53 protein-coding genes, 2 tRNA genes and 1 other RNA gene (2 of these 56 running past the window's edge) are annotated in these 55371 nt (G+C 73.3%); 27 read left to right on the top strand and 29 right to left on the bottom strand.

The window, feature by feature from the left end:
- The 4 genes from BMX65_RS04765 to BMX65_RS04750 form a co-directional block, all read left to right on the top strand.
- Positions 1–767, top strand: partial view of a DEAD/DEAH box helicase gene (locus BMX65_RS04765; protein WP_074998892.1) — the end only. Its footprint begins 1351 nt before the window's first position; the window shows 767 of its 2118 coding nt (coding positions 1352–2118); its start codon lies beyond the left edge, outside the window; the stop codon is at positions 765–767.
- 112 nt (positions 768–879) lie between these two features.
- Positions 880–952, top strand: a tRNA-Lys gene (locus BMX65_RS04760).
- Between the two features lie 381 nt (positions 953–1333).
- Entirely contained in the window at positions 1334–1867 is a 534-nt protein-coding gene (locus BMX65_RS04755; protein WP_239502147.1) for a hypothetical protein, read from the top strand.
- A gap of 322 nt (positions 1868–2189) precedes the next feature.
- Positions 2190–2429: a hypothetical protein gene (locus tag BMX65_RS04750; RefSeq protein ID WP_074998891.1), complete on the top strand. Its 240-nt coding sequence runs from the start codon at positions 2190–2192 to the stop codon at positions 2427–2429.
- A gap of 85 nt (positions 2430–2514) precedes the next feature.
- Here BMX65_RS04750 and BMX65_RS04745 read toward each other — a convergent pair whose 3' ends face one another.
- The 3 genes from BMX65_RS04745 to BMX65_RS04735 all read right to left on the bottom strand — a co-directional run bounded on the left by BMX65_RS04745 (position 2515) and on the right by BMX65_RS04735 (position 4010).
- Complete coding sequence (locus BMX65_RS04745) at positions 2515–2850, bottom strand: YnfA family protein (protein WP_074998890.1); 336 nt, start codon at positions 2848–2850, stop codon at positions 2515–2517.
- A gap of 125 nt (positions 2851–2975) precedes the next feature.
- Entirely contained in the window at positions 2976–3674 is a 699-nt protein-coding gene (locus BMX65_RS04740) for a cation efflux transmembrane domain-containing protein (protein ID WP_074998889.1), read from the bottom strand.
- On the bottom strand, positions 3675–4010 hold the full coding sequence (locus BMX65_RS04735) for an ArsR/SmtB family transcription factor (RefSeq protein ID WP_074998888.1): 336 nt from the start codon (positions 4008–4010) through the stop codon (positions 3675–3677). It lies immediately after the preceding gene.
- A gap of 556 nt (positions 4011–4566) precedes the next feature.
- Here BMX65_RS04735 and BMX65_RS04730 point away from each other — a divergent pair.
- On the top strand, positions 4567–5337 hold the full coding sequence (locus BMX65_RS04730) for a CAP domain-containing protein (protein WP_074998887.1): 771 nt from the start codon (positions 4567–4569) through the stop codon (positions 5335–5337).
- A 521-nt stretch (positions 5338–5858) separates the two neighbouring features.
- On the opposite strand, the gene BMX65_RS04725 is transcribed toward BMX65_RS04730, so the two are convergent.
- The 7 genes from BMX65_RS04725 to BMX65_RS04695 form a co-directional block, all read right to left on the bottom strand.
- Positions 5859–7583, bottom strand: a complete 1725-nt coding sequence (locus BMX65_RS04725) for a bifunctional phosphatase PAP2/diacylglycerol kinase family protein (protein WP_074998886.1) — start codon at positions 7581–7583, stop codon at positions 5859–5861.
- Between the two features lie 83 nt (positions 7584–7666).
- Complete coding sequence (locus BMX65_RS04720; protein WP_074998885.1) at positions 7667–8650, bottom strand: phosphatase PAP2 family protein; 984 nt, start codon at positions 8648–8650, stop codon at positions 7667–7669.
- Positions 8651–8800: 150 nt separating this feature from the next.
- Positions 8801–10051, bottom strand: a complete 1251-nt coding sequence (locus BMX65_RS04715) for a sensor histidine kinase (RefSeq protein ID WP_079171697.1) — start codon at positions 10049–10051, stop codon at positions 8801–8803.
- Complete coding sequence (locus tag BMX65_RS34095) at positions 10048–11070, bottom strand: response regulator (RefSeq protein ID WP_079171696.1); 1023 nt, start codon at positions 11068–11070, stop codon at positions 10048–10050. Before BMX65_RS34095 ends, BMX65_RS04715 begins: the two co-directional genes overlap by 4 nt.
- Before the next feature lie 240 nt (positions 11071–11310).
- Positions 11311–11973, bottom strand: a complete 663-nt coding sequence (locus BMX65_RS04705; RefSeq protein WP_074998884.1) for a class I SAM-dependent methyltransferase — start codon at positions 11971–11973, stop codon at positions 11311–11313.
- 325 nt (positions 11974–12298) lie between these two features.
- Positions 12299–13228 (bottom strand): D-alanyl-D-alanine carboxypeptidase family protein, encoded by a 930-nt coding sequence (locus tag BMX65_RS04700; RefSeq protein WP_074998883.1) that lies wholly within the window; start codon positions 13226–13228, stop codon positions 12299–12301.
- A 366-nt stretch (positions 13229–13594) separates the two neighbouring features.
- Positions 13595–14290 (bottom strand): GntR family transcriptional regulator, encoded by a 696-nt coding sequence (locus BMX65_RS04695; RefSeq protein WP_074998882.1) that lies wholly within the window; start codon positions 14288–14290, stop codon positions 13595–13597.
- Between the two features lie 143 nt (positions 14291–14433).
- On the opposite strand from BMX65_RS04695, the gene BMX65_RS04690 reads away from it, so the two are divergent.
- The 3 genes from BMX65_RS04690 to BMX65_RS04680 all read left to right on the top strand — a co-directional run bounded on the left by BMX65_RS04690 (position 14434) and on the right by BMX65_RS04680 (position 18989).
- Positions 14434–15384: an ornithine cyclodeaminase family protein gene (locus BMX65_RS04690; protein ID WP_074998881.1), complete on the top strand. Its 951-nt coding sequence runs from the start codon at positions 14434–14436 to the stop codon at positions 15382–15384.
- A 196-nt stretch (positions 15385–15580) separates the two neighbouring features.
- Positions 15581–16876, top strand: coding sequence for an NAD(P)/FAD-dependent oxidoreductase (locus tag BMX65_RS04685; protein ID WP_074998880.1), 1296 nt, complete (start codon positions 15581–15583; stop codon positions 16874–16876).
- Between the two features lie 631 nt (positions 16877–17507).
- Positions 17508–18989 carry an NAD-binding protein gene (locus tag BMX65_RS04680; RefSeq protein ID WP_239502148.1) on the top strand — a complete coding sequence of 494 codons (1482 nt, stop codon included), beginning with the start codon at positions 17508–17510 and terminating at the stop codon, positions 18987–18989.
- A 64-nt stretch (positions 18990–19053) separates the two neighbouring features.
- Here BMX65_RS04680 and BMX65_RS04675 read toward each other — a convergent pair whose 3' ends face one another.
- Entirely contained in the window at positions 19054–20715 is a 1662-nt protein-coding gene (locus tag BMX65_RS04675; protein ID WP_074998879.1) for a PH domain-containing protein, read from the bottom strand.
- A 278-nt stretch (positions 20716–20993) separates the two neighbouring features.
- Here BMX65_RS04675 and BMX65_RS04670 point away from each other — a divergent pair, with 278 nt between their 5' ends.
- Positions 20994–21563, top strand: a complete 570-nt coding sequence (locus tag BMX65_RS04670; protein ID WP_074998878.1) for a DUF4232 domain-containing protein — start codon at positions 20994–20996, stop codon at positions 21561–21563.
- A gap of 129 nt (positions 21564–21692) precedes the next feature.
- Here BMX65_RS04670 and BMX65_RS04665 read toward each other — a convergent pair whose 3' ends face one another.
- The 5 genes from BMX65_RS04665 to BMX65_RS04645 all read right to left on the bottom strand — a co-directional run bounded on the left by BMX65_RS04665 (position 21693) and on the right by BMX65_RS04645 (position 25761).
- Positions 21693–22538, bottom strand: a complete 846-nt coding sequence (locus tag BMX65_RS04665; RefSeq protein WP_074998877.1) for a YihY/virulence factor BrkB family protein — start codon at positions 22536–22538, stop codon at positions 21693–21695.
- 256 nt (positions 22539–22794) lie between these two features.
- Positions 22795–23403 (bottom strand): hypothetical protein, encoded by a 609-nt coding sequence (locus BMX65_RS04660; RefSeq protein WP_074998876.1) that lies wholly within the window; start codon positions 23401–23403, stop codon positions 22795–22797.
- Positions 23403–24866, bottom strand: coding sequence for a DUF6286 domain-containing protein (locus tag BMX65_RS04655; RefSeq protein WP_074998875.1), 1464 nt, complete (start codon positions 24864–24866; stop codon positions 23403–23405). Before BMX65_RS04655 ends, BMX65_RS04660 begins: the two co-directional genes overlap by 1 nt.
- Positions 24863–25048, bottom strand: coding sequence for a hypothetical protein (locus BMX65_RS04650; protein WP_074998874.1), 186 nt, complete (start codon positions 25046–25048; stop codon positions 24863–24865). Before BMX65_RS04650 ends, BMX65_RS04655 begins: the two co-directional genes overlap by 4 nt.
- A 155-nt stretch (positions 25049–25203) precedes the next feature.
- A complete protein-coding gene (locus BMX65_RS04645; protein WP_074998873.1) occupies positions 25204–25761 on the bottom strand; it encodes an Asp23/Gls24 family envelope stress response protein in 558 nt (185 codons plus the stop codon).
- Positions 25762–26153: 392 nt separating this feature from the next.
- Between BMX65_RS04645 and BMX65_RS04640 the strand changes: the two genes are divergently transcribed.
- Genes BMX65_RS04640 through BMX65_RS04630 form a run of 3 tightly spaced genes read left to right on the top strand, consistent with a single transcriptional unit; the run spans position 26154 to position 27954 of the window.
- Positions 26154–26738 (top strand): RNA polymerase sigma factor, encoded by a 585-nt coding sequence (locus BMX65_RS04640; RefSeq protein WP_074998872.1) that lies wholly within the window; start codon positions 26154–26156, stop codon positions 26736–26738.
- Positions 26735–27634 carry a hypothetical protein gene (locus BMX65_RS04635; RefSeq protein WP_074998871.1) on the top strand — a complete coding sequence of 300 codons (900 nt, stop codon included), beginning with the start codon at positions 26735–26737 and terminating at the stop codon, positions 27632–27634. The genes BMX65_RS04640 and BMX65_RS04635 overlap by 4 nt, the downstream gene beginning before the upstream one ends.
- On the top strand, positions 27631–27954 hold the full coding sequence (locus BMX65_RS04630) for an Asp23/Gls24 family envelope stress response protein (RefSeq protein ID WP_074998870.1): 324 nt from the start codon (positions 27631–27633) through the stop codon (positions 27952–27954). The genes BMX65_RS04635 and BMX65_RS04630 overlap by 4 nt, the downstream gene beginning before the upstream one ends.
- A gap of 136 nt (positions 27955–28090) precedes the next feature.
- On the opposite strand, the gene BMX65_RS04625 is transcribed toward BMX65_RS04630, so the two are convergent.
- On the bottom strand, positions 28091–28522 hold the full coding sequence (locus BMX65_RS04625) for an arsenate reductase ArsC (protein ID WP_074998869.1): 432 nt from the start codon (positions 28520–28522) through the stop codon (positions 28091–28093).
- Positions 28523–28623: 101 nt separating this feature from the next.
- Here BMX65_RS04625 and BMX65_RS04620 point away from each other — a divergent pair, with 101 nt between their 5' ends.
- Positions 28624–28938, top strand: coding sequence for an ArsR/SmtB family transcription factor (locus tag BMX65_RS04620; RefSeq protein ID WP_074998868.1), 315 nt, complete (start codon positions 28624–28626; stop codon positions 28936–28938).
- Positions 28935–30041 carry an ACR3 family arsenite efflux transporter gene (gene arsB, locus BMX65_RS04615; protein ID WP_074998867.1) on the top strand — a complete coding sequence of 369 codons (1107 nt, stop codon included), beginning with the start codon at positions 28935–28937 and terminating at the stop codon, positions 30039–30041. The genes BMX65_RS04620 and arsB overlap by 4 nt, the downstream gene beginning before the upstream one ends.
- Positions 30042–30140: 99 nt before the next feature.
- Here arsB and BMX65_RS04610 read toward each other — a convergent pair whose 3' ends face one another.
- Together BMX65_RS04610 and BMX65_RS04605 are read right to left on the bottom strand one after the other, a co-directional pair.
- Positions 30141–30656, bottom strand: a complete 516-nt coding sequence (locus BMX65_RS04610) for a GNAT family N-acetyltransferase (RefSeq protein ID WP_074998866.1) — start codon at positions 30654–30656, stop codon at positions 30141–30143.
- Entirely contained in the window at positions 30656–31012 is a 357-nt protein-coding gene (locus tag BMX65_RS04605; protein ID WP_074998865.1) for an ArsR/SmtB family transcription factor, read from the bottom strand. Before BMX65_RS04605 ends, BMX65_RS04610 begins: the two co-directional genes overlap by 1 nt.
- Positions 31013–31255: 243 nt before the next feature.
- Between BMX65_RS04605 and BMX65_RS04600 the strand changes: the two genes are divergently transcribed.
- Positions 31256–32566, top strand: a complete 1311-nt coding sequence (locus BMX65_RS04600) for an FAD-dependent oxidoreductase (protein WP_074998864.1) — start codon at positions 31256–31258, stop codon at positions 32564–32566.
- A 96-nt stretch (positions 32567–32662) separates the two neighbouring features.
- Here the strand turns inward: BMX65_RS04600 and BMX65_RS04595 are convergent, their stop codons facing one another.
- The 5 genes from BMX65_RS04595 to BMX65_RS04575 form a co-directional block, all read right to left on the bottom strand.
- Positions 32663–32887 carry a helix-turn-helix domain-containing protein gene (locus BMX65_RS04595; protein ID WP_074998863.1) on the bottom strand — a complete coding sequence of 75 codons (225 nt, stop codon included), beginning with the start codon at positions 32885–32887 and terminating at the stop codon, positions 32663–32665.
- The gene (locus tag BMX65_RS04590; protein WP_074998862.1) at positions 32887–33510 is read right to left on the bottom strand and encodes a DUF2975 domain-containing protein; all 624 of its coding nucleotides are present in this window, start codon (positions 33508–33510) and stop codon (positions 32887–32889) included. Before BMX65_RS04590 ends, BMX65_RS04595 begins: the two co-directional genes overlap by 1 nt.
- Positions 33511–33708: 198 nt before the next feature.
- Positions 33709–34707, bottom strand: coding sequence for a sporulation protein (locus BMX65_RS04585; RefSeq protein ID WP_074998861.1), 999 nt, complete (start codon positions 34705–34707; stop codon positions 33709–33711).
- A gap of 275 nt (positions 34708–34982) precedes the next feature.
- The gene (locus tag BMX65_RS04580; RefSeq protein ID WP_074998860.1) at positions 34983–36083 is read right to left on the bottom strand and encodes an acyltransferase family protein; all 1101 of its coding nucleotides are present in this window, start codon (positions 36081–36083) and stop codon (positions 34983–34985) included.
- A gap of 694 nt (positions 36084–36777) precedes the next feature.
- Positions 36778–36862 (bottom strand) — tRNA-Ser (locus BMX65_RS04575).
- 120 nt (positions 36863–36982) lie between these two features.
- Between BMX65_RS04575 and ffs the strand changes: the two genes are divergently transcribed.
- The 5 genes from ffs to BMX65_RS04550 all read left to right on the top strand — a co-directional run bounded on the left by ffs (position 36983) and on the right by BMX65_RS04550 (position 42032).
- Positions 36983–37077, top strand: an RNA gene (gene ffs / locus BMX65_RS04570) — signal recognition particle sRNA small type.
- Between the two features lie 66 nt (positions 37078–37143).
- Positions 37144–39615 carry a DNA polymerase III subunit gamma and tau gene (locus BMX65_RS04565; protein ID WP_074998859.1) on the top strand — a complete coding sequence of 824 codons (2472 nt, stop codon included), beginning with the start codon at positions 37144–37146 and terminating at the stop codon, positions 39613–39615.
- A gap of 347 nt (positions 39616–39962) precedes the next feature.
- Complete coding sequence (locus BMX65_RS04560; RefSeq protein WP_074998858.1) at positions 39963–40298, top strand: YbaB/EbfC family nucleoid-associated protein; 336 nt, start codon at positions 39963–39965, stop codon at positions 40296–40298.
- A gap of 406 nt (positions 40299–40704) precedes the next feature.
- Positions 40705–41304 (top strand): recombination mediator RecR, encoded by a 600-nt coding sequence (recR, locus tag BMX65_RS04555; protein WP_074998857.1) that lies wholly within the window; start codon positions 40705–40707, stop codon positions 41302–41304.
- 59 nt (positions 41305–41363) lie between these two features.
- The gene (locus BMX65_RS04550) at positions 41364–42032 is read left to right on the top strand and encodes a DUF5063 domain-containing protein (RefSeq protein WP_074998856.1); all 669 of its coding nucleotides are present in this window, start codon (positions 41364–41366) and stop codon (positions 42030–42032) included.
- Between the two features lie 430 nt (positions 42033–42462).
- Here the strand turns inward: BMX65_RS04550 and BMX65_RS04545 are convergent, their stop codons facing one another.
- Positions 42463–43284 (bottom strand): VWA domain-containing protein, encoded by an 822-nt coding sequence (locus tag BMX65_RS04545; RefSeq protein ID WP_079171695.1) that lies wholly within the window; start codon positions 43282–43284, stop codon positions 42463–42465.
- Positions 43285–43781: 497 nt separating this feature from the next.
- Between BMX65_RS04545 and BMX65_RS04540 the strand changes: the two genes are divergently transcribed.
- The 4 genes from BMX65_RS04540 (at position 43782) to BMX65_RS04525 (ending at position 48377) form a co-directional block, all read left to right on the top strand.
- Positions 43782–45062, top strand: a complete 1281-nt coding sequence (locus BMX65_RS04540; protein ID WP_019354760.1) for an aspartate kinase — start codon at positions 43782–43784, stop codon at positions 45060–45062.
- Between the two features lie 347 nt (positions 45063–45409).
- Positions 45410–45985 (top strand): SigE family RNA polymerase sigma factor, encoded by a 576-nt coding sequence (locus tag BMX65_RS04535; RefSeq protein ID WP_063829223.1) that lies wholly within the window; start codon positions 45410–45412, stop codon positions 45983–45985.
- Positions 45982–47409, top strand: coding sequence for a hypothetical protein (locus tag BMX65_RS04530; RefSeq protein WP_079171694.1), 1428 nt, complete (start codon positions 45982–45984; stop codon positions 47407–47409). Before BMX65_RS04535 ends, BMX65_RS04530 begins: the two co-directional genes overlap by 4 nt.
- A 122-nt stretch (positions 47410–47531) precedes the next feature.
- Positions 47532–48377 carry an SURF1 family protein gene (locus tag BMX65_RS04525; RefSeq protein WP_074998854.1) on the top strand — a complete coding sequence of 282 codons (846 nt, stop codon included), beginning with the start codon at positions 47532–47534 and terminating at the stop codon, positions 48375–48377.
- On the opposite strand, the gene BMX65_RS04520 is transcribed toward BMX65_RS04525, so the two are convergent.
- The gene (locus BMX65_RS04520; protein ID WP_074998853.1) at positions 48283–50124 is read right to left on the bottom strand and encodes a S9 family peptidase; all 1842 of its coding nucleotides are present in this window, start codon (positions 50122–50124) and stop codon (positions 48283–48285) included. The two genes, BMX65_RS04525 and BMX65_RS04520, sit on opposite strands and share 95 nt — an antisense overlap.
- Positions 50125–50378: 254 nt before the next feature.
- Here BMX65_RS04520 and cbiE point away from each other — a divergent pair, with 254 nt between their 5' ends.
- Positions 50379–51722, top strand: a complete 1344-nt coding sequence (cbiE, locus tag BMX65_RS04515) for a precorrin-6y C5,15-methyltransferase (decarboxylating) subunit CbiE (RefSeq protein ID WP_074999244.1) — start codon at positions 50379–50381, stop codon at positions 51720–51722.
- Positions 51719–52468, top strand: coding sequence for a precorrin-4 C(11)-methyltransferase (gene cobM / locus BMX65_RS04510; protein WP_074998852.1), 750 nt, complete (start codon positions 51719–51721; stop codon positions 52466–52468). Before cbiE ends, cobM begins: the two co-directional genes overlap by 4 nt.
- A gap of 58 nt (positions 52469–52526) precedes the next feature.
- Here the strand turns inward: cobM and BMX65_RS04505 are convergent, their stop codons facing one another.
- Entirely contained in the window at positions 52527–53699 is a 1173-nt protein-coding gene (locus BMX65_RS04505; RefSeq protein ID WP_074998851.1) for a cobalt-precorrin-5B (C(1))-methyltransferase, read from the bottom strand.
- A gap of 17 nt (positions 53700–53716) precedes the next feature.
- Between BMX65_RS04505 and BMX65_RS04500 the strand changes: the two genes are divergently transcribed.
- Entirely contained in the window at positions 53717–54463 is a 747-nt protein-coding gene (locus tag BMX65_RS04500; RefSeq protein WP_074998850.1) for a cobalt-precorrin-6A reductase, read from the top strand.
- A 95-nt stretch (positions 54464–54558) separates the two neighbouring features.
- Here BMX65_RS04500 and BMX65_RS04495 read toward each other — a convergent pair whose 3' ends face one another.
- Complete coding sequence (locus tag BMX65_RS04495) at positions 54559–55248, bottom strand: aspartate/glutamate racemase family protein (protein WP_074998849.1); 690 nt, start codon at positions 55246–55248, stop codon at positions 54559–54561.
- A 100-nt stretch (positions 55249–55348) separates the two neighbouring features.
- A protein-coding gene (locus BMX65_RS04490; RefSeq protein ID WP_074998848.1) for a MerR family transcriptional regulator crosses the window boundary here: on the bottom strand, positions 55349–55371 show its 3' end. 346 nt of this gene lie beyond the right edge of the window; only the last 23 of its 369 coding nucleotides appear in the window; its start codon lies beyond the right edge, outside the window — the gene reads right to left on this strand; its stop codon occupies positions 55349–55351.

The raw sequence follows: 55371 nt of genomic DNA, 5'->3' as shown, positions 1-55371 counted from the left end.
GCATCACCGGCGCCCGGTCGCTGACCGAGGTCCAGGCCGAGTCCGCCGCCAACTCGGCCCGCCAGGCCGAGCGCGAGGCCAAGAAGCTCAACCGTCAGCTCGAGAAGCTCCAGCAGCGCGCAGCGGAACTCCGCGAGGAGGCCACCCTGCTGACCGCCCGTGCGGCGCGGGAGCGCGGCGACGACCCGGAGGCCGCCGTGGCTGCCGCCGCCGAGGCGGAGGCGGAGCAGGCCGCTGAGGAGGCCCGCGCGGAGGCACGCCGCGAGGCGAAGGCGGAGGCCGAGCGCCGCGAGCGGGCCGACCGCGAGCGCCAGGACCGGGACCGCGGCGGACGCTCCTCGTACGACCGGCGGGACCGGGACCGCGGCGACCGCCGTGCGAACGACCGGGGCGGTGACCGGGGCGGTGACCGCGGTGGCTTCCGCCGGGACCGCGACCGGGACGAGCGCCCCTACGGCCGCGACCGGGACCGGGACCGCCGGGACGGCGGCCGTGGTGACGGCGGCCGCGGCGGCTCCGGCGGTGGCGGCTTCCGTCGCGACGACGTCCGCCGTGACGACCGCCGTGAGGGCGGTGACCGCGGAGGTTTCCGCCGGGACGGCTTCCGCAGCGGTGACCGCCCGCACGGCCGCGAGCGCCGCGACGAGCGCCGCCCGCACGGCCGCTCCGGTGACTACCGCTCCGGTGGCTCCCACGCCCCCGGCCGCAACGGCGCCCGCACCCCGGACCGCCGCGCGGACAAGCCCCGCTGGAAGCGCAACGGCTGACCCCCGGTGAGGGCCCGGCCCTCCCGAACGCGTGCCCGAGCACGGCTTCGAAGGCGTTCAACCCGGAATGCCTTCGAAGCCCGCCGGGCCTCCGGGCTATGCTGCTCGGTGCGGGCCGTTAGCTCAATTGGCAGAGCAGTGGACTTTTAATCCATTGGTTGTGGGTTCGAGTCCCACACGGCCTACCGCCGGACCCCAGGTCAGAGACTTCTGACCTGGGGTCTTTCGCGTATGTGAGGGCGTACAGATCGTTTGCCGGCAGCCGCTGCCGGCCCGAGTGAGCGAGGCGCCGACTTCTGTTCCTCGCAGGGGCGTTGAGGCGCGACGTGGAGGAGCCGTCGAGGCGTTGGCCTCGGCGGCTCCGTGTCCGGCATCGGGCGGGTGCGCGATGGCGAACGGATGAACCCGACCCGGCCGGAGCGATCTGGGGCGTGTCCGAGGAGTCACCGGTGGCTGCGGGTGGCGGCCGTCACCGACTTCGCTGGCTCCGGTCGGGACAATTGGGGGAGCCGGTTGACTATGTGATGGGGGGCCCTGTGAGTCTGTCGGGACAGATACTTCCGCTGGTGGGTGTTGCGCTGGGCGCTGTCGGGTCCTTCCTGGTGAGCAGTTTGAACGACCGGGCACGGTGGCGGCGTGAGCAGTCCGTGCGCTGGGACGGGCGGCGCCTGGACGCCTATGCCGAGTACATCCACGTGGTCAAAGAGCTTGCGGGCCGCTATCAGAGCATCGCTGCGGGCCGCGGGCTGGTGACCGGTCCCGCGCCGCTGGAGCTCACCGCCGAGGTGCTCACCGAGCTCGGCGTGGCTGAGGCCCGCCGTTCGGCGCTGGGAGAGACGTGCGAATTGTTGGGCGACACTGACACGAACACCGCGTCCAAAACGCTGAACCACTGCCTGTGGCGGCTGGAGCACCTGGCGCGGGGCGTGCCCACGGAAGTCGAGCAGCCCTGGGACCATGCGTACTTGGAGTTCAGAGACGCACAGCGGCGGTACCTCGAGTGCGCACGGGCCAGTCTGGGGGTGACCGGTCCGGTCAACCGGGATGTGGCCTGGCCCTCGGCTTGGCGGCCCCTGAGTCGATCGTCACGTGCCGAGTGACGAGGCGGGCCTGGTTCACGGCCGGAGCCGAAGCCGGAGCCGGAGCCACGTTGACCACGGTCCCTTCTCGGTCACCAAAGCGATGCCCGAGGACGAGCAGGACCGTATCAGCGACAGCGCCACGCTGGAGAGCACAGAAATCCGATGCCTCGACGACAACGCATCTCGGCTTCCGCGCAGGGGCGGGATGCGGTCAGCAGCGACTGGGCGAACAAGCCGGAGCAGAAAAGTGAGGGGTGGGAGGGAGAATACGACTGCGGGGAAGAGTTCTGCTCGGCCGCCGACCATGGAAAGCTCGACCGCAGGCGCGGGTGGGCGACTGATGCGCCGGTGTGCGCGGGCGGTTCCGCACGCTCTGGTCGTCGCTGTTCTCGGCACGGGGCTCGTGGCCTGCGGTGATGGCGAGTCCTATGCCGTGCCCGAGAAGCTCTGCGGCACGCCCGTCAAGAGCAGGCCGCTGGAGCGACTGCTGCCCGGGGGCGAGAAGCTGACGGAGAAGACCAGCCGCGGCACCAACGGGACGAGTGACCTTCCTGGCCCTGGCTCGTTCGCCGATCCCTGACCGGGTGCCACGGGAGCGGACGGCGGGTGGGATGCGCAGAGTTGCCGGGCCAGCGGCAGAGATTCGGCGGCGCTCCCGTGAGGGGTCAGTGGCCGCGGGGGGCGTACATGATGACGGCCATCCCGGCGAGGCAGATCAGGGCGCCGATGATGTCGAAGCGATCGGGGCGGTAGCCGTCGGCGGTCATGCCCCAGGCGAGGGATCCGGCGACGAAGATTCCGCCGTATGCGGCGAGGACGCGGCCGAAGTTGTCGTCGTTCTGGAAGGTGGCGACGACGCCGTACAGGCCGAGGGCGATGACTCCCGCGCCGACCCAGAGCCAGCCCTTGTGCTCACGCAGGCCCTGCCACACCAGCCAGGCCCCTCCGATCTCGAACAAGGCGGCGACGGCGAACAGGGCGAGGGAGCGGGCGACGAGCACGGCAGGCACCTTACTGGTCCGGAGGGACGTTCCGGGCTGCTCGCCGGACGGGAGGCGGCCGGGCCGGGCCCGGCACGGTGCGCCGTCCCGTGGCCGTGCGGGCGCCGGGAGGGCCGGGGCGTGGCTCAGCAGCAGGCGCATCCCGGCCCGCAGCCGCAGGCGTCGGGTGCCGGGTGCCTTCCGGCGGCGTCGGGTGCGCAGCAGCCCTTGCCCTGCCAGGCGTCGCGGCCCTCCTTGACGGCGAGGGCGGCGACGGTCAGCGCGGCGACCGGGTCGGCCCAGGTCCAGCCGAGCAGCCAGTTGGCGAGCAGGCCCAGCAGGACGACGGCGGAGAGGTAGGTGCACAGCAGGGTCTGCTGGGAGTCGGCGACGGCGGTGGCCGAGCCGAGTTCGCGCCCGGCTCTGCGTTGCGCTGCGGACAGGAACGGCATGACCGCCAGGGACAGGGCGGCGAGGACGATGCCCGGGATCGAGTGGCGGGCTTCGCCGCTGCCGGTCAGGGCACGTAGCGAGTCGACGGTGACGTAGAGCGCCAGGGCGTAGAAGGAGACCGCGATGACGCGCAGGGCGCGCCGCTCGCGGGCCTCCCGGTCTGCGTGGTCGCGGGCGGAGAACTGCCAGGCGACGGCCGCCGCGGAGGACACCTCGATGACGGAGTCGAGCCCGAAGCCGATCAGCGCCGTGGACGAGGCCAGGCTCCCGGCGGTGAGCGCCACGGCGGCCTCGACGGCGTTGTAGGCGAGGGTCGCGCCGACCAGGAGGCGGATGCGGCGGGTGAGGGCTTCGCGGCGGTCCGGGCCGGGGCCGAGGGACGTCGCGGTCATTCAGCAGCAGCCCTTCTGGGCGGTGTCCGGGCAGGTGCGGTCGGTGTGGACGGCGAGCACGGCGGTGCGCAGGTCGTCCAGGGCGTGTCCGAGACGTGCGTCGGCCAGTTCGTAGCGCGTGCGGCGGCCGTCCGCGACGGTGTCGACCAGGCCGCAGTCCCGCAGGCAGGCCAGGTGGTTCGACAGTCGGGTGCGGGAGATCCCGAGGGCGTCGGCGAGTTCGGAGGGGTAGGCCGGGGCCTCGCGCAGGGCGAGCAGGATGCGGCAGCGGATGGGGTCGGCCAGGGCGCGGCCGAACCGCGCCAGCACGGCGATGTCGGCGGCGAGTGTCAGCACCTTCCGGATAGTACACAAGACGCTGAATTCAGGGAATCGTGAATCAAGGCGCTCGCCGCGGAAGCCTCCTGCTCCGGTGCAGCGCTGGGTGCTGGCGAACTCGGCGGAGGCGAGGCGCCGTTCGCGGATCGCCGAGCCGTCTCACACCTCTTTGCGGCGTGACGTCCATCACAGCGTTGCGTGGATCAAAAGGTATGGGCGGGGCGATACCTCCTGACCGACATAGGAGAGTTTTCGACGGTCTACTGGACATGTGCGCTCCGGCGGGGTGGTTGCGGGAGCCGGGCCGCCCCGGTGCCCGTAACCAGGTGTTCTGACGGTGTGACAGCCCTGTCGAGGACATGTGAAGCCGCACCAGCACGCATTGCCGCGCACCGCAAGCCGGGGACCGCCGCGACGAAGCCCGCCGGGACCGAACGCTTGTTGCTCCCCGACTTCGGCGGGTCTAAGAATGTCGCCCTGCAAGACGCCCCCGGTGGCTCGTGCACGCCATGGCGTGCGCCTCGCCGGACCAAGGGGGAGAGGGCGTGCCGCGCGATCACGAATGAGGTCAGGCATGAGCAAGCACCGCAACAGCAAACGGATGCACCATCGGAAGATAATCATCGGAGCCGTGGCCGTCACGGCCCTGGGTGTGCCTTCGGTCGCCATGGCCTGTCTGGGCGGGCCGGACGACAAGCAGCCCGTGGCCCATGGTGAGTCGACCGCGCAGCACCGCGGTCAGGCCGATGCGGACCGGGACGGCGACGACTCGAAGCACCTGGGCGGCACCTTCAAGCACCGCAGCGACCGTTCCGAGCACCGCGGCGACCGCGCCAAGCGGTCCCGTCACGCCACGGCCGCCCCCACCCGCAGCGCCCCGGCCGAGCCCACGAAGGCTCCCACCAAGCCCACGGCTCCCTCCTCCACCGCCCCCGAGCCCACCAGCTCGCCCGCGGACTCCGGTTCCTCCGGTCTGCAGGACCAGATCGTCGCGCTGGTGAACAAGGAGCGTGCCAAGGCCGGCTGCAAGCGGCTGACGGTGAACGCCAAGCTGACGAAGGCCGCCCAGGCCCACAGCGAGGACATGGCGGCGCACAAGAACATGTCCCACACCGGGTCCGACGGCTCGTCCCCCGGCGACCGCGTCGAGCGCGCCGGATACTCCTGGAGCACCTACGGGGAGAACGTGGCCTACGGCTACTCCTCGCCCGAGAGCGTCATGGAGGGCTGGATGAACAGCTCCGGCCACCGGGCCAACATTCTGAACTGTGACTTCGAGGAAATCGGCGTCGGTCACGCCCAGCCGGGTCACTACTGGACCCAGGACTTCGGCACCGCCCGCTGATCCCTCGCGCGGGCGCCGACGTCGGCCGACGGCCCCGGCCCCGCGCTCGTGCCCCACCGGCGGCCGAGCCAACCGCAGCACCGGCGTGGCCGCAAGGGATGCGGCACCTTCGGGAGCAGGGCCGCGGTCACCATCGTCGGCCAGGTCTCACCCACACTCTGATCGTCGCCTTCGCGGCCCCCTGGGCGGCGTGGTGCCCGCGATCGTCGTCGGAAGCGGAGGCGTCCGGCAGGACCCGGCACGAGGGCGGGGGCAACTCCGTTGCCTCGGCGATGGGTTCGCGTCCCGCACGGCCTCCCTGTGGACCCCAGGCCGGACTTCTCCGGCCTGGGGTCCCTCCGCGTTCGTCGGGAGGGGAGCAGCGACCTGTCGGCTGAACTGATGCTGATGCCGCTGTGCCGCTGTGCCGCTGTGCCGCTGTGCCGCTGTGCCGCTGCCGGGCCGGTTCGCTTCGGTCCGCTCCGGCCCGGCCCGAGGGGCGTCGGCTCCGCAGTGCGCCAGGCGCGTTCCGGGCGGCGCTCTCAGCCGTCCGGCAGGGACGAGCCGCTCAGCCACGCCGGGAGGGGACGGTAGACCACCAACGAGGTGGCGGGCTTGTCGATGAGCAGGCTCGGGGCCGAGGGGGCCGTCTCACCGTCGTACGAGCACAGCGTGCCGTCCGGTATCCCGGCCAGGTGCAGTCGGCGTCCGCGCGCGGCGGCGTGGACCGGCGAGCGGTGCAGGACTCCGGCGAGCGCCGAGGCCACCAGCCGGGTGCGGGCCCAGCGGCCGGCCCGGACGAGGTGGATGTCCAGCATGCCGTCGGCGAGGTTGAAGCGCCGCGCTCCACCGGGCCCGCCGCCGACGGTGTGGTACGAACAGTTGCCGACGAACAGCAGCCACAGCGACTGTGGGCGCCCGTTCACCCGCACCTCGAACGGCCGGGAGTGGCGCAGCACATGCACCGCCGCGGCCAGCCCGGCCGCCCACGGCCCGACGCGGTGCCGCCAGCGGTCCCGTACCTCGACCAGGTCGCCGTACGCGCCCAGGCTGAAGGTGTTCACGAAGTAGCCGGGCTCGGGCGGCTCGGCGCTCTCCGCGCCCGGGGCCTCGGGATCGTGCCGCACCGCGGTCTGCGCGAACCGGTGCGGCGGGGCGAACCGGGCCAGGTCGACGGCGATGGCATGGCCGGAGCCGACCGCGTCGGCCAGGTCGGCGCAGTTGCCGATGCCGAGGTCGAGGGCGAGGTGGTTGAGGGTGCCGCCGGGCAGTACCGCGAGCGGCACCTGGTGTGCCAGCGCGGCGCGTGCTGCGGCGCTGACCGTGCCGTCGCCGCCGAACACGCCCAGCGCGCCGCCCTCCTCGGCCGCGCGCCGCGCCTCCTCGGCGAGCAGGTCCGGCAGTTCTCCGGCGTCCGGATCCCAGTGCACCACGCGGGCCTCCGGCAGGGCCTCGCCGATCTCGCGTGCGGAAGCCGCCGACCCCGAACCGGGGTTGACCACGACCGACAGACCGCGCCCGTCGGGCAGCGCCGGAGCCTCCACCAGGGGCTGTGCGGGCGGTACCTGGCGCCGCGCGTCCAGTACGGCACGTACCCCGAAGGCGGCCGCGGTGCCGATGGCCGCACCGGCCAGCACGTCGCTGGGGTAGTGGACGCCGGTGTAGACGCGGGAGAACGCGACCGATGCGGCGACCGGCAGCACCGCCGCTCCCCAGCCGCGCGACTCCAGCGTCACCGCGGTGGCGAACGCGGCCGCCGAGGCCGCGTGGCCGGAGGGGAAGGACGTGCTGGTCGGCAGCCGCTTGAGCCGCCGTATCACCGGTACCTCGTCCAGCAGCGGGCGGGAGCGGCCGAAGGCGCCCTTGCCGACGGTGTTGACCACCGCGGAGGTCACCGCGACCGAGGCCAGCCCGCGCAGCGCACCCCGCCGGGCGCCGGGTCCGCCCACCCCGGAGAGGGCGATGGCGGCCGCGGTGCCCAGCCACAGCTTGCTGTGGTCGGCGGTGCGGCTCAGCCGCGGCAGTACGCGTTCGCCGCGCGGCCAGTGGCGCTGGGCGACGCTGCGGAAGAGGGAGCGGTCCCAGGCGCTGAAGGTCCTGCTGAGGGCGGCACGTACCCCCTCGGTGCCCCGGCCCGTCCCCGCCGTACCCACGCCTGCGCCCCTGCCTGCGCCGACTGCCCAGCCACGGTCCCGGGCCCGGCCCCGGCTGCCGCCCGGGCCCCGGCTCAGGCGCGAACGCGGGCCGTGGTGGCGGTGCGTCTCCATCTGCGCCCCTCGCTTCCGTCATGTCCGTCATACGTCACGGGCGGAACTTCTTCTGCCCAGTGCCGCACGGGACACACCGGATCTCAGTGTGAGGGGGGAGGGAAGCGGCGCGTCTCACACAGTGCGTACGCTCCGACGACCAGCAGCGGGACCGCCGTACCCAGGGCCAGTCCGGCCAGTACGTCGGTGGGCCAGTGCACCCCGAGACCGACCCGGCAGATCCCGGCCAGCAGACTCAGCACGGCAGCGCCGGTCCACAGGGCGGCCCGTGCCGCGCGACCGCCGAGCCGTTCGGCGAGCACCCAGGCCAGGGCGAGCAGCACGGCGGTGGCGATCACCGTGTGCCGGGACGGGAAGCCGAAGCCGCTCTCCTGGACCTCCCACAGCTCCGCGGGCGGCCGAGCGCGGTACGCGGCATGTTTGGCTGCGGTCGCCGCCGCGACCGCCAGCGCGGCGGCCCCACCGACCAGGACCAGCGGCCGCCAGGACGCGTCCCGCCACGACAGCCACAGCGCCAGCAGTACCGCGGTGATGACCAGCGGCCCCTCCGCGGCGTGGGTGAGGTAGGTCATCGGTCCGTGCAGGGCCGCGGCGTACCGGTGCTGCACCAGCGCGTTCAGCACCGGCCGGTCGAGGAAGCCCGCGTCGGCGCGGAGCACCAGGAAGGAGGTGGCGGCGAACAGCAGCAAGCTGGCCAGCAGCGCCGCGCTCCATGGCAGGAAGCGCACCGGCTGCCGCCGGGAAGGCTCGCGGCTCCCGCCGCGCCGCGTCGCGCTCCCCGCGGGGAGCGGCACCTGGACGGGCGCCAGCCGCTTGAGGAGTCCCTTGGGGGCGAGGGGCTCGTGGGCAGGCGGACCGCCGGGAGAGACGGCGTCGGGCGGTTCCGGGACTTCGGGCGGTTCCAGGACTTCGGACGGTTCCGGGGGCCCGGTCGGGGCGAGGACTCCGGTCGGGTCCAGGGCTCCGGGCGGTTCCGGGGCTCGGGTCGGTTCCGGGGCTCGGGCCGGGTCCACGTGCCGGGACGGCTCCGGGGTTCCCGTCGACTCCAGGGAAAACTGCCCGCTCATCGGTGGGCTCCTCCTGCGGCTGGCGCGCGATGTCGTCACCCTCAGTAGAGCCGCAGTCGACGGCGGGTGCGAGCGGGGAGCCGCTGGCCGGGTGGCGGCACCGGCCGGGCACCGGCCTACCGGCTGCACCGGCCTACCGGCTGCACCGGCTCAGACGCCGAGGGCGAACGCCGCCGTCAGCAGGAAGCCGCCGTCCGCAGTCGGCCCCGCATGGCAGGCGCCGCCGAGCAGCAGGGCGCGTTCGCGCAGGCCCAGCAGTCCGTGACCGCCCTCCGGGTACGCCTGAGGGCGGGGCAGGGCGGTCGGCGGGCTGTTCCGCACCGCCACGGTCAGCCGCGCGTCCGCCGTACCGGAGTCGCACACCCGCACCGTGACCCGCACCTGGGCGCCGGGCGCGTGCTTGCGGACGTTCGTCAGCGCCTCCTGGACCGTGCGGTAGGCGGCGCGTTCCACCGCTTCCGGGAAGACCGCCCGCGGTACGGAGCCGCCGTCCGGGCCGCCGTCCTGGCTGCCGTCCTGGCTGCCGTCCGGTCCGCCGTCCGGTCCGCCGGGCAGGTCCAGCGTCACCTCCAGTCCGCTCTCCTCGGTCAGCGCGGGCAGGTCGGCCAACCGCGGTGGCGCGGCGTGCCCGCTTCCGGCGCTGCGGCCCGCACGCAGGGTGCCGACCATGTGCCGCAACTCCGTCAGCGTCCGGACGGCGAGTTCGCGCACGGTCCGCGCCAGGTCCCGGGAACTGTCCTGACAGCACGTCATCTGCAGGGCCCCGGCCTGCACACTGATCAGGCTCACCTGGTGGGCGACCACATCGTGCATCTCCCGGGCCAGTTGCTCCCGCTCGGTGGCCACCGTCCGCTCGGCCAGCAGCTCCGCCTCCCGGTGCCGGCTCGCGGTGAGCTCCTGGACGCGCTCGCCCAGTTGCCACCGCGTACGCGTCCAGCGTCCGAACACGGCCGGTGCCGCGCCCTGGACGCAGGAGTCCAGCATGTCGAGCAGGCCCTGGCGGTCCGCGGCCGGGACGAAGCCGCCGGGCGGGTAGGGGATGTAGTGCGCCAGTGCCAGTGCCGCGGCTCCCGTCACCGCGAGTGCGTTGCTGGAGCGTCTGGAGGTGACCGTGTAGAGGGCGATCATCGGGGCGAACCAGATGTAGCCGATGTACATCCCCAGCACCGTCACCGCCAGGACGGCCACCGGCAGTCGGCGCCGCAGGAGCAGTGCGAGAGCGGCCGCCACCGACACGCCCAGCTCCGAGCTGGGGTGTGTGCCGTTGACCAGGAACGCGTCGAGCAGGCCGAGCGCCACCGGAAGGACGAGCCCCAGGACGTGGCGGTGCGCGGCGGCGGCCCCGGCCACCTGCCGGTGGGCGGCGGTGAGCCTGGGGGTGAGTCTGGGGGCGGGATTCACGGCACGGTGCCGGAGGGATCGCTGGTTCCGGGCGTGCCGAGGCGGTTCACATCCCTGGAGGTGTCGGGATCGCCGGGACTGCGGGGAGTGCTGGGACTGCCGGGAGTCCCGGAAGCGTCGGGAGAGGGACCGGCAGTGGGGCGCGCTGCCTGCTCGTGCCGTTCGTGCCCCTCGTGCCCCTCGTGCCCCTCGTGCCGTTCGTGCTCCTCGTGCTCCTCGTGCCGTTCGGGCTGCTCATGCCGGCTGTGGTCCCCGCGCCGACCGGGTTCCTCGGACCGGTCCGCCGCCTTTGAAGTCTCTGACGCCTCTGACGCCGCTGACGCCTCTGACGGCTCTGGCCGCTGCGGCCGCTCCTGCCGTTCGGTTGACAGGCACCCCACGAGGCCGGCCCGGTCGGCGAGTACGGCGGCCTGGACGCGGTTGAGGCCGCCCAGCTTCGCCAGCAGCGCGCTGACGTGGTCCTTGACGGTGCCGTGTGCCAGATTCAGCCGCTGTGCGATGCCGTTGTTCGACAGCCCCTCGCCGACCAGCGCCAGCACCTGCCGCTCGCGGCAGGTGAGGCGGGCCGCACGGTGCTCGGCGTCCGTGCCGTGCCTGCCACCCAGGTAGCCGCCGATCACGGTCGACGTCACGCCCGGCGCGAGCACCCGTCCGCCGTCCGCCAGTACCCGTACGGCGTGCACCAACTGCTCGGGCGCGGTGTCCTTGAGGAGGAAGCCCGCGGCGCCCGCGTGCAGTGCGGCGCCCAGATACTCCTCTGCGTCGAACGTCGTCAGCATCGCGGTCCGCGGCGCCTCCGCGTCCGGGTCGGCGTGGAGCCGGCGCAGCACGGTCAGCCCGTCCACGTCCGGCATCCGGATGTCCAGCAGCAGGACGTCCGGACGGTGCGCCAGCACCGTGGCGACCGCCGCGCCACCGCCGCAGACGGCGACCACCTCGATGTCCGGCGCCGTCCCCAGGACCAGCCGCAGCCCGGAACGCACCAGCTCCTCGTCGTCCACGACCACGACCCGGATCACCGTCGCGCTCCTTGCGTCCTGTGCCTGCTCCCTCCCGGTCCGCTCCTCCCCGCCCTCCGGAGAGGCTACGGCAGGGGCACGGTCAGCCGGTGCGACCTGGAGAGGAGATCGCGCGTCGGGCACCCCGCCGACCGGCGGGGTGCCCGACGCGCCCTGCCCGGGGACCGTCCCCCGCTGCTCCGCCGGGGACTCCTGCCCGGCGCCAGTGCTCCCGCCCGGTCCCTGTGCCTGTGCCGGTGCTCATGGCGCGGTCGCGGTACCGATGACGTGGGGGAGGGGCGGGGTGACCGGGGTGGGGGAGAAGCCGAACCGGTCGAGCCGCTGCACGGTGAACCCGGCGGACCGGACGAGGGCCTCGGTGTCCCGGTCGGGGTGGCAGCCGCCGCCGACCCGGCGCCACAGCGGCGCGACGGCGCTCTGGAGCAGCGCGCCGAGCCGGTTCCGCGACCGTACGTGCTCGTAGAAGCGAAGCTGTCCGCCGGGGCGCAGCACACGGGCGGCCTCCGCCAGCGCGGCACCCGGGTCGGTGATGCTGCACAGCACGAGGGAGAAGACGACGGCGTCGACCGTCCCGGTGCCGACCGGCAGCCCGCCGGCCTGCCCCGCGACGACCGTCACGGGCACAGGCGCCGCACCCGCTGACTGCCTGGCAGCGGCCCGCAGGGAGTCCTCGGGTTCGAGGGCGACGAGTGCGGTGACGGCTTCCGGGCAGTGCGGAAAGTTGCGCCCCTGACCCGCACCGACCTCCAGCACCCGGCCGCTGAGCCCCTCCAGCAGGCGCCGCCGGTGTGCGGCGCCGCCCCGGCGGTCCGCCGCGACAGCGATCTTGAGGTACTGGCGCGCGAAGCGCGGATGCTGGAGGTCCTGCCTGCTGGGCGGTGTTGGTGGGGTGTCCGGATGCACGGGGGCTCCTGTGGGACTCGGGTGCGCTGCCGCCGCCCCGACGGCTGTCCGCGGGGGCCGGCCTCTCCGCGCAGGGCCGGTCCCCGGCCGGGGCGGTCGGCTCCGCCCGGGCTGCTGTTGACCTGGCGGAGGACGGAACTTCGGGGCTGCGGCACTTCGGGGCTGCGACAGCCTTCGGGCTGCATGGCGCGTGGCTACTGGCTACGTAGTGGAGCACCGCCGGCGGTACCCGGGCAAGGGCGCGCGGCGGAGCCGGGCACCGAAAGAGTGACGCCTGGTCCGTCGGAGCCCGCCGCGCGTCGCGGCCGCCGGGCCCGGATCGCGGTCAGTCGTGCTGGGAGCCCGTCGGGAGTTCGCGGATCTTCAGGTCCTCGGCGCTGTCGGACCCGAACCCGTGGTCCAGCAGCTTCGCCGCGTCGGTGTAGCGGTCGTCGCTGTCCAGCACGGTGCCGACGAGGGTCCTGCCGTCGCGGGTGGCCGCGAAGACCAGGCACTTGCCGGCCTGCTCGGTGGTGCCGGTCTTGATGCCGACGGCGCCGTCGTACGCGCCGAGGAGCTGGTTGGTGTTGGTCCAGGTGTAGGTGCGGGTGCGGCCGTTGGCTGCGGGCGCGTCGCCCTTGTACCGCTTGGTCCTGACGACCTTGCGGAATGTGCTGTGGTGCATGGCGTGCCGGGTCAGTTTTGCCAGCTCGACGGGCGTGCTGGTGTCGCCGCGCGTGCCGTCGAAGGTGTCGAACGCCGTTTTGCGGAGGTGGAGTTCCCGTGCCGTCGCGTTCATCTTCCGCAGGAACGAGCCGACCCGCTCCGCGCGGGTGTCGCCGGTCCCGTAGGTGTCGGCGAGGGCGTAGGCGGCGTCGGCCCCGGACGGCAGCAGGGAGGCGTAGAGGAGTTGGCGGACGGTGACCTTGTCGCCGGTCTGGAGATCCGCTGTGCTGGCGTGGTGCTCGGCGACGTAGTCGCGGTACTGCTTCCGGACGGTCACTTTGCGGTCGAGGTCGACGCCGTCGGTGTCGAGGACCACGGAGGCGACCATGATCTTCGCGGTGCTGGCCATCGGACGTGCGGTGTCCGCGGCCTTGTCGAAGAGTGCGGCACCGCTCCTGCCGTCCACCAGTGCGGCGCCCTTCGCGGTGACGGTCGGTGCGGGATCGTCGGACGTGACGGCCCGGGCGACCAGCGGGGAGAGGGCGAGCAGTGAACCGCCCGCGACGACTGCGGCAACGGTCTTGCGTACGTCGGTGATTCTGGTGGTCATGGAAGCGCTCCGGCATCTGCGGGTCGGTGGGGAGCTGCGGTGCCGCCGCGTGCTGTGCGCTGGTGCGGTGCTGCTGCGGTGCTGTGCGCCCCGGCGATCGAGTCGGACACCGGTATTCGATGGCGGGACCGGCACGAAAGTTCACGGCCGGAGGACGGGAGGCGCGAGCGCCGCACGGCCCGGAGGACGGACCGGGTGTGTACGGCAGGTGCTTCGGGCCGTTTCGAGCCGAACCGTCTCCGAGCCGCTCTGCATCGTGCGGCTTCGCGCGTGCGGCTCCGCACGTGTGGCTTCGGACGTGCGGCTTTGGACGTGCGGCTTCGCACTCCGGCTTCGCGTCGGGCCGTGCGGAGGGCGCGCCGTGGTTCAGGTGGTGCCTTCGGTTCGGCCGGCCCAGATGCCCCGGCTGTGGGTGAGGTGTCTGCGCATCAGGTCGGCGGCCAGTTCCCCGTCGCCCGCTTCGAGGGCGTCCACGATGGCGATGTGCTCCTCGCCGGACTGGGTCAACTCTCCCTGGTCCGCCAGTTTTTGCAGGCCCTGCATCCGCGCCTGGTCGCGCAACTGGCCGACCATCGCCACGAGGCGCTCGTTGCCCAGCAGTGCGAGCAGACCGAGATGGAACTGCCGGTCCAGGTCGAGGAAGGCGGGGAGGTCTCCGGTGCGTGCGGCGTCGGTGAGCTGCTCGGCGAGCAGCCGGAACTGCGGCACGGGCGCCCCGTCGAGGACCTGGACCAGCTCGGTCATGGTCGGCACCTCGAGCATGGTGCGGATTCGGAAGATCTCGTCGAGGTCGTGGTCGGTGAGCACCGGGACCCGGAACCCGCGGTTGCGGATGATCTCGACCATGCCGAGGTTGGCGAGGTCCATGATCGCTTCGCGGACCGGGGTGACGGAGACGCCGAGCGTCGCGGCCACATTGATGACGCTCTCGACCTCGCCCGGCTCGATCTGCCCCAGCACGATCCGAGTGCGCACCGCCTCGCGTGCCTGTTCCCGGAGGCTCACCGAGCGCAGTCGAGGTGTGTGGACGGGGGTGGTCGCCGGGCGAGAAGAGGAGGTCACACCTCATGCATAACACGACAGTGGGGGAGCGTCGACGGTACGCCCTTGTGGGCTGGTGTAAGGTGTAATACCTTACTGTTCTTACTGGCCATCCGCGTGAGACGGATGGCAAGCAGACTCGATGGCGGGCGAAACGGAGTGCCATGACGACCTTCACCCTCGGTGAGCGGGAGATCCGCGACGCCGTGCCGATGAACGAGGCGATCGATGCGGTCCGCCGAGGCTTTCTCGACCTCGCTGCCGGGGAGTTCGAGATGCCGACCCGTACCGCGTTGCGCGACGGGCAGTTCCTGGTGATGTCCGCCCATCACCGTCCGACCGCGTCCGCCATGATCAAGACGTTGAGTGTGAACTTCGGGCGCACGCCTGCCATCGCGGGCTCGGTGGTCTGGAGCGAGACCGGACGCCCGGACCAACTCGTCGCCACGGCCGGAACGGTGACCGCCTTGCGCACCGGCGCTGCGGTCGGCGTGGCGACCGACCTGCTGGCCCGGCCCGGGGCGGCACGCCTCACCCTGATCGGTGCCGGCGGTCAGGCTCCCGACCAGATCCGTGCCGTGCACGCGGTCCGGCCGCTGCGCCGGCTGACGGTGGTGGACACCGATCCGCGGCGCGCCGAGACGCTGGTCGAGACGGTGCAGTCCGAGCTGCCCGGGGTGGAACTCCGCACGGCGTCCGACGCGGAGTCGGCGGTGGGGGACGCCGAGATCGTCTGCTGTGCGACCAGCGCAACTGCTCCGCTCTTCCCGGCCTCCGCACTGCCCGAGCGGGTACACGTCAACGCCATCGGCGCCTATCGGCCCACCATGCGGGAGCTGCCCGCCGAACTGCTCGCCGACAGCGCCGTCGTCGTCGACGAACTCGGCGCGGTCCTGGAGGAGTCGGGCGAGGTCATCCACGCGCTGGGAGCCGGAGTCCTCACGGAGGACGCGCTCACGGAACTCGGCACCGCGCTGGCGCCCCCTTCCGCAGCGGCTCCCTCGTCGGGGGCTCGCCTCGCGGAGGCCACCGGGCGGACCGTGTTCAAGACCGTCGGAGTGGCCGTGCAGGACTGGGCCGTCGCCCGCCTCCTGGCCGACAAGTTCCTCCCCTGAGGCGTGCTCCTCCCCTGAGGCGTGTTCCCGTACCCCACCGGCCGAAGCGGCACTCCCGCCGCCGGGCGGCAGAACGCCGCCGAGCCCGAGCCGCAGAACGCCGCACAGCCCGAGCCGCAGAGTGCCGAGCCACCGAGTCGGTGAACCGGAACGGCACACCCCGCAGGGACCGTCCCGATCCGCAGGAAGGACAGCAATGGCAGACAACGCAGTGATCGTCGGCGCGGGTGTGATCGGACTCGCCACCGCCTACCGCCTCGCACGGGACGGCCTGGCGGCCACCGTCGTGGACGCGGCCGACGGCGAGAGCGGAGCGTCCGTCCACAACGCCGGGTGGATCGTTCCGATCATGTCGGCGCCGGTACCCGCGCCGGGCATGGTGGGGCAGGCGCTGCGGTGGATGGCCCGGAAGGACAGTCCGCTGCACATCCGGCCCACACCGCGCCCGGAGCACGTCCGTTTCATGGCGAGCATGCTGCGGTACTGCCGCCCCGGGCCGTTCCACCACGGGGTGGAGGCCCTGGCCTCCCTGAGCGAGCGCGTCGTCCCGCTGTTCGACCAGTACGCGGCGGACGGCGTGCGGTTCGAGTACCACCGCACCGGCCAACTCATGGCCTTCCGGACGCTGGAGGCCATGCGGGGGTACCGGGCTGCCACGGCGCCGCTGCAGCGGATCGGGCACCCGGCCGTCCCGCTGTCGGGTGACGAGCTGCGGGATCTCGAACCGGCCCTCGGCAGACAGGTGCAGGCGGGCCTGCGCTGTCCGCAGGAGCGGCACGTCGACCCGGTCGACCTGGTCAGAGGGTTGAAGGACCGCTGCCGGGAACTCGGCGTGCGCTTCCTGGAGAACTGCGAGGTCACCGGCGTCCGGCTGCGCGGCCCGGCGGTCGCCGCGGTACACGCCGGCGGTGAGGAGGTCGGCGGCGATCTGTTCGTGCTGAGCGCAGGGGTGCACACCGGTCGCCTCGCCCGGCTGGCCGGATGCCCCCTGCCCGTTCAGCCCGGAAAGGGATACGGGTTCGACGACACCGGCGGCACGGTGGCACTGCGGCACTCCGTCTACCTCGGCGAGGCGAAGGTCGCCGTCTCACCGCTGTCCGACCGGCTGCGGTTCGCCGGGACGATGGAGTTCGGCAGCTTCGACACCGCCGTCGACCGGCGTCGTCTCCACGGCATCGTGCGCTCGGCGCAGGAGTTCCTGCCCGACTTCTCACCCGGGGCACCACCGCGCGGCTGGACCGGACTGCGTCCGATGACACCCGACGGGCTGCCGGTCATCGGGCCGTTGCCGGGCAAGGACAACGTGCTCGTCGCGAGCGGGCACTGCATGCTCGGGGTGACCTTGGCTCCGGTGACAGCGGAAGTCGTCTCGGCGTACGTCGCAGGCGGTCGGCAGCTCTCGGAGATCGCCGGTACGGCACGGCCCTTCGCGCCGCAACGCTTCACCTCCGGTCGCTCCGCCGCGACCCGGAACCTCACGGCTTCCCGGTGAAGGCGGGCGGGAGCGGGCCGGGGCGGGTGGTGGTCCGTCCCCGGCCCGCCGGTCCGGTCCAGAGGCGTCGGACCGCTTGAGCATCTGTCGTACCAGGAGCGTCAGGGGTGTGACATCTGTCCATGGTGCGGTGGACGGGCCCGCCCTACCGTCGGAACGCGAGCGCCCGCCGGCCGACCCCGGCTCCCGCGCTCCTCGCTCCGCGCTCCTCGTCGTCCGACGCGCCCCCTTCCGCGCCGCTCCCGCGTACCGGAAGGAACCGGCCCACCCGGCCGAATCGGCCCCCTGCCCACCCTCTATCGGGGTGCGGTGGTGCCGACTCCGCCCCGGCGCCGCCCCGCGCCGCCCCGACAGCGAGGGCGCCGCCCGTGCCGCTGCGGCCGATGCCCGGACCATCCGCCGCAGTGCTCTGTGCCGCCCTGCGGTCACGCCCCCGATCCCTGGAGAAGATCCATGTGTGTGGCAAGCGGACGCCCCCGGCCGGGCGCCGTCCCGGTCCGCCGCCGACCGGACTCCGAACCCGAAGCCGGTGATGATCCCCTTGAGCCCCGATGCCATTGCGGCAGCCCATTCGTCCGATGCGTCGGCTGCCGGTCCCCTCGCTGCCTCGACTGCGACCCGTACCGTTCCGATGACTGCGTCTTCCCTCTCTGAGCAGCCCCGCGACACCGCCACCTCGGCAGCACCGGAGGCGACAGACGGCACGGAAGGCCCGCGGAGGGACGTGCCGCGGGCGTACTACGTCGTGATCGGCAGCGATGCCGCGCGCAGAGTCTGCGGTTCGCTGCGGTCCGCGGGGCACCTCGTACGCCACCTGCGGCAGCCCTCGGACGAAGAGCTGCGCCCGGCGCTGGACGGCGAGGTGGCAGGTGTCGCGGTGCTGTTCGACGACGACGTCGAATCCCTGCGCTACGCGCTCGCGGTGGAGCACCTCCGCCCCCGCGTCCCGCTCGTGGTGACGGTCTTCGACCGGACCGTCGCCGAGCAACTGGCGCGGATGATCCCCAACTGCCGGGTCACCTCGTCCGCCGACGTCGCCGCGCCGGTCCTGCTCGCCGCCTGCGTCCAGCCCGACCTGCTGGCGCTCCGGCAGACCCCGGAGGGACCTGTCGGCGCGCGCTGGGAGCAGGGCGCCGTCCGGCTGGAGGCGTACCGGCCAGCGCGCTCCTTGCGGTACCGGGCCCGACTGGGCAAGATCCGCGGGCAGTTGCGCCCGCACGACGGAAGTTCGCGGATCATGCTGGCCGGACTGGCCGGACTCTTCGGAGTGCTGCTGGCGGACTGGACCTGGGCCGTGACCCTCCACCACCGGCCGCCCGTGGAAGCCCTCCTCGAAGCGGCGCGCACACTGGCCACGGTCGGCCCCGCGACCGCGCACGGTTCGACCGCCTACCTGGTGTTCACCAGCGTCGCCATGCTGGTCACCGTCGTCCTCACCGCCGTCTTCACCGCCGGAATGGTCGACCGGCTGCTGGCCCCGCGCGCGATCGGCATGGTCGGCTCCCGGGCGCTGCCGCGAGCGGGCCACGTCGTGGTCGTCGGGCTGGGGCAGGTCGGTCTCCGGCTGTGCACCCGGGTGCAGGCGCTCGGCTTCGGCGTGATCGCGGTGGAGCGCGACCCGGCCGCCCCGAACCTCCGGCTGGCGAAGGCTCTCGGGATCCCCGTCGTCGTCGCCGACGCACGGGACCGGTTCGTGCTGCGCAAGCTGCGCCTCCACACGGCCCAGGCGATGGCCGCCGTCGCCTCCGACGACCTGGACAACATCGCCGTCGCCGTGGCCGCACGGGCGGTCGACCCCGATCTTCGGGTCGTCGTCCGCGCGGGCGACCACGAGGCCATCGCGGAGACCCGCTCCCTGTTCAGCATCGGTATCGTGCGCGACCTCGCCAGCCTGAGCGCCGCCTACACCACCGCGAGCCTGACCGGGCTGCGGCCGCACGGAGTGCTCGCACAGGACTGCCGGTTGCTCGTGGAGGGACCGGGCGGATCGTTCAGCCCGTGGCCGTACACGGGCCGGTGCGCGCACCACCAGGACGGCGTCCGGAGCGATGACGGGAGCAGCCGCGGGGGCGGCGGCCGGGGCGGACCGCCGACCGCGGACACCGGCGGGTGATGCGGCCGCCGCCGGCGAAGCCCCCGGGCTCCACCGGGTCCCGGCCCGTCGCCCCCGCAGGTGGTCACCCCCCGGACTCCGCCGGAGCGCCCGCGTGGCGGCGCAGCTCCGCGACGATGCGGGCCAGGTCGGCGGGGGCGGCCGCGAGGTGGACAGGCGTGCCCGCGTCGTCGATTTCGGCGATGTGCCACTTCCTGGGGACCGCTTCGCCGTCGCCGCCCCGTGGACGCCGCACGTTCCGCACCGTCAGCCGCTCCACCGGCAGCGGCTTCACCGCGAACCGGCCCGGGCCCCCATGCGGAGCCACCGCGGGCGGGCCGTCGCCGAGAACGACGTGGCTGCCGAAGCCGTTCGGGTTGAAGTCGGTGTGCTCCAGGAAGCGTGCGGACAGGAAGACGTCACCCCGTGCCGTGGACTCGCGGGGCGCGGATGTTCCGGAGGTCACGTGGGGTGCGGTCGGTGCGGCAGCGGTTCCGGACTCCGTGCCCGTGCCCGTGGCGGTTCCTGTGCCCGTTCCGGTTCCCGCAGCCGTTGCCGCGTCGGGCCGGCGGATGCGGCTGGCGTACCAGGCCCAGGCGAACAGGCCCGCGCTGGCCGCCGAGCCGCCCGACGTCCAGGCCGTCACCGCGGGCGAGGCCAGGAAGTCCAGCGGGTGGAGGTAGCAGAGCGGCAGCAGCCACCCGGCGGTGCCGGCCAGCGCGCCCGCGAACGGCAGCGCCGACGGGATGACCTCGTCCTCCGGCAGCCGCCGCCCGCGCAGCCGCATCAGGAGCCGCGCCCCGGGCAGCCCCGCCAGGAGCAGGCATCCGGCCGCCACCATGACCACGTCCCCCGCACCGGGGAAGTGCTCGCGCCACACGTGCCCCGCGCCCGCGACCTCCCGCACCCCGCGCCGCCAGACGGTCAGTTCGACCCGGTCACCGGCCTCGAAGTCGAGCGCTGCCTCGCGCGAGACGCCGAGCCGCTCCAGCGGACGGCCCTCGGTGAAGTACAGCCAGCTCCGCTGCTTGGAGTGGTTGGCGTCCGTCCGCTCGATCTCGGCCCGCAGCGTGGTCAGGCACTCGCCGCGCTCCGCGGCGGGCGTCGCCGCGGTGCAGGGGACGGCGGCCTCCCAGGCGCTCTTCTCCGTCTCGGCCGCCGGTACGAAGGCCAGCGCGGTGCCCGCGCCCGCCAGCAGCAGCACGCACAGGGCCAGTGACCCGGCCCAGGTGCGTCCGGCGGTCCGCGCCGAGATGACGGGGACGCGGTCGGTGCGCGGGGCCGAGGTGGGCGCGTGGCGGCGGTGCAGTGCGCGCAGTGCCGCCAGCTTGGCCTCGAAGTCGGGCAGTTCGGCCGCAGAGCGGCATACCGGCAGTGGCAGGAGGCGCTTGCGCCGACCGCGCAGCACCAGCACGATGCGGTGGGTCTCCGGGACGCGCCAATTGTCCGTGTGCATCCGCCGGATCTGAAGGTCGGAGATGTCGCTCCACGGTATGTGCCGTCGGCGCAGCAGGGAGCGGAGGTGCACACCGTCCGCGTCCGCGGTCACCCGGTGGCTGACCGCGTGGAGCATCGCACAGCTGATCAGCGCGACGAGCAGACCGATCCCCGCCCAGGGGTTCGGAGGTGTCCCCAGGTGGATCGCGCGGGCCGCCTCCAGACCGGTCACGGCGGTGCCGAGCCCGGCGGAGAGCCACAGGGCGCGCCGCCACGGCGCGGAGCACGGCACTTCCCACGTTTCGGTCATGGCTGCGATTCTTCCTCGCTCCCGGCCGGGCGCGCTGCTGCCCCCTGCGGCAGCCTGCGCCGGGCCACGCTGCCGGGGTCTGGAAGAGAGCGCGGGCGAGGAGGGCCGGGCGTGGGTGAGCCGTCGGAAGCCGGGGCCTCTGGGCGCCTCCCCTGCCGCCCGTCGGCTCATCGAGGGCGGCTCGTCGGAAAACTTCCGGGAGGCGTGAACTTTCCCCGCGGAGGCGGCATCCCACTCTGCGTATCCGCCAACGTGATCAGCAGCAGAGGGAGTTTCCGATGCGTTCGCGCCTTTCCTTCCGTTCTTCCCGTCTTGCCCTGGCTGCCGCCGGTGCGGCGGTCCTCGCAGCGACCGGTGCGGCGACGGCTTCCGCTGCCGCCGCCCCGGACAGCGGTGTGCGCGCCGAGGCCGGTCAGCAGGCCGGTCAGCAGGATGGGTGGGGGCAGGCGTGCGGTACCGACGACCTGAATTTCACGGTCAGCACGGAGACCCAGGCCGGGGGGTACTACCTCGTCACCGCCAAGGCCAAGCCCGGCATCACCTGCTACCTGGAGGGCACCATCCCCTCCGCCTCCTTCGGCTCCGCCGCCGACACCAAGGCGTCGCCCGCCGAACAGGCGGTCACCGACCCGGTCGAGCTCTCCGGCTCCACGGCCGCCTACGCCGGTATCAGCCCCAAGACGACCAACAACGACGACGGCAAGGAACTCGGCCGGCTCATCCTCGCCGTCGCCGGTGACGAGTCCCACCCGGTCAGCTTCCAGCTCCCCGAGACCGTCCGGGTCGACCGTCCCGTCACCACCAACTGGCACGCCGACCCCGCCGACGCCGTCCCCTTCGCCGCCTGACCGCGTGCCGGACCGCGTGCCGGACCGCGCGCCGGACTGCGCACCTGACCCGTGGCCGGACTGCTGCCGGACTGCGGCCGTCCCGCGATTCCGGCTCCGGGGCCGGGGGCGCTGCGGCTCCGGGCCGGGTCAGGCGCGGACCCGAGGAGGGGAGGGGTCCGCGGCCTGACCCGGGAGCCGGCTCGGAGAGGGGGCGGGGACGCTGCCGCGGAGCTCGGCCGTGAACTGGGCCCCGGCCAGCAGCGCGAGGTTGGACAGCCACAGCCAGATGAGGAAGACCACGATCCCGGCGAGTGAGCCGTACAGCCTGCTGTAGGCGCCCAGCAGTGAGGTGTAGAACGCGAAGCCCGCCGAGACCGTCAGCCACAGCCCGGCGGCGAGCACACCGCCGGGCAGGCTGTCGCGGCGTCGGCGTGCGGGCGGGGGTCCGGTACGGAAGACGACGAGCACCGTCAGGGCCACCAGGCACAGCAGCAGCGGCCAGCGCACCAGACCCCAGGCCAGTGGCGCGGTGCCGCCCAGGTGCAGCAGCCGGCCGAGGAACCGTGCGACCGGACCGCTCAGCAGCAGCACGAGAGCGCTGATGACGAGCAGGACGAGCAGGCTCAGCGCGGTCGCCACGATCCGGGGGGCCTTGCGCAGCGGCGAGCGGCTGTCCGGAATGCGATGCATGCGGTGCAGCGCGCGGCGGAAGACGGCCAGATAACTGCAGGCCGACCACAGTGCGCTGCCCCCGCCCGCCGCCAGCAGCGTCCACGTTCCGGAGCGCGGCGTGAGGATGTGGGCGAGCAGGTTGTGGAGCTCGGCCCCGGACTGGCCGGGCGCGTAGCGGGTGACGTGCGCGACGAACAGTTCTGCGGTGTCCGGGCTGATGAGGGCGAAGGACAGGACGGTGACGAGCAGCGCCGGCAGCACGGTGAGTATGGCGTAGTAGGTCAGGGCCGCCGCGTAGTCGTTGATGTCGTCGTTCCACATCCGTACCGGGATCCGGCGCAGGGCGGGCCACCACGCACGTGCGGGACGCCCCGCGGCGGGTGGGGGACCTGTGGGTCCGGTGGGTCCTGCAGGTCCCGTGGAGGCGAGGGGACTTGTGAGGTCGGCGGGGTCCGCGGGGTGCCGGACCGTGTGCGCTGTCCTGCCCGCCGTCGCCGGCACTTGCGCGGGGGTCGGCGACGGCGGGGGAACCGACGCCGGCCCCGGGACCGCGGCGTCTTGTGAGGCCGCCGCGGAGTCAGCGGACATGCGGCATCCGGTGGGTGCGGTGGCCGAGGCGCAGGCGGGTGGTGAGGGCGTGGGGGGCGACCGCGGCCTCGGCCTCCGTGCCGACAGCGGTCAGCGCGTCGAGCACGGCCAGGGGCGTGGTGTCCGGCTCCAGCCATACGTGCACATACGCGCGCAGCCGACGACGGCGGGTGTGGAGGCGCACCCGGGCGCGGGCGACTCCGTCCACGGATGCCGCGCGCCGGGTCAGTGCCTCCTCCAGCGCCTGCGTGCGCAGCACCCCGCCCGATGCGGCCAGCCGCAGCCGGGAGCGGACGCGCAGCCGGAGCTGTCCGAGGAACCACCAGGTCAGCAGTGCCGTGACCAAGGAGCCGACAGCGATGACGGCAGGCGTCCACCAGCCGTGCGCGCGCAACGCGGCCAGGCCCGAACGGTCCAGCAGCACGCTGCCGTCGGCGGGCGGAAGCACCCAGCCCATCCCGGGCACGGACGACAGCCGGGCGGTCAGCCGTTCGACGGGGGCGGTGCGCATGCCGGCCGACCACGCGCCGCTGAGCAGCAGCACTCCGCCGGTCACCGCCAACACCGCCCGGTTGACAGCAGTACGGGGCTCGGCCATCAGCGCTCACCTCCCGTGGGCGCGCTGTCGGTGCCGGTGCCGGTGCCGGTGCCGGTGCCGGTGTCGGTGTCGGTGTCGGTGGAGATGGGGATGGGGATGGGGATGTCGGTGGCGTCCGTGACGCTGATGCCGTCGGCCGGGTCGGACGAGGACGCCGGGTCGGACGAGGACGTCGGGTCGGAGGGCGACGTGGGGTCGGAGGGCGACGTGGGGTCGGAGGGCGACGTGGGGTCGGAGGGCGACGTGGGGTCGGAAGGTGCTGCCGCCGGGGCGGACGGCGATGCCGGGGGCGCGGAGTCCGGGGGCTGCCAGGTGGGTTCGGGGGTGAGCCGCACTCGCAGGCGCGGGAGGCGGCGCAGCAGGCAGTCCGCCAGCGCCGCGTGGGCGGCGGCCGCGGCCTGCGCACGGGCTTGCTCGTGGTCGCCGAAGGCCAGCGCGGCCCGTACGGTGGCGCGGCGGCGCCCGACCCGCACTCGTACCGCCGCGACGCCGTCCACGTCCCCGACGGTGTCGCGGAGCAGCGCCGCGACGGTCGTCCGGTCGACCGCCACGTTCCGCGCGGGCGTTGCGGCGGCCAGGGTGACCTGGTGCCGACGGCCCGGGGTGAGCGCGAGCACCACCATCCAGCAGCCCAGCACCGCGACGGCCGCACTCCCGACGACGACCGGCAACTCGCCCGGACCGTGCGCGGACAGCCACTCGACCGCCCGCGTCCGCCAGTCGGCGGCCGGGCGGTGAGCGGCGTGGACGCGCACGACATCGGCGGTCACCGCCGCACATCCGACGGCGGCGAGCAGGATCAGGACCGCGGCGGGGGCACGCCTGGCCGACCACCAGCGGCGCGGTGCCCGCCGCCCCGCGGCGGACGGTCCCGCGGCCGAGGGTTTCGCGGTCGACGACGCGGTGGTCGACGACGCGGCGGTCGACGGCGCGGCGGTCGATGACGCGGCGGTCGACGACGCGGTCTCGGGGACGGCGGGGGCACTGCGGGCCCGGGAGACGCCAAGGGCCGCGGAGACGGGAACCGCGCCCGAGCCGACCCCTGCGGCTGCGGCCGTGCCCTGTACGGCGGGGGCCGCCGGGGTCGTGGCGTCCACCGGCCCCACCCGAGCCGCAGGTTCGACCCGTCCCACCGACCCCGACGGCCCTGCCGACCCCACCGGTTCCGAGGGCACCGTCAAGCGGGTCACGGTCAGCCGTGCGGGGGCGACGCCCAGTCCGGTCAGCTCGCGGGTCCGGTCGGTCACATGGCGCTGCACCCGCCTGGCGGTGTCCGACAGCGGTGCCGGATAGGGCAGCGGCAGGCGCAGCGCCACGGAGGCCCGCCGCCCGTGGACGGACGCCGAGCCGCTGGCGCGGCCCGCCGCCGGACCGGGCAGTGCCTCCCCGGCGGCCCGCTCGGCGATCTTGCGGACGACCTTGTCCGCGACGGTGGTCGTGCCCCGCCGGGCGGCAGCGGTCATCGGCGGTTCCGCTCGAACAGCGCCCGCAGTTCGTGCGCCCGGTCGCCGCCGTCCAGCCAGGACCCCGCGCCGTAGCCGAGCGCGCCCAGCGCCGCCACGAGCAGGAAGGCACCGAAGCCGCCGAAGTAGGCGGCGAACGCCAGGGCCATCCCCGCGATCATGCCGATGAGCCCTCTGTCCATGTCTCTTCCCCGCCTTCCCCGCGAGCCCCCGACAGAGCCCGGCCGGTCCCGTCCCGTGGTGGTGCGCGGCGCCCTCGCGCCGCCGACTGCGTGCGAACCGGCCGTCCACAGCGGTCCACAGCCGTCCGCGGCGTGGACCTGCGGACGGCGTCGGGTCACTCGACGCGGGAGTCGGCCGACCCGTCCTCGGTGTCGTCCTCGGGCAGGTGGACGTCTATGACGGCGATGTTGACCTCGACGACCTCCAGGCCGGTGATCCGCTCCACCGCGCCGATGACGTTCTCGCGCACGTCGGCCGCCACGTCCGTGATGGACACGCCGTAGTCGACGACCAGTTCCAGGTCGATGGCGGTCTGCCGCTCGCCGACCTCGACCTTCACACCGCGGCCCACGTTCGGCCGCCCGCCGGGCACCCGGTCGCGGACGGCGCCGATGGTGCGGGACAGTCCGCCGCCCATGTCGTACACGCCGGGGATCTCCCGCGCCGCGATCCCGGCGATCTTGACCACGACGACGTCGGCGATGGAGGTCTTGCCGCGTGTCGGCGCCGGCTGGTCCGCGCCGGAGGCGCCCTGGGCGACCTCGGTCGTACCCGTCGCGGGCTTGTCCGGCTGCTGCGCCCGGGACGCCCTCTGGGACACCGGTGCGCTCCGCCGCTGGTTCTGCTGCGCCTGCTCGGTCTGCTCAGGCTGCTCGGTCTGCTGCGTGGTCATCGCTGCTCCCTCTCCTTCTGGTCCTTCTGGTCTCACATCGGACCTGGATCGGACTTCGGACCTTGCTCGGTCGTCGGGCCCGGTTCGCCCGTCGGCCCGGGTTCGCTCGTCGGGCCGGGTTCGCCCGTCGAGCCCGGTTCGCCCGTCCGACCCGGCCCGGTCGTCGGAGCCGGGTTCGGCGACTGCGCCCAGGGCGGGCGCGGTTCCGCGGTCCCACCCCGACGGACGGTCCCACTGCGTTGGACACCGGTGGACGGCAGTTGTGACGCACCGTTCCGAAAAATCTTCGGACGGTGTCCCGCGGGCAGGTGAGGGTCAGCTCACAACCACCGGTGCGTCACACGGGTCCGGTGATGCTGTCCAACGAGCAGACCGAACGAGAGGAGCGCCCTGTGACGGGGGACCGCACATCCGCCGGACCGCCCGGCGGCGGGGACGGGCCGGACGACGCCCTGTTGACCGTCCGCGCGGTCGAGGGCGACGAGGAGGCGTTCGCCGTCCTCGTGCGCCGGCACGCTCCGGCGCTGGTCCGGCTGGCCACCCGGTTGCTCGGCGGCCGGGCCGAGGCGGAGGACGCCGTGCAGGACGCGTTCCTCAGCGCCTGGCGCAAGCTGCCCGAGTTCCGCGGGGACTCCGCTTTCGGCACCTGGCTCTACCGCATCGTCACCAACCGGTGCCTGAACATCCTGCGCGCCCGCAAACCGCAGGATCCGCTGGACGCGGCGCAGGAGCCGGCCGCACCCGCCCACACCGTCGCGCCGGACCGGATCGCCGAAGGACGCGCGGCCGTGGGCGACCTGCACCGCGCGCTCGCGGACCTCTCGGCCGAGCAGCGGACCTGCTGGATCCTGCGAGAAGGGGACGGCCAGTCCTACGCCTTCATCGCGGACACCGTCGGCATCAGCCAACAGGCCGTCCGCGCCCGCGTCTTCCGTGCCCGACGCCATCTCACCAACGCTCTGGGGGCCTGGCGATGACCAGTCGCATCCACCCGCCCGCTTCCCCGCCGCCGCCCGAGCCGCCCGGCGCGTCCGACCCGGACGACGAACTGCTGCCCTGCGGGCGGCTGCTGTCGCAGGTGTGGGCCGACCGGGAGGAGGGCACCTCCGACGGTCACGAGCGCACCTGCCCGCACTGCCGCCGGGCGGTCGAGGAACTGGACCGTCTGGAGACGGCCGTACGGGGACTGCACGACGCGGCGGACGACCCGGCGGCCTCGTACGACGCGGCGCCGCTGACGCAGCGCGTCATGGACATCGTCCGCATGGAACTGCGCCCGGGGCGCCCGCTGCCCCTGGCCCCGCCCCCCGAGGACCTGTGGATCATGGAGACGGCGGCGGCCCGTACGCTGCGGGCCGCCGCCGAGCAGGTGCCGGGCGTCCGCGCGGGCTCCTGCCGTATCGCCCCGGAGCCGGATCCCGCGGAGCGGGACTCCGCGGAGCGGGACTCCGCGGAGCGGGACTCCGCGGAGCGGGACTCCGCGGAGCGGGACTCCGGCACGGGCCGGGTGTCCGTGCGCCTCGGCATCCAGGCGCTGCTGTCCGCATCCGAACCGCCCGACCTGCCGCGCCTCGCGGACGCGGTGCGCCTGCGGGTCGAGCGGGCCGCCGACCGGCACCTGGGACTGCGGACCGCGACAGTCGACGTCCACGTCACGGACCTGGTCGACGCCGACGGGCCGGACCCGGACCCGGACCCGGACCCGGACCGGAACCCGGACCCGGACCGGAACCCGGACTCGAACCCGAACCCGGACCCGGACCGGAACCCGGAACCGGGCCCGGGCCCGGCGGACGCGCCCGTGCCGGACGCCCCAGGGGCGAACGTGCCGGACGGAGCCGGGAACAGCAGCGGGAAAGGTACGGGCCGATGAGTCAGCACGCCGTCCTCAGCGAGGATCTCGCCGCGGCCGTCCGGGACGTGCCCGGCGTCGCCTTCCTCACCCCTGGCATCACCCGGCGGCTGCGGTCCGCACTCACCGGCTCCGAGAGTGCGTCCCCCGCGGGACTGCGCGTCAGTCGGCCTGCGGGGGAGGGCGCCCCGTGGCGGATCGACGTACGGATCGTCACCTCCGCCGAGGCCCGCGCGGTGGACGTCGCCCGCGCGGCGAGCGCCGCCGTCACCGCCCGTCTGACCGAGACGCACCCGGCCGACACCGCCCGGGTGACCGTCACCGTCACCGGCATCGTCTGACGGCACGGATTCCGTACCCGGCCGCAGCCCCCCGGCCGGAAAGGAGCGCAGCTCCCCGGCCGGGAAGGACCGCAGCCGCCCGGCCGGAAGGGGGATGCAGCCGCCCGGCCGGAAACGGTCGAGGGCGCGGGGCCGCTCAGTCCGTGGTCGACGGGGGGCCTGCCGCGTCGATCTCGGCGACGAGTGCCTCGATGCGGCTCCTGATCGCGTCGCGGATGGGGCGTACGGACTCCACGCCCTTTCCTGCGGGGTCCTCCAGCGCCCAGTCGAGGTATGTCCTGCCGGGGAAGACCGGGCAGGCGTCGCCGCAGCCCATGGTGATGACGTAGTCGGACGCCTGGACTGCCTCGGGGGTGAGCACCTTCGGCTGCCGGTCGGAGATGTCGATGCCGACCTCGCGCATCGCTTCGACCGCCGCCGGGTTGACCCGGTCGCCGGGGAGCGAACCCGCGGAGCGGACCTCGACGCGGTCGCCCGCGAGGTGGCTGAGGAACCCGGCGGCCATCTGCGAACGCCCGGCGTTGTGGACGCAGACGAACAGCACGGACGCGGTGGGGGCGGAGGGCATCGGTTCATCCTTCCGAACCGCCTCCCGCCTCCGTAGGGCGGTGGCGGCCACGGTACGGGCCGGTCTGGCATCAGCTTCGAGTGATGTGACAGTATCAGCGCATGCTGACGTCAGTCGAGACTGATCTGATCCGCGTCCTGGCCGACCCGCTCCGGATGACGATCGTGCATCTGCTCGCCCGGGAGACCTTGTGCACCACGCACCTGGTCGAGGAGACCGGCGCGCGCCAGACGAACCTCTCCAACCACCTGCGGGTGCTGCGCGACGCCGGAGTGGTGGACACCGAGCCGTGCGGCCGGTTCACCTACTACCGGTTGCGGCCCGATGTCCTCGCCGCTCTCGCCGGGCAGTTCGCCGAACTGGCCGAGACCGCCCGCACCACCGCAGCCGCCGACGTCAAGAGGGCCTGCCCATGAGCACCACCGAAGAGACCACCGAAGAGACCGCCGAAGAGACCGCCGGTCCGCCCGGGGGCGGGGGCGTCGTCCGCGGACTCTCCACGCTCGACCGCTTCCTGGCCGTGTGGATCCTGGCCGCCATGGCCGCCGGCCTGGGGTTGGGCCGGGCGGTTCCCGGGCTGGACGACGCGCTGTCCAGGGTCGAGATCGGCGGCATCTCGCTGCCGATCGCCGTCGGTCTGCTGATCATGATGTATCCGGTGCTGGCCAAGGTCCGCTACGACAGGCTCGACGCGGTCACCGGCGACCGGAGGCTGATGGTCTCGTCGCTGGCCCTCAACTGGATCCTCGGTCCGGCCGTGATGTTCGCCCTCGCGTGGTTCTTCCTGCCCGACCTGCCCGAGTACCGCACCGGACTGATCGTCGTCGGACTGGCCCGCTGCATCGCCATGGTGATCATCTGGAACGACCTGGCCTGCGGTGACCGCGAGGCCGCCGCCGTGCTCGTCGCCCTCAACTCCGTCTTCCAGGTCCTCGCGTTCGGCCTGCTCGGCTGGTTCTACCTCGACCTGCTGCCCCGGTGGCTGAACCTCGGCGACGGGCAGGGGCTGGACGTCTCCGTCTGGCACATCGCGCTGAACGTCGTCGTCTTCCTCGGTGTCCCGCTGCTGGCCGGATTCCTCACCCGCCGCCTCGGCGAGAAGAAGCTGGGCCGCGGACCCTACGAGCGGAACTTCCTGCCGCGGATCGGGCCGTGGGCGCTCTACGGGCTGCTCTTCACGATCGTGCTGCTCTTCGCACTGCAGGGGAGGACGATCACGTCGCAGCCGCTGGACGTGGCCCGGATCGCCCTGCCGCTGCTCGTGTACTTCGCGCTGATGTGGTTCGGCGCCTTCGCGCTCGGCAAGACGATCGGCCTGGCCTACGACCGCACGGCCACCCTGGCCTTCACCGCCGCCGGGAACAACTTCGAGCTGGCCATCGCGGTGGCCATCGCCACCTTCGGCGTCACCTCGGGCCAGGCGCTCTCCGGTGTCGTCGGTCCGCTCATCGAGGTCCCGGTGCTGGTGGCGCTGGTCTACGTATCCCTGGCCTGGCGCGGGAAGTTCGCCGCGCGGTGACGCGGCGGGCCGCCGGCCCGGTGCCGCGGGGTTCCGCGGGGGTTCGCGTTGCTGCACGGCTCCGCGGTTCCGTGCGGTCGCGTGGTCCGTACGGCGGGCTCAGGCGATCGCAGGGCTGCGGCGCTCGACCAGGACGACGTCGCGCCAGCGGCCGTGGTGGCGGCCGATCCGCTCACGGGTGCCGATGACCCGGAACCCGGCGCGCTCGTGGACGGCGAGACTGGCGGTGTTCTCCGGGAAGATCCCCGACTGGACGGTCCAGACCCCGGCGGCCTCGGTGGAGTCGATCAGCGCTCCGAGCAGCGCGGTGGCGACGCCCCGGCCCCGGGCCTCGGGATGGACGTAGACGGAGTGCTCGACCACCCCGGCGTATGCGCACCGGTCGGAGACCGGGCCGGCCGCGATCCAGCCGAGGACCGTTCCGTCCGCGTCGAGGGCGGCGAAGCGGTGCTCGGGCAGCTTGGCCGCGTCGAAGGCGTCCCAAGTGGGCGCCGTGGTCTCGAAGGTGGCGTTGCCCTCGTCGATGCCCGCCTGATAGATCGCCAGCACCTCCTCGGCGTGCTCCCGGGTCAGCGGGAGGACGTGTGCGCCGGATGCGCCCAGGCGGTCCGGCATCAGGCGGCCGCCGGACCGGTCGTCAGGATCTGTCCCATCGCCGCGAGCACGGAGGGGGCCACGCGGTAGTAGACCCAGGTGCCGCGCCGCTCGGAGAGCAGCAGCCCGGCTTCCTTCAGCTTCTTCAAATGGTGGGAGACGGTCGGCTGGGAGACCCCGACGTCGGAGATGTCGCACACGCACGCCTCGCCGCCCGGATGGGAGGCGACCGTCGAGAACAGCCGCAGCCGCACCGGGTCGCCGAGCGCCTTGAACATCCGCGCGGCGGTCTCGGCCTCCTCGGCTGTCATGGGGCGCTCGGTCAGCGGCGGGCAGCACGGCACCACCGCGGCAGGTGGGGTACTGGACTTCGGCATATCCCTATTTTGACACAGATCGAAACAACGTTCCGGAGGGGCAGGGACGCCGGCCGGACTGATTAGATGCTCGTCTATGTTGACGAGTGTCGAATCAGATGTCACGCTGGTGGGGAGAAGACATAGACAGGCATCGAATCAGTGAGTCGGCGCGGCTGCCCCCTCCGCCCCCGTCGTGACCAGCGGCGGAGCCGGTGCATGACGCCGCGGCCACCCGCCCGCACCCCGGAGGAATCCCCTGTCATGAGCACCCAGCAGCTTCCCGTCGTGGTGATCGGTGCCGGTCCGGTCGGCCTGGCCGCGGCCGCGCATCTCGTCGAGCGGGACATCGAGCCCCTCGTCCTGGAGGCCGGCCCGGCCGCCGGGACAGCCGTCCGCGCGTGGTCCCACGTCCGGCTGTTCTCCCCCTGGAGCGAGGTGACCGACCCCGCGGCGGAGAAACTGCTCGCCCCGACCGGCTGGACCGAGCCCGACGCGGCCGCCTACCCCTCGGGCGGCGACTGGGCGGAGCAGTATCTCCAGCCGCTCGCCGAGGTACTCGGAGACCGGGTCCGCTTCGGCGCCACCGTCACCGGTGTCGCGCGGGCCGGGCGCGACCGCGTCGTGGACGCCGACCGCGAGGCCCAGCCCTACGTGGTCCACGTCCGGTACGTGGACGGACGCGAGGAACGGGTCACCGCCCGCGCGGTCGTCGACGCCTCCGGCACCTGGAGCGTTCCCGGCCCCGCAGGCGGCAGCGGCCTGCCCGCCCTCGGCGAGAAGGCAGCCGCCGACCGCATCACCTACCGCGTCCCCGACCTCGGAGACCCGGCGGTACGGGCCCGCTACGCGGGCAAGCGCACCGCCGTCCTCGGCTCGGGCGCCTCCGCCTTCACCGCCCTCGCCCACCTGGCCGACCTCGCCGGGACGGACGACGGCGCCGGCACGAAGGCGCTGTGGCTCCTGCGCCGGGGCATCTCCGATTCCACCTTCGGCGGTGGCGAGGCCGACCAGCTCCCCGCCCGCGGCGCCCTCGGCCTCGCGGCCAAGGCCGCCGTCGACGGCGGCCACGCCGAAGCGGTCACCGGCTTCCGCACCGACTCCGTCGAGCAGGCAGCCGACGGCGGCCTGGTGCTGGTCTCCGAGGACGGGCAGCGTCTCCAACCGGTGGACGAGATGATCGTCCTCACCGGCCTCCGCCCGGACCTGTCCTTCCTGTCCGAGATCCGCCTCCGCCTGGACGAACGCCTCCAGGCACCGGCCGAACTCGCCCCGCTGATCGACCCGAACGTCCACTCCTGCGGCACCGTCTACCCGCACGGCCATCGCGAGCTGTCCCACCCCGACCAGGGCATCTACCTCGTCGGCATGAAGTCCTACGGCCGCGCGCCGACGTTCCTCGCGCTGACCGGCTACGAGCAGGTCCGCTCCGTGGCCGCCGCCCTCGCCGGAGACCTCCCATCCGCGGACCGCGTCGAACTCACCCTGCCCGAGACCGGCGTGTGCAGCGGCACCGGACTCCCCGCCACTCCGGCAGCCGAACAGCCGCCCGAGGGTGGCTGCTGCGGTTCGTGACCGGCACGCTTCCGCGGGTACCGGCACGCTTCCGCGGGCACCGGGGGCGTACTGCCGGTGCCCGGCCACCGCAGGAGAGGGGGTGACCCGAGGGTGTCAGTCCTGGCGGACACTGAGCAGATCGCCGGGCTGGCAGCCCAGTTCGCGGCAGATCGCGGTGAGGGTGGAGAAGCGGATCGCCTTCGCCCGGTCGTTCTTGAGAACGGAGAGATTGACCACGGTCACCCCGACCCTGGCCGCCAGTTCGGACAGGGTCATGCCCCGCTCGGCCAGCAGCCGGTCCAGATGGATCCGGACGCGGTGCTCCTCTTCCGGTGGCATCAGATCAGTCCCTCGGTGTCGGCGCGCAGCTTCGTACCGCGCCGGAAGACTTCTCCCAGCGCCAGGATGAGGAAGGCCAGCAGCACATGTTCCCCGGTGAAGGTGACCGAGAACGGCACCTGCTCGGCCATGGGGGAGCCACGCACCAGCATTTCCGTGGTGAGCGCCGGCAACACCGGGGTGAGAACGGCCTGCACCAGCACCGTCAGCCCGAGGGCGCTCAGACGCCGGGCGTTCGCCGGCACGAAGATGTCGCCGCCGCTCAGGGTTCGGGCCACCTTGAAGAGGAGCACCAGGACGAGGAGCAGGAACAGGCTGCCCACGACCCCCGGAAGGGCGAGCAGCAGCCGCTGGCCCAGGTCGGGGTCGGCGAAGACGAGCTCCGCCCGCCGGGTGCCGGTGAGGGTCATGCCGTGGCCCGTCACCGCGGCGGACACCTTCTCCGGTATGCGGGCCGCCGCCTCGGGCTCGACCTCGACGCCGTCCATCGGACCATCCCGCAGCCCGACCACCCCGAGTGCCGGAAGCAGCACCCCGAAGACGCCGACCAGTACAGCAGCCAGGCCCAGAGCTGCTTCCAGAAACCGGCTGTCGGTCCGGCTCCACCAGGTCTTGGTGCCCATGATCTCCCCCTGCCCGCAGTGACATATCGTTTGTCGATGATATCGACAAACGATATGTCAGTCGTTCACGTGGAGGTACCCCGGGGGAGCCTGCTCACCGGCAACAACCTGCCGCCGGCTGGAGGGAGGGCGCACCCGCGGCGGCCCGTCGAGTTCCCGCCCTTCGTCCTCCGGCCGCAGCGTTCGACCGCCCGGCGCTCAGTCCTCCTCGTCCCCCTCGTCCTCGTCGTCGTCGAAGACCTCGTCGATGACCTCGGCGGCCACGAATCCCCCGGCCACGCCGACGGCGACGCCCGCCGCCGCACCGGCGACGACGGCACCGGTGCCGGGCCCGGAGCGGTGACGACCGTCGTGCGAGGCGTCGTGGTGGAGTCCATGGCCCTGGTGCGGCACATGCCCAAAGTGGCCTGCTGCGTGGCCGCCGCCATGGTGCTCGACCATCTGCTGCACCCAGGAGTCGACTTCGGCGTTCCAGTCGACGTGCTCGACTCCTTCGTGGCTGACCGCGAAACGGTTGACGGCGTCGTGTCCCTCGGAGAAGAGCCCGCCGCGCTTGTCGGCCTCCAGGACGACCTCCATGCCGCCCGGGGCGGCGAGGAAGGTCACCTCCACCTCGTTGACGGCGTGGGCGTACTGCGGGGCGGGGGAGAGTTCGATCTCCTGGTAGAACGGCAGCGTCTGTCCCGTGCCGTGGATGTGGCCCAGTTCCAGGTCCGCGGACTTGAAGCCGAACCCGAGCTGTCCCAGGGCCTCCAGCACCCCTTCCTGCGCGGGCAGCGGCGCCACCCGCAGGGGGTCGAGGTCACCCTTGTCCCTGGCTCCCGCGACGGCGAGCTCCGTTCGGATTCCGAGGGCCAGGCCGAGGGGCTGGCCGTGCAGCTCGGTGATCGGCGTCTCCCACGGAAGGGTGACGGTGAACGGCACGCTGCGGCGCTCGCCCTCGGCGAGCCGGAACCCGCCGCCCACCGTGAGACGGTCGAAAGCGATCACGCCCTCGTGCTCCTCGTCACCGTGTTCCGCCTCGACGCGGGCGACGAGTTCGAGAGTGATCTGCTCGATCTCGCAGTCGGCGGAGCCACCTTCGAGATGCACCTGTCCGGTGAGCGGACCACCCGGCCGCACCGGTCCGTCGTCCAGGACCGTGTCCACCGAGGGGCCGCCCACCCCGAGAGCCCCGAGAAGCTTTTTGAACACCATCGCGGGCGTTCTCCTTCACTTGTCTGCCGACGCTTGAGTGCGGGCAGTCCCGCCCCGGCCACGGGGCGTATCCGCCGCAGGCTCCACGCTACGTCAGGCTTCTACACCACTGTAGTTTTCAAGTCGCCACCGATGCCGGTGTTCCCGCCGCCCGTCGCGCCGTTGCAGAGACCCGGCGGCCTCGACCTGAGGAGAGCAACGGGCGTGGGCAGCGGGACGACTGCGTCACCGGCCGCGCCTGTCGTCGACCTGCCGTTGACGGCACGGCGAACCGATCAGCCTGCCGGGCGGCCCCGCCGCTGCCGCTCGCCGTGCGTCCCGCCCCCTGTCCGCCGGTCACCCCGGAAGAACCAGGGCATGTCCGGTTCCATCAGCGGACGGAACAGCTTGCGCACCGGAGACGTGCACAGCAGCGTCATCATCGCTGCGACGAGCACCGTCAGGGCGACACGGCCCGCCGGATGACCCACCCAGTCCAGGCTGTACCAGTCCAGTTCGCGGGAGAGCTGGATCGGATACACGTGCAGCAGGTAGGCGTACAGCGTGCCCGCGCCCAGCGTGGTGAACCACAGGTGCCGACGCGGAACCCAGGCCAGGAAGCACGCTGTCAGCACCAGGCCGCAGCCGAAGACGGCCAGGACCATGGTCGCGCCGACCCAGGCAGGAACCCCCATCTCCTCCGCCGACTTCTCCCGCAGGAACCAGCCCGAGGACATGCGTGGCACCGCCCAGTAGGCCAGCAGCAGTGCACAGGCCACCACCGGCACCGCGAGCCGGCGGGCCGCACGCTGCTGCACGAGTGCGAAGTGCTCCGGCCGCAGTTGCAGCCCCAGTACGAAGAAGGGCAGGAACTGCGCGATGCGCATCAGATCCAGGTCGTTGCCGACGCTCGGCGTGACACTCGCCCCGACGGCGATCGCCAGCGCCACCGGTACCGGCCAGCGCAGGTTCTTCCACACCGGCGTGGTCAGTCGCCACACGAACAGGGCGACGAGGAACCAGAGCGCGAACCCCGGCTCCTGGTAGTGGAACTCCCGCTGCGGGTCGTCGAGCCACCGCATGAAGAGCGTGTAGACCGTCTGGAACGCCAGATACGGCACCAGAACGCCCGTCACCAGTCGCACGATCTGGCGTGGGGTGCCCTCGTAACTCCGGGAGAGATAGCCGGAGATGATGATGAAGGCCGGCATGTGGAAGGCGTAGACCGTGGCGTACAGGGCGCCGGCGGCGCGGCTGTCGCCCTGCATGGGTGCCCACAGGTGCCCGGCCCCCACCAGCACGATGGTGAGGTACTTCGCGTTGTCCAGAAACGGGTCGCGGCGGCCGGACGGGCGGCCGGTCTTCGCGGATGCAGGTAGCGCTGACGGTCTCTCCACCGGCGAAGCGAGGGGTGCCGGGCGGGCGGAGGGCAGCGGTGTTCGCGTATAACCAGCCTGCAACATTATGAGCACGATAGCGGTCAAGTCTGTGTAAGCACACAGCCGGGAGGGCACCGGGAACGGTTCGGTGGATATGTCCGTGCCCTCGTGCTCCCCTCGCGCTGCCGCCCGGCTGGGGCCGTGAGACGCCACCTGGATCGGTCCGGCCTCTGCGCAGCCGTCCGCTCCTCTGCTTCCTCTGCTTCCTCTGCTTCCTTCTCTTCTCCTCTTTTCCATCGTTGGCCCCGCTGGTGAGGCCGGGCGACGCGAGGTGAAGTCGGCTGAATCCCTCACTCGGCCCCGTCACGGCCTCGACGACGACCGCTGAGATCGGGGTGGTCACACCTTCCTGAGGGCAATCGTGTTCGGCCGGAGCTCTCCAGGTCGTCCACTCCGAGATGAAGACGCTGACCTGTCCTCTCTGCCGGAGAGCGCTGACGGCGAGCAGTCCGGCGCCGCGCGTGCTCCGTGTCGAGGCCCTCCAGGTCCGCCGGCGCCGCTTCGCGCGCTCGCCCTCGGTGACGGCCCCGCGCTCCTCCTGCGGAGTCGGCCGGCTCCTGCAGGCGGTCCCGATCCCTTTTCGAGGCCGGGAACTACGTAGGGCCCCACCGCCGAGGCGGTGGGGCCCTACGTTCAGCCCGGTGAGGCTGGGCGGAGGATACGAGATTCGAACTCGTGAGGGGTTGCCCCCAACACGCTTTCCAAGCGTGCGCCCTAGGCCACTAGGCGAATCCTCCGCCGCAGACTGTACAAGACCATGAGGGGTGCTCGCGAACTCGGATTCCGATCACGGATCCGGGGGGTGGGGTGGCGGGGCAGGAGGTCGAACGGGAGGCGGGGGATCGGGTAGTGTGGCGGCAGCCCCTCACGTGGCGCTATCTGACTGAACTCCCCCAGGGCCGGAAGGCAGCAAGGGTAGGTCGGCTCTGGCGGGTGCGTGGGGGGCGTTTGCGTGCCCGGGTTCCGGGGTTGCCGCGGCGTGGGCCACTTGTCGGTGTCGGCCTATATCGTCGGGGGTGTGTCGTCCCTCGCCCTGTACCGCCGCTATCGCCCCGAGACCTTCGCCGAGGTCATCGGGCAACAGCATGTGACCGACCCGCTGCAGCAGGCGCTGCGCAACAACCGGGTCAACCACGCGTACCTCTTCAGCGGCCCGCGCGGCTGCGGCAAGACGACCAGTGCGCGCATCCTGGCCCGGTGCCTGAACTGCGAGCAGGGCCCCACGCCCTCCCCTTGCGGGGAGTGCCAGTCGTGCCGTGACCTGGCGCGGAACGGGCCCGGGTCGATCGACGTCATCGAGATCGACGCCGCCTCGCACGGTGGTGTGGACGATGCCCGCGAGCTGCGGGAGAAGGCGTTCTTCGGCCCCGCCTCGAGCCGCTACAAGATCTACATCGTCGACGAGGCGCACATGGTGACCCCCGCGGGGTTCAACGCGCTGCTGAAGGTCGTCGAGGAGCCGCCCGAGCATCTGAAGTTCATCTTCGCGACGACGGAGCCCGAGAAGGTCATCGGGACCATCCGTTCGCGTACGCACCACTATCCGTTCCGCCTCGTCCCGCCCGGCACGCTCCGTGACTACCTGGACGAGGTGTGCGGTCGCGAGCAGATCTCCGTCGAGGACGCGGTGCTGCCGCTGGCCGTACGGGCGGGCGCCGGCTCGGTGCGGGACTCGATGTCGGTGATGGACCAGCTTCTCGCCGGTGCGGGTGAGGACGGTGTGACATATGCCATGGCGACCTCGCTGCTCGGCTACACGGACAGCGCGCTGCTGGACGACGTCGTGGACGCGTTCGCCGCCGGTGACGGGGCGCGGGCGTTCGAGATCGTCGACCGCGTCATCGAGGGCGGGCACGACCCGCGCCGGTTCGTCACCGACCTGCTGGAGCGGCTGCGGGACCTGGTGATCCTGGCCGCGGTGCCGGACGCCGTCGAGAAGACGCTGATCGACGCGCCCGGGGACGTGGTCGAGCGGATGCAGGCCCAGGCGTCCGTCTTCGGCGCGGCCGAGCTGAGCCGCGCGGCGGACATCGTCAACACGGGGCTGACGGAGATGCGGGGGGCGACCTCCCCCCGGCTGCAGCTCGAACTGATCTGCGCGCGCGTGCTGCTGCCCGCCACGTACGGGGACGAGCGTTCGGTGCAGGCCCGGCTGGACCGGCTGGAGCGCGGCGCCGCGGCGGCTGCGCTGAGCGCTCCTGGTGCCGGTGCTGGTGCTGGTGCCGGTGGTCCCGGTGCCCCCGCACCCGGTGCGGGGGCGCCTGGTGCCGGCGGTGGTCCGGGTGCCGGTGCCCCCGGTGCCGGTGGTCCCGGGGCCGCTTCGGGTGCAGCGCCGGGGTACGCAGCTTCCGGGGCCGGTGCCTCCGGTGTCGGCGCTGCCGCTCCCGCGGCCGGTGCCGGAGCGGTCGAGGGCCATCCCGACGCCGTTCCCGCGGGGCCGCCCGCCACGGGCGCCCCCGGCCCTTCCGGTGGTGCGGACGGAGCCGGCCCCGCGGAGCAGCCGCCCGCGGAGCCCGCGCGGCGGCCCGGTGCCTGGCCGGGCGGAACCGGACCCGGCGGCGGTGGCGGAGCGCCCGGCGGTGGCGGTACGGGGGAGCCCGCGCGGCGCCCCGGCGCCTGGCCCGGTACGGCAGGTCCGTCGAGCGGCGGCTCGGCGGCGTCCGCGCCGACCGACTCCGCGCCCGCAGCTTCAGCGCCGACTCCCGCGGCTCCGGACCGGACCGGTCCGCCCGCGTCCGCGCCGACCGGCCCCGCGGGCTCCGCGCCCGCGGGCGGGCCCGCGCCGGGCGGCGGCGACGCCGCACAGATCCGGCAGATGTGGCCGCAGATCCTGGAGGCCGTCAAGAACCGGCGGCGCTTCACCTGGATCCTGCTCAGCCAGAACGCGCAGATCGTCGGCTTCGACGGCAAGACCCTCCAGGTCGGCTTCCCGAACGCGGGCGCCCGCGACAGCTTCGCCAATGGCGGCAGTGACGAGGTGCTGCGGCAGGCGCTCGGCGACGCGCTGGGCGTGCAGTGGCAGGTCGAGGCCATCGTCGATCCGTCGGGCGGCGGCGGTGGTGCCGGGGGCCCTAGCGGGCCGGGCTCCGGGTACGGCGCGGGGTCCGGGACGACGGGAGGCGGCGCTGCCGGTACGCGGAGCGCGATGGCGGCGCCCGCTCCCGCCCCGGCGCCGCCCCAGCAGTGGTCGGCGGCGCCCTCCGCGCCCGGCGCCGCGGCTTCGGGGCCTGCCGCGTCCGCGTCGAGTGCGCCCGGCGGGACGGGGCAGCACGCGACGGCCTCGGCGGCCGAATCCGGAGCGGTCCCCTCCCAGGCGTCCGCACCGGCTCCGGAGGCACCGCGTGCGGCATCCGCTCCGTCCGGCTATGTGCCGGAGGAGGACATGCCCGCCGAGGACGACCCCGACCTGGACGAGTCCGCGCTCTCCGGGCACGACCTCATCGTCCGGGAGCTCGGAGCGACGGTCCTGGAGGAACTCCGGCACGACTGACAGCCGGGTGGTGCCTCGCCGGGCCACCGCGCAGTGCCCGGGCCGCGCAGTGCCCGCGCGGTGCGGTGTCCCTGCGGTGCGGTGTCCCTGCGGTGCGGTGTCCCTGCGGTGCGGTGTCCCTGCGGTGCGGTTGTCGCCTCCGGCGTCGCACTTCTCGCCCTCCTGGCCGATCGGTGCCGCGCCCCCTCGGCCATGCAGGAAGCGGCGTGCCGCGGGCGGGGGCGGTGCGTCCGCCGGGCCGCCCGGCCGGTGAAGGGTCGGAGAAGGTCCGGGGAGGGGCGGCCGGTCCAGGGCTGAGCACGTAGGCTCGGGGCGTTGAAGAGGCGTCTAGTGAGCCAGGAGCAATCGTGATTCCCGGTGGTGGGCAGCCTGACATGCAGCAGTTGCTGCAGCAGGCGCAGAAGATGCAGCAGGATCTGGCCGCGGCGCAGCAGGAGCTGGCCGAAACCTCCGTCGAGGGCTCGGCGGGCGGCGGCCTGGTCAAGGCGACCGTCAACGGTTCCGGTGAGCTCCAGGGGCTGGTCATCGACCCGAAGGCGGTGGACCCTGAGGACACCGAGACCCTCGCGGACATGGTGCTCGCCGCCGTCCGCGACGCGAACGGCGCCGCTGCCGAGCTCCAGCAGCAGAAGCTCGGCCCGCTCGCGCAGGGCATGGGCGGAATGCCCGGCCTGCCGTTCTGAAGCGACCCGTCCGGCCGGTTCGGTCGGTGCGGCAGGTACTGCCCGTTCGGTCGGTACTGCCGGTACTCCGGGTACGTCGGTGAACGTCGGTCCGGCCGGTTCCCGCCGGTACGGCGGATTCCCACCGGACCGGCCCGGGACGGCCGGCCGGCGGGAATCGGCCGGCGGGAAGCGACCGGCCGGTTCGGCCGGCTCGGGCGACACCCTGCCGGGTTCGGGCGAGTCCTCGGTCCTGCGGCGCTCAGTGCGGTCCCGGGCCGGGTACGCCGGCCCGGACAACAGGGGGCGGAGCCGGAGGTCGAACGGCCGTTCAGTCGGCGGTCGGCTCCCGGTCAGCGGCTAGTGGTGGCCCGTACGGACCACTAACGTACTCAGAGGACGAACAGAGAGCAGGCGGGAGCCATCCGTGTACGAAGGCGTGGTCCAGGACCTGATCGACGAACTGGGCAGACTGCCCGGCGTCGGTCCCAAGAGCGCGCAGCGGATCGCTTTCCACATCCTGCAGGCCGAGCCCGCCGACGTACGCCGGCTCGCCGGTGCGCTGACCGAGGTCAAGGAGAAGGTCAGGTTCTGCGCGGTGTGCGGCAACGTCGCGCAGGAGGAGCAGTGCCGGGTCTGTGCCGATCCGCGCCGTGACGCGTCGGTCATCTGCGTGGTCGAGGAGCCCAAGGACGTCGTGGCGATCGAGCGCACCCGCGAGTTCCGGGGGCGGTACCACGTGCTGGGCGGCGCGATCAGCCCCATCGAGGGGGTCGGCCCCGACGACCTGCGGATCAGGGAGCTGCTCTCCCGCCTCGCCGACGGGACGGTCACCGAGCTGATCCTCGCCACGGATCCCAACCTGGAGGGCGAGGCGACGGCCACGTATCTCGCGCGGATGGTCTCCGCCATGGGGTTGAAGGTGACGCGGCTGGCGAGCGGGCTCCCCGTCGGGGGAGACCTGGAGTACGCGGACGAGGTCACGCTGGGGCGGGCCTTCGAAGGAAGGCGGCTCCTGGATGTGTGAGCCCGTGCGAGGCTGTGCGAGCCAGGGCCACGAAGAGCCCACAGGGGAGAGGTTGCCCGATGTCTGATGCGACGCTGAACTCCATCAAGAACAGTCCCGACGACTTCGCCGTGCAGATCAGCGACCAGATCGAGAGCTTCGTGGTCGCTGTCACCGAAGTCGCCAAGGGCGACGATCCGGACAGCGCGGTCCCCTATCTCCTGCTGGAGGTCTCGCAGCTGCTCCTCGCGGGCGGGCGGCTGGGCGCGCACGAGGACTTCCTCCCGGACGAGCGGTACGAGCCGGACGTGGGCCCGGAGCCGGACGTGGACGAGCTGCGCGAGCGGCTCGCGGCGCTGCTGAATCCGGTCGACGTCTACTCCGAGGTCTTCGACCCGTATGTGCCGCGCTCCGCGCCGGTCGCGTGCCGGATCTCCGACGATCTCTCGGACGTCCTCACCGACCTGCGGCACGGCATGGCCCACTACCGTGCGGGCCGGGTGAGCGAAGCGCTGTGGTGGTGGCAGTTCTCCTATCTCTCGAACTGGGGGCCGACCGCTTCGGCATCGCTGCGCGCCCTGCAGTCGCTGGTGGCGCACGTCCGGCTGGACAAGCCGCTCGACGAGCTCGACGGACTGGACACCGACAGCAACGCCGCGGACGAGGACGGCTCGCTGGAGGCCGAGGCCGGTGCCGTGATGGCCGCCGAGATCGGCGGCCCGCTGGGAATGCGGCAGAGCGAGGCGTAGCCGCCCGGGGGCCGCGGCCGGTCGCCGGTCCTCGGGCGGTACGCCGTCCGGCAGTCCCGGGGCGGGTACGTCGTGGCGGCTGTCGGCTGCTGCGCGCCGCGACCCCGCCCGGAGTGCACCGACTGCGGCCGGCCCGGAAGCCCCGAATCCCTGCGCGGCGGTCTCTGCCGCACCTGCCGAGCCGAACCCGCCCCACCGCGCGACGGCCTGCCCGGCGAGGACGTCCGCCGCTGGGCGGCCCTGGTACGCGGCGGCCTGGCCGCGGGCCGACCACCCATCCGGCCACGGCCGGCCCGGCCTCGCCACGGAGAAGCTGAAGGACTACGTCCACTGAGCCGCGGGGGACAACGGTTCGGGAGGCAATGGTTCGGTCGGTCCCGCCGCCGCCCTCACCGGCCCCTGAACCGGTTCCCGGCGCCGTCCCCCTCCCTCACCCCAGGATTCCGGCCTGCCGCGCCGCGGTGAGCCAGGACGGGAATTCGCTCAGCAGGCTCTGGTAGAGGGCGTCGTCCGAGAGGGTGAGGGGCGCCCGGCCTGCCGGGAAGAACCCGGCGTTGTCCACCATGCGCTTGGCCGGGACCGGGAGGTCGTCGAGCATGCGCAGGAAGTCGAACTGCTTGCTGTCCGGATCGCCGAAGCCGACGAACTGCCAGAACAGCGGCAGCCGTGCCGCCGTGCACAGTACGTGCTCGGCGGCGGCGCGGGAGGTCGGACCGCCGTCCGTCTGGAAGATCACCAGGCCGGGGTCGGTGGCGCCCGAGGCGGTGTAGTGGTCGATGACCGCCTGCATGGCCACGTGGTAGTTGGTCCGGCCCATGTGGCCGAGGCTGTCGTGCAGGGCGCCGATGCGGTCCTCGTAGGCGTCCAGACCGACCTCGGCCGTGCCGTCCACCTCGGTGGAGAAGAAGACGACCGGCACGACGCCGTCGTCGTCGAGGTTCGCGGACAGCCCCAGCGTCTGCTCGGCGAGGTGCTGGACCGTGCCGTCCTTGTAGTAGGGCCGCATGCTTCCGGAACGGTCGAGCACCAGGTAGACCGCGGCCCGCTGGCCCTCCAGTCCGGCGCTCTCCAGGGAGCGGCGGGCGGTCTTGTACAGGTTCACCAGTCCGGGAGCCCGCGCGGTGACCTTCCGCAGGTCGACCGCCGGCCCTCTCCCGGCGGGGTTCGCACCCGCCGCGTGCTGTCCCGGCCGGCTCGACTGTCCCGACTGTCCCGACTGCCCCGGTGTCCGCTTCACGTAGTCGATGGCCATGTGGGCCTCCTCGCTCCTCGTCCCTCGTCCCCGCTTCTCGTACCGCAGCGGGTCCGGCCGGGCGGCGGGGGCCGCGCCCCGAGCCCCGGGGCGGTCGGGAGCCGGACCGGTCCCGTTCCGCCAGCTCACGGTCGTGCCCCACCGACCCTCGGCCCTCCGTCGGCACTCCGCCGGGCCGCTGTCCGGCACAGTACGGAGTACGCGGCGGCCGAGTGCGGCAAAGCGGAAAAGCGGGAGAACCGAATAAAGGGAAAGCCAGAAAGAGGCTGATACGGCACGATATGCCGGAGTGGGGTCCTTCGTCCGGGGTGCGCCGCGGGGGATCGTGAACAGACTCACGTTTCCGTGTCATTTCGGCCCTGGTGGGCAGGGGCCTCCGCGGACGGGACCGGGTTCCGTCCGGTCGATACACTGAGCCGACCAGCGGATCCCATCCTTCCGGGCAGCGTCGCACGGAGCGCCGGGGTCCCGGGAAATGATTCGAGGAGCGAGCACACGTGGGCCTTGTCGTGCAGAAGTACGGCGGCTCCTCCGTTGCCGATGCCGAAGGCATCAAGCGCGTTGCCAAGCGGATCGTCGAAGCCAAGAAGAACGGCAACCAGGTTGTCGTCGTGGTCTCGGCGATGGGTGACACGACGGACGAGCTGATCGATCTTGCCTCAGAGGTGTCTCCGGTCGCCTCCGGCCGCGAGTTCGACATGCTGCTGACCGCAGGAGAGCGGATCTCCATGGCCCTGCTGGCGATGGCGATCAAATCCCTCGGTCACGAGGCGCAGTCGTTCACCGGCAGCCAGGCGGGTCTGATCACCGACTCCGCGCACAACAAGGCGCGGATCATCGACGTCACCCCCGGCCGGATCAAGGATTCGGTCGACGAGGGCAACATCGCGATCGTCGCCGGATTCCAGGGCGTCTCGCAGGACAGCAAGGACATCACCACCCTGGGCCGAGGCGGTTCGGACACCACCGCGGTCGCGCTGGCCGCGGCGCTCAATGCCGAGGTCTGCGAGATCTACACCGACGTCGACGGTGTCTTCACCGCCGACCCGCGCGTGGTGAAGAAGGCGCGGAAGATCGACCGGATCTCCTTCGAGGACATGCTGGAGCTGGCGTCGTCCGGCTCCAAGGTGCTGCTGCACCGCTGCGTCGAGTACGCGCGCCGCTACAACATCCCGATCCACGTGCGGTCGTCCTTCTCCGGCCTGAGGGGTACGTGGGTCACGAACGAGCAGCCGGACGGGCAAGGGGAAGAGTCGATGGAGCAGGCGATCATCTCGGGTGTGGCGCACGACACGTCCGAGGCCAAGGTCACGGTCGTCGGGGTGCCGGACAAGCCGGGCGAGGCCGCCGCGCTCTTCCGCGCGGTCGCGGCCGCCGAGATCAACCTCGACATGGTGGTCCAGAACGTCTCCGCCGCCTCCACCGGGCTCACCGACATCTCCTTCACGCTGCCCAAGTCCGAGGGCAAGAAGGCCATCGCCGCGCTGGAGAAGGTGCAGGGCACGGTCGGCTTCGACTCGCTGCGCTACGACGACCAGATCGCGAAGATCTCCCTCGTCGGTGCGGGCATGAAGACCAACCCGGGCGTGACGGCGACCTTCTTCGAGGCGCTGTCCGACGCCGAGGTCAACATCGAGCTGATCTCCACCTCGGAGATCCGCATCTCGGTCGTCACCCGCGAAGAGGCCGTGCAGGACGCGGTCCGCGCCGTCCACTCCGCCTTCGGACTGGACAGCGACACCGACGAGGCCGTGGTCTACGGCGGCACCGGCCGCTGACCGGCGCTTTCCGCCGGTCAGCCGGACCCACTGGCCACGGTGGTGCGCACTGACGGACAATGGCGCTCCCCGCCCCTGCAACCGGCAGGCAGGCGGGGAGCGTCTTTGTGTCCCTGGAGCCTGACGCGCACGGGGAGCGCGGTCGAGGGCCTGGGAGACACGGGGCGTTCACGGAGACTGAGAGATGTGTGTATGACGGCATGTGGTGTGTTTTCGCGCACAGTGCCTGTCGCGTACAACCCTGACGGGGGGAAACGTGTCAAACAGGCGTGGCAGAGGTACTCGGAATCGCAACGGCCCCTGGTCGCCCCAGCGCTGGTGCTGGAGGGCTACCAGTGGCGGGAGGCATGTCTGTGATCGCGCCGTGGCCCGCCGCGCGCCCTTCGCGTCCGCTCACACAGCATGGGGACGCTGACGAGGCGATGGCACATGGCACCACAGTCGATCACCTGACCGAGACCTACCGCGCCCACTACAAGTCCCTGCTCGGGCTCGCGGCGCTCCTGCTCGACGACACCGCCTCGTGCGAGGACGTCGTCCAGGAGGCGTTCATCCGCGTCCACTCGGCGCGCAAGCGCGTGCGCGACCCCGAGAAGACCCTCGCCTACCTCAGGCAGACGGTCGTGAACCTGTCCCGCTCCGCGCTGCGCCGCCGCATCCTCGGGCTCAAGCTGCTCTCCAAGCCGATGCCCGACATGGCGAGCGCCGAGGAGGGGGCGTACGAACAGCTCGAACGGGATCAGTTGATCAAGGCGATGCGCGGCCTGCAGCGGCGCCAGCGTGAAGTGCTGGTGCTGCGGTATTTCGCCGATATGACCGAGGCTCAGGTGGCCGAGGTGCTGGGTCTCTCCCTGGGATCCGTGAAGGCTTACGGGTCGCGCGGGATCGCCGCGCTGCGTACCGCCATGGAGGCGGCGTCATGAGTGACGGACTGGGTCTCCCCGACGGCGAGGAGCCGCGCGGGCCGCATGAAGCGCAGGGCACTCCTGAGGCGCAGGGCTCGCCCGAACCGCAGGGCCCGCCTGAGGCGCAGGACTCTCCGGAAGCACAGGGCTCTCGTGAACCGGGCGAGCCGCGCGAGCGGGCGATGCCGCCCGGCGGCGCGGGCCCGGGCGCGGGCCCGGGCACGGGGTCGGACGGCGCGGAAGAGTCCGCGGACCGGTACCCCGCGGCGGGGGAGGGCGCTGCCGCCGCGGCGGCAGGTCCCACGCGGGAGTCCGGCGCGGCACAGGAGTCCGGCTCGACACGGGAGTCCGGCGCGGCACAGGAGTCCGGCGCTCCCGAGGAGATGTCGCTCGACCTGTTCGACGAGTCCGCACTCAGCTCCGAGGAGGAGACCCTCCGGGACCTCCTGCAGCACAGCGTCCGCGGCATCGAACCGCCCGCCGAGAGCTTCGACCGCACGCTCGACCACCTCCAGCGGGCGGTCCCCGCGCGGCGTGCGCACCGCCGCCAGGCGATGGTCGGCGGCGTGGCCGCGGCCCTCGTGGCCCTCGTCGGTGTGCCCGCGCTCGTCTACGGCGGCGTACCCGGCGTCGGCGGGGACGACCACCCCGTGACGGCGGGCAGCGTCCACGGCCAGACCCGCGGCCCCGACGCCGGTGCCGCCGGGAGCGGCGGCAAGGGCGAGGAGGACCGGGACGGCGGCAAGGACAAGGACAAGGACAAGAAGCACAAGGGTGACGGGAGAACCCACCCGGCGCCCACCGGCGGCCCCGGCGACAGCGCCGACCCCAACGAGAGCCTCAGCGCCAGCGCACCCACCTGCGGCAGCAACCAGCTCGGCGGGGGCTCCGCGGAGTCCGGAGCGCCCGACAGCAAGGGCACCGTCTACGGCAGCTTCCGGGTCGCCAACGTCTCCGGCGACGCCTGCACGGTCCAGGGCGAAGGGCTGGTCGGCGCCTCCGTGCAGGGCCGGGCCGGCGGCGGACAGGTCCTGGTCGTCGACCACACCGCGGGTGACCCGGCGCCGGGCCTCGGCGATCCGGCCGCCGCGCGGGACGAGGTCGTGCTGCGGCCCGGCCAGGCGTACGTGGTGAAGTTCGCCTGGGTGCCCAGCGGCGGGTGCAGTTCGCCCACCCCGCAGGGCGGCCGCAACGACGGCGAGACGGCCGGCCCCGGCACCGGGAGCGGCGACGGCTCCGCGGACGGCGGCGGGGAGAGTTCCGGCGGCAGCACCGGGACGCCCGGCGAGGGCGACGCCGGTGGCGGCGACTCGGGTGGCGGCGACGCCGCGGTCGTGGTTTCCCACACTCCGGAGGGCGGCGCCCCCGCCGCGGGCACGAAGGTGTCCGGGGCGTGCGGCAGCGGAACGGTCTACCGCACGGGCGTGATCCCGCAGACCTGACCCGGCCGCGCAGTCCTCGCGGGCCGGGCCCCACCGGCAGCTCCGCGAGGGGGCACGCGCCTGGAGTGGCGCGACCGGGACCTCCTGGCAGCGGCGGTGGTGTGTGGCCGTACTGTGGGAGTGTGTACCGGTTCCTGCTGACGCCGCGATGGTGGGCGATCAACCTCTTCGCCCTGGTGGCGATTCCGGTCTGCGTCCTGATGGGCAGTTGGCAGCTCAGCCGCTTCGACGACCGTGTCGACCGGCACCAGGAGCAGCGCGAGCAGTCGAGCGCGGAGGCGCGCGCCGAGGCGCGGCCGCTGCGGGAACTGCTTCCGGTGACCCAGGACACGGTGGGCCGCACGGCCGCGGTGACGGGCCGGTTCGACACGGCGCACCCGCTGCTCGTCCCCGACCGGACGGTCGAGGAGAAGCGCGGCTTCTACGTGCTGTCCCTGCTGCGCCCCGAGGGCGGCGGCAAGGCCCTGCCGGTGGTGCGCGGCTGGCTGCCCGGCACGGCCGATCCGCACCGGGTGCCCGCGGCGCCCGAGGGGGAGGTCACCGTCACGGGAGTGCTCCAGGCGCCGGAGTCGCAGCACGACGCCGGTACTCCGGGCGCGCTGCCGGAGGGGCAGCTGGGGTTCGTGAGCGCAGCGCCGCTCGTCAACGTCGTCCCGTACGGCGTGCGGGACGCCTGGATCACCGAGCAGCACACCCAGCGGCCGCTGAGGCCGGTGCCGCCGGTTGCGCCCGACAACACCGGCCTCGACATGAAGGCGTTCCAGAACCTGGGCTACACGGCGCAGTGGTTCGTGTTCGCCGGGTTCGTGGTGTTCATGTGGTTCCGCTTCTTCCGCCGGGAGGCGGAGACGGCTGCGGACGCCGCGCTGGGGCTCACGCCGGACGGTCCGGAAGCGGATGCCGGCCTTCCGTGTCCGTCCGCGGAAGATGCCGCAACGCGAAGTCGATCTCCAGCCGGATCTGCTTGATCCGCTCCTCCACGACGAGGGAGCCGTGCCCCGCGTCGTAGCGGTACACCTCGTGCGGGTGGCCGCGCTCCTCGAGCCTGGTGACGTAGTTCTCGACCTGCCGGATCGGGCAGCGGGGGTCGTTGACCCCGGCCGAGAGATAGACGGGCGCGCGCACCTTGTCGACGTACGTCAGCGGGGAGGACGCCTCGAACCGCTCGGGCACCTCCTCCGGCGTTCCGCCGAGCAGGGTGCGGTCCAGGGACTTCAGCGCCTCCATCTCGTCGTGGTAGGCGGTGACATAGTCCGCGACGGGCACCGCGGCCAGCCCCAGCGCCCACACCTCCGGCTGGACGCCGAGCCCGAGGAGGGTGAGGTAGCCGCCCCAGGATCCGCCCGCCAGCACCAGCCGGTCCGGATCGGCGAGACCGGAGCCGACGGCCCAGGCGCGGACGGCGTCGATGTCCTCCAGCTCGATCAGGCCGACCCGGTGCTTGAGGGCGTCCGTCCAGGCGCGGCCGTATCCGGTGGAGCCGCGGTAGTTGACCCGCACGACGGCGAAGCCGTGGTCGACCCAGGCGGCGGGCTGCCCGGCGAAGGCGTCGCTGTCGTGGTGGGTGGGGCCGCCGTGCACCTCGAAGACGGTGGGGAAGGGGCCCTTGCCGGCCGGCTTCTGCACCAGCGCGTGCACGGTCCCGCCGGGGCCCTCGACCCAGGCGTCCTCGACGGGCACCGAGCCCGGAGCCGTCATGCCGGGCGGGTCGAGCACGGTGGCGCCGCTCGCGGAGCGTACCTGGGGCGGCTCGGCGGCGGACGACCACAGGTACTCCACGGCGCCGTCCGGCCGCGCCGTCACGCCCATGACGGACCCGGCGGGCGTCTCGATCCGGGTGCGCGTGCCGCTCGCCAGGTCGTAGCGGAAGAGCTCGTCGCGGGCCTGGTGGCTGTGGGCGATCAGCAGCGCCGAGGCGTCCGGATACCAGTCGGCGGCGACGTCGCCGGGCAGGTCCAGCTCCAGTTCCGTGGTCGTGCCCGCGACCGGGTCCCAGAGCATCGGCTCCCACCGGCCGTGCCGCTGGTGGCCGATCAGGAGCCGGGGGTCGCCGTCGACCGGGGCGAAGCCGAGCACGGTCAGCCCCAGTTCCTCGGTGCCGCCCTCGCTGTCGTCCAGCTCCGCGACGGTCGAGCCGTCGGGGCGTACGACGCGGAGCGCCGCGTGCATGGCGTCACCGTGCTCGGTGTGCTCGATCACCAGCAGGCTGCTGTCGTGCGAGAGGTCGCCCACGCCCGCCGACTCGCTGTGCCGGTAGATCTCGACGGGCGCGGGCGAGCCGGGGCGCAGCACATGGACGGTGGAGCCGTCCTCGTCCGTGGAGCGGCCGAGCACCACGGTGCCGTCCCGGCCGAGCGCCAGGCCCGCCGGGTAGGAGGGGTCGAGCCCCTCGACGGCGCGGGCGTCGGGGCCGCCGCCGAAGGGCTGCCGCATCCAGACCCCGAACTCGTCGCCGTCGGTGTCCGAGAACCACCAGATCCACTCACCGTCGGGCGAAAGGGTGCCGTCCGTGGTCCCGTTGGGCCGGTCGGTCACCTGCCGCTGCTCGCCGGTCGTCCGGTCCCAGGCGTACAGCTCGAACGTGCCCGTCGCGTTCGACACGAACAGCGACCGGGCGGGTGCGTCCTCGGCCCACTCGGGCAGTGAGACGCGCGGCGCCCTGAACCGCTTCTCCCAGTCGGGCATGGCGTGGTCGGGCAGTGCGTTCTGATCCATGCGCCCCATTGTGGACCGGGGCGGTGGCACCGGGGCGGGCCGGTGTACCGGGACGGGTGGACGGACGGGCGGACGGGCGGACGGGCGGACGGGCGGACGGGCGGACGGGCGGACGGGTGGTGCGGGGACCGGCGGTGGGAGCGCGAGGGCCCGAACAGTACAGTTCGAGCCGTCCCTGTTCGAGAGCTGTGCGATCTCCAAGGTGAGATGCGATCTCCGAGGTGAAGGTGGCTGCGATCTCCGACGTGTCTGCGATGTCCCCGTCCGCCGCCGTCCCGCCCGAGGCGACGGTCGTCGGTGTCGGAGCCGACGGCTGGCCGGGGCTGGCCGAACCCGCCCGGGAGGCGCTCCGTGCCGCCGAGGTGATCTTCGGGGGCGCCCGGCAACTCGCTCTGCTGCCCGCCGGGGAGTGCGCCGCGGAGCGGGTGGCGTGGCCGTCCCCGCTGCGGCCCGCCGTGCCGGGGCTGTTCGCGGCGCACGCGGGGCGCCGGATAGCGGTGCTGGCCAGCGGTGACCCGTACTACTACGGCATCGGCCGCACCCTGGCCGAGCTGCTGCCGGAGCTGTCCCTCCGGGCGCTGCCGCACCCCTCCTCCGCGAGCTACGCGTGCGCGCGGCTCGGCTGGGCGCTGGAGGAGTGCGAGGTGGTCAGCGTGGTCGGCCGGCCGCTCGCCCGGATCGCCGCCGCGCTCCACGACGGGCGGCGGCTGCTGGTGCTCAGCGCCGGGGCCGACACCCCGGCCCGGGTCGCGGAACTGCTGCGCGAGCACGGCTTCGGGCCGAGCCGGATACGGGTGCTGGAGCAGCTCGGCGGCCCGCGTGAGCGTTCCTGCGAGGGGACGGCACAGGACTGGCGGCACCCGCCGGGCGACCCGCTGAACATCGTCGCCGTGGTCTGTGCGGCCGACCCGGACGCCGGCCTGGTGCGGCCGGGTGCCGTACCCGGGCTGCCGGACGCCGCGTACGAGCACGACGGGCAGCTCACCAAGCGCCATGTGCGGGCCGCGACGCTGGCCGCGCTGGCGCCAGCCCCCGGCGAACTCCTGTGGGACGTGGGAGGCGGCGCCGGGTCGATCGCGGTGGAGTGGCTGCGGGCCCATCCGGCCTGCCGGGCGGTGACCGTGGAACGCAGCGGCGAGCGTGCCGCGCGGATCACGCGCAACGCCGACCGGCTCGGGGTGCCGGGGCTGCGGGTGGTCACCGGCACGGCACCGGAGGCACTGTCCGGACTGCCCACGCCGGACGCGGTGTTCGTCGGCGGCGGGCTGACGGCGCCCGGCCTGCTGGCCGCCTGCTGGGCGGCGCTGCCGGCGGGCGGACGGCTGGTCGCCAACACCGTCACGCTGGAGTCGGAGGCGCTGCTGGTGCGCTGGTACCGCAGATACGGCGGTGAACTGGTACGGCTCTCGGTGGCGCACGGGGTGCCGGTGGGAGGGTTCACCGGCTGGCGGCAGGCGATGCCGGTGACCCAGTGGGCGGTGTGCAAGGGCGCCGCCGACGGGACGGGCGAGCCGCCCGAAGACGCGTGGGGGCCCGAAGACGCACGGGGACCCGAAGACGCACGGGGACCCGAAGACGCATGGGGAGACGAGAGATGACGGTGTACTTCATCGGCGCCGGACCCGGCGCCGCCGACCTGATCACGGTGCGCGGCGCCCGGACGCTGGCCGCCTGCCGGGTCTGCCTGTACGCGGGCAGCCTGGTGCCCCGGGAACTGCTCGCCGAGTGCCCGCCCGACGCGCGGCTGGTCGACACCGCGCAGCTCGACCTGGATGCCATCACCGAAGAGCTGGTCCGCGCACACCGGGAGGGGCACGACGTGGCGCGGCTGCACTCGGGCGACCCGTCCGTCTTCAGCGCCGTCGCCGAGCAGATGCGGCGGCTGACGGCTGCGGGGGTGCCGTACGAGGTCGTACCGGGCGTCCCCGCGTTCGCGGCGGCGGCCGCCGCGCTGAAGCGGGAGCTGACGGTGCCGACTGTCGGCCAGACCGTCGTGCTGACCCGGGTCGCCCGGCAGGCCACCCCCATGCCGGACGGCGAGGACCTGGCCACGCTGGGCCGCAGCGGCGCACTGCTCGTGCTGCACCTCGCGGTGCGGTACGTGGACGAGGTGGTCGCCGAACTCCTCCCGCACTACGGGGGCGACTGCCCGGCAGCCGTCGTCGCGTTCGCCAGCCGCCCCGACGAGGTCGTGCTGCGGGGCACCCTGGAGGAGATCGCGGAGCAGGTGAAGGCGGCGGGGCTCAGCCGGACGGCCGTCATCCTGGTCGGCCGCACCCTCGCCGCCGAGCACTTCCGCGACAGCCACCTCTACTCCGCGGAACGCGACCGCCACACCTGCTGAGGGCGTGCGGGGCACGTCTGACGGGGTTCCCGGTGCGCTCGCGAACCCACGGGGAGGTTCAGCGCACGCTGCTGCGCCCGACGACCGTCCCCGCGCGGTCGATGCAGACGACGTCCACCCGCACGGGGGCCCCGCGCAGGACGGCGAGTGCCTCGTCGCGGGCTGCCTCGGCGACGAGGTCGCCGAGCGGCACGTGCGCCGCGGTGCACAACTGGAGCGCGGCGAGACCGGTGTTGGCCGCCCGGATCCGGTCCGCCAGTTCCTCGTCGGCGCCGCCGGTCCTGGCCAGGCCGGCGAGGAAGCCCTTGTCGACCTGGGAGCGCTTGGAGTGCAGGTCCAGGTGCCCGGCCGCCAGCTTGGACAGCTTGGCGAAGCCGCCGCAGACGGTGAGCCGGTCCACGGGGTGGCGGCGTACGTACTTGAGGACGGCGCCCGCGAAATCCCCCATGTCCAGCAGCGCGTCCTCCGGGAGCCCGTACTCGGCGACGACGGTCCGCTCCGAGGTCGACCCCGTGCAGCCGGCCACATGCGTCCGCCCCGCGGCACGGGCCACGTCCACCCCGCGCCGGATCGAGTCGATCCACGCGGAGCACGAGTAGGGGACGACGACGCCGGTCGTCCCCAGGATCGACAGCCCGCCGAGGATCCCCAGCCGCGGGTTCCACGTGGAGCGGGCGATCTCCGCGCCGTTGTCGACGGACAGGGTGATCTCCACGTCGGCACCGGCACCGGCACCGGTGCCGACGTGCTCGTCCGCCACGCGGGCGACGTGCTCGCGCATCATCTGCCGCGGCACCGGATTGATGGCCGGCTCGCCCACGTCGAGCGGCAGGCCGGGGCGGGTGACGGTGCCCACACCGTCTCCGGCCCGGAACACGACACCCGTACCCGGCGCGAGGGGGCGCACGGTGGCCCGCACCAGGGCGCCGTGGGTGACGTCGGGGTCGTCGCCCGCGTCCTTCACCACCGCGGCCGTGGCCGCGGTGCCCGGCTGGAGATGTTCGTACGCGAGGGCGAAGGCGGGGGTCTGGCCCTTGGGCAGGGTGATCGTCACCGGATCGGGGAAGTCGCCGGTCAGCAGCGCGGTGTACGCGGCGGTCGTGGCCGCCGTCGCACAGGCACCGGTCGTCCAGCCGGGCCGCAGCCCGGTGTGCTTGAGTTGGGCAACGCGCCCGCCCTCGGCCTCGTCCGCCGCGGCCCCGCTCGCCGCGGGCTCGTGCGCCTCAGACATGAGAGGAACCGGATCCCGTGCACGTACTGATCCTCGGCGGGACGACGGAAGGCCGCCGCCTGGCGGAACTGCTGGAGGACGCCCCCGGCCTCCGGGTCACCAGTTCGCTGGCCGGACGCGTCGCCGGCCCCCGGCTGCCGGTGGGGGAGGTGCGGGTCGGCGGCTTCGGAGGCGTGTCGGGGCTGGCGGAATGGCTGCGTACACACCATGTGGACGTTCTCATCGATGCCACCCATCCCTTCGCCGAGAAGATCAGTTTCCATGCTGCCGAAGCCGCCGCCGGAGCCCATGTTCCCCTGCTCGCCCTCCGCCGCCCCGGCTGGGTGCCCGGTGCGGGGGACAACTGGCACCTGGCGGACTCCCTGCCGGAGGCAGCGCGGCTGCTGCCGCGGCTGGGACGGCGGATCTTCCTGACGACCGGACGCCTGGGACTGGCCGCGTTCGCCGGGCCCGCGAGCGCCGGGCTGTGGTTCCTCTCCCGCTCGGTCGACCCTCCGGAACCGGGCACGCCCGTTCCCGCCCGGATGGAGCTGCTGCTCTCCCGGGGCCCGTTCGCGCTGGACGACGAGCGCGAGCTGCTGCGCAGCCACCGCATCGAGGTGCTGGTGACCAAGGACAGCGGCGGTGCGGCCACCGCGCCCAAGCTCGCGGCGGCGCGGGAGGCGGGGCTGCCCGTCGTGGTCGTCCGCCGCCCGCCGGTCCCGCCGGGAGTGCGGGAGGTGACGAGCCCCGAGGAGGCGGCCGAGGCACTCCGCGGCCGGTGACCGGCACCGGCGGCCGGTGCCGGCACCGGCCTGCCCGACCGCCCGCGCCGCCCTTCAGGCCGACCGCTCGGCGGGCAGCCGTCGTGCCGCGCGGGTCACCGGTCCGCCGCTTCGAAAGCGGCCTCCGCGTGCAGCCGGGCGGCGGGGAAGACGGGCACCGGACTGTCCTGCGGCCCGATGAGCAACTCGATCTCCGTGCACCCCAGCACGATGCCTTCCGCCCCGTCCGCCACCAGCTTGCCGATGACGCGCCGGTATGCGGCGCGGGACGCGTCCAGCACGGTTCCCCGGCACAGTTCCTCGTAGATCACGCGGTGCACCAGTTCCCGGTCGGCGGGGTCGGGGACCAGCACCGACAGCCCGCCGGCCGCCAGCCGTCCCCGGTAGAAGTCCTGCTCCATGGTGAACGCGGTCCCCAGCAGGCCGACGCGCCGCAACCCCGCCGCCCGCACCGCGTCCGCCGTCGCATCGGCCAGGTGCAGCAGCGGCACCTCCACGGCCTCCTCGATGTGCTCGGCGACCCTGTGCATGGTGTTCGTGCACAGCACCAGCAGATCGGCGCCCGCCGCCTCCAGGGCCCGGGCGGCGGCCGCGAGAATGCCGCCCGCCTCGTCCCAGCGCCCCTGCTCCTGCAGCACCTCGATCTCGGCGAAGTCGACGGAGTACAGCACCAGTCGCGCGGAGTGCAGCCCGCCCTTCCGGTCCCTGGCGAGTTCGTTGAGCATCCGGTAGTACTCCGCCGACGACTCCCAGCTCATGCCGCCGATCAGCCCGATGGTTCGCACCGCTGCCTCCGCCTTTCCTCGTCCCGTCCCGCACCGTTCCACAGAGTCACCAGGGTCACCAGGGTCACCAGGGTCACCAGGGTCACTGGGGTCACCAGAGTCACTGGGGTCGCTGGGCGTCGT

This window comes from Streptomyces qinglanensis (assembly GCF_900111245.1).
Classification (GTDB): domain Bacteria; phylum Actinomycetota; class Actinomycetes; order Streptomycetales; family Streptomycetaceae; genus Streptomyces; species Streptomyces qinglanensis.
The sequence above is the reverse complement of the archived record's forward strand: the minus strand, read 5'-3'. Positions and strand labels throughout refer to the sequence as shown.

What these genes read in the sequence shown, in the direction of transcription:
- BMX65_RS04750 (WP_074998891.1), top strand. Translation starts at nt 2,190, where the DNA reads ATGCGCCGGTGTGCGCGGGCGGTTCCGCACGCTCTGGTCGTCGCTGTT.
- BMX65_RS04740 (WP_074998889.1), bottom strand. Translation starts at nt 3,674, where the DNA reads ATGACCGCGACGTCCCTCGGCCCCGGCCCGGACCGCCGCGAAGCCCTC.
- BMX65_RS04730 (WP_074998887.1), top strand. Translation starts at nt 4,567, where the DNA reads ATGAGCAAGCACCGCAACAGCAAACGGATGCACCATCGGAAGATAATC.
- BMX65_RS04725 (WP_074998886.1), bottom strand. Translation starts at nt 7,583, where the DNA reads ATGGAGACGCACCGCCACCACGGCCCGCGTTCGCGCCTGAGCCGGGGC.
- BMX65_RS04720 (WP_074998885.1), bottom strand. Translation starts at nt 8,650, where the DNA reads ATGAGCGGGCAGTTTTCCCTGGAGTCGACGGGAACCCCGGAGCCGTCC.
- BMX65_RS04700 (WP_074998883.1), bottom strand. Translation starts at nt 13,228, where the DNA reads ATGACCACCAGAATCACCGACGTACGCAAGACCGTTGCCGCAGTCGTC.
- BMX65_RS04690 (WP_074998881.1), top strand. Translation starts at nt 14,434, where the DNA reads ATGACGACCTTCACCCTCGGTGAGCGGGAGATCCGCGACGCCGTGCCG.
- BMX65_RS04685 (WP_074998880.1), top strand. Translation starts at nt 15,581, where the DNA reads ATGGCAGACAACGCAGTGATCGTCGGCGCGGGTGTGATCGGACTCGCC.
- BMX65_RS04680 (WP_239502148.1), top strand. Translation starts at nt 17,508, where the DNA reads ATGACTGCGTCTTCCCTCTCTGAGCAGCCCCGCGACACCGCCACCTCG.
- BMX65_RS04675 (WP_074998879.1), bottom strand. Translation starts at nt 20,715, where the DNA reads ATGACCGAAACGTGGGAAGTGCCGTGCTCCGCGCCGTGGCGGCGCGCC.
- BMX65_RS04670 (WP_074998878.1), top strand. Translation starts at nt 20,994, where the DNA reads ATGCGTTCGCGCCTTTCCTTCCGTTCTTCCCGTCTTGCCCTGGCTGCC.
- BMX65_RS04665 (WP_074998877.1), bottom strand. Translation starts at nt 22,538, where the DNA reads ATGTGGAACGACGACATCAACGACTACGCGGCGGCCCTGACCTACTAC.
- BMX65_RS04660 (WP_074998876.1), bottom strand. Translation starts at nt 23,403, where the DNA reads ATGGCCGAGCCCCGTACTGCTGTCAACCGGGCGGTGTTGGCGGTGACC.
- BMX65_RS04655 (WP_074998875.1), bottom strand. Translation starts at nt 24,866, where the DNA reads ATGACCGCTGCCGCCCGGCGGGGCACGACCACCGTCGCGGACAAGGTC.
- BMX65_RS04650 (WP_074998874.1), bottom strand. Translation starts at nt 25,048, where the DNA reads ATGGACAGAGGGCTCATCGGCATGATCGCGGGGATGGCCCTGGCGTTC.
- BMX65_RS04645 (WP_074998873.1), bottom strand. Translation starts at nt 25,761, where the DNA reads ATGACCACGCAGCAGACCGAGCAGCCTGAGCAGACCGAGCAGGCGCAG.
- BMX65_RS04635 (WP_074998871.1), top strand. Translation starts at nt 26,735, where the DNA reads ATGACCAGTCGCATCCACCCGCCCGCTTCCCCGCCGCCGCCCGAGCCG.
- BMX65_RS04630 (WP_074998870.1), top strand. Translation starts at nt 27,631, where the DNA reads ATGAGTCAGCACGCCGTCCTCAGCGAGGATCTCGCCGCGGCCGTCCGG.
- BMX65_RS04625 (WP_074998869.1), bottom strand. Translation starts at nt 28,522, where the DNA reads ATGCCCTCCGCCCCCACCGCGTCCGTGCTGTTCGTCTGCGTCCACAAC.
- BMX65_RS04620 (WP_074998868.1), top strand. Translation starts at nt 28,624, where the DNA reads ATGCTGACGTCAGTCGAGACTGATCTGATCCGCGTCCTGGCCGACCCG.
- arsB (WP_074998867.1), top strand. Translation starts at nt 28,935, where the DNA reads ATGAGCACCACCGAAGAGACCACCGAAGAGACCGCCGAAGAGACCGCC.
- BMX65_RS04610 (WP_074998866.1), bottom strand. Translation starts at nt 30,656, where the DNA reads ATGCCGGACCGCCTGGGCGCATCCGGCGCACACGTCCTCCCGCTGACC.
- BMX65_RS04605 (WP_074998865.1), bottom strand. Translation starts at nt 31,012, where the DNA reads ATGCCGAAGTCCAGTACCCCACCTGCCGCGGTGGTGCCGTGCTGCCCG.
- BMX65_RS04600 (WP_074998864.1), top strand. Translation starts at nt 31,256, where the DNA reads ATGAGCACCCAGCAGCTTCCCGTCGTGGTGATCGGTGCCGGTCCGGTC.
- BMX65_RS04595 (WP_074998863.1), bottom strand. Translation starts at nt 32,887, where the DNA reads ATGCCACCGGAAGAGGAGCACCGCGTCCGGATCCATCTGGACCGGCTG.
- BMX65_RS04590 (WP_074998862.1), bottom strand. Translation starts at nt 33,510, where the DNA reads ATGGGCACCAAGACCTGGTGGAGCCGGACCGACAGCCGGTTTCTGGAA.
- BMX65_RS04585 (WP_074998861.1), bottom strand. Translation starts at nt 34,707, where the DNA reads ATGGTGTTCAAAAAGCTTCTCGGGGCTCTCGGGGTGGGCGGCCCCTCG.
- BMX65_RS04550 (WP_074998856.1), top strand. Translation starts at nt 41,364, where the DNA reads ATGTCTGATGCGACGCTGAACTCCATCAAGAACAGTCCCGACGACTTC.
- BMX65_RS04545 (WP_079171695.1), bottom strand. Translation starts at nt 43,284, where the DNA reads ATGGCCATCGACTACGTGAAGCGGACACCGGGGCAGTCGGGACAGTCG.
- BMX65_RS04535 (WP_063829223.1), top strand. Translation starts at nt 45,410, where the DNA reads ATGTCTGTGATCGCGCCGTGGCCCGCCGCGCGCCCTTCGCGTCCGCTC.
- BMX65_RS04530 (WP_079171694.1), top strand. Translation starts at nt 45,982, where the DNA reads ATGAGTGACGGACTGGGTCTCCCCGACGGCGAGGAGCCGCGCGGGCCG.
- BMX65_RS04520 (WP_074998853.1), bottom strand. Translation starts at nt 50,124, where the DNA reads ATGGATCAGAACGCACTGCCCGACCACGCCATGCCCGACTGGGAGAAG.
- cbiE (WP_074999244.1), top strand. Translation starts at nt 50,379, where the DNA reads ATGTCCCCGTCCGCCGCCGTCCCGCCCGAGGCGACGGTCGTCGGTGTC.
- cobM (WP_074998852.1), top strand. Translation starts at nt 51,719, where the DNA reads ATGACGGTGTACTTCATCGGCGCCGGACCCGGCGCCGCCGACCTGATC.
- BMX65_RS04505 (WP_074998851.1), bottom strand. Translation starts at nt 53,699, where the DNA reads ATGTCTGAGGCGCACGAGCCCGCGGCGAGCGGGGCCGCGGCGGACGAG.